Origin of the sequence: Streptomyces sp. NPDC059398 (assembly GCF_042751845.1) — a bacterium.
Classification (GTDB): domain Bacteria; phylum Actinomycetota; class Actinomycetes; order Streptomycetales; family Streptomycetaceae; genus Streptomyces.
In genome coordinates this window covers 1-57671 of record NZ_JBHYWP010000016.1, presented here as the reverse complement: position 1 = coordinate 57671, position 57671 = coordinate 1, and the positions used below count along the sequence as shown (strand labels likewise).

Annotated in this window: 46 protein-coding genes and 2 pseudogenes (1 of these 48 running past the window's edge); 23 read left to right on the top strand and 25 right to left on the bottom strand. The window is 71.5% G+C overall.

Going from position 1 to position 57671, the window contains the following annotated elements; all coding sequences use genetic code 11:
- The 5 genes in view from ACFXBC_RS08620 to ACFXBC_RS08600 are tightly spaced (at most 54 nt apart) and all read right to left on the bottom strand, a layout consistent with a single transcriptional unit that may run on beyond the window.
- A protein-coding gene (locus ACFXBC_RS08620) for a DeoR/GlpR family DNA-binding transcription regulator (RefSeq protein WP_385020287.1) crosses the window boundary here: on the bottom strand, positions 1 to 632 show its 5' portion. 142 nt of this gene lie to the left of the window's left edge; only the first 632 of its 774 coding nucleotides appear in the window; it begins with the start codon at positions 630 to 632; the stop codon falls past the left edge of the window.
- A complete protein-coding gene (locus tag ACFXBC_RS08615; RefSeq protein WP_385020284.1) occupies positions 622 to 1641 on the bottom strand; it encodes a D-2-hydroxyacid dehydrogenase in 1020 nt (339 codons plus the stop codon). Before ACFXBC_RS08615 ends, ACFXBC_RS08620 begins: the two co-directional genes overlap by 11 nt.
- Positions 1638 to 2495, bottom strand: a complete 858-nt coding sequence (locus tag ACFXBC_RS08610) for a carbohydrate ABC transporter permease (RefSeq protein ID WP_385020281.1) — start codon at positions 2493 to 2495, stop codon at positions 1638 to 1640. Before ACFXBC_RS08610 ends, ACFXBC_RS08615 begins: the two co-directional genes overlap by 4 nt.
- A gap of 54 nt (positions 2496 to 2549) precedes the next feature.
- Positions 2550 to 3503, bottom strand: a complete 954-nt coding sequence (locus tag ACFXBC_RS08605) for a carbohydrate ABC transporter permease (protein ID WP_385020277.1) — start codon at positions 3501 to 3503, stop codon at positions 2550 to 2552.
- Between the two features lie 28 nt (positions 3504 to 3531).
- Positions 3532 to 4833, bottom strand: coding sequence for an ABC transporter substrate-binding protein (locus ACFXBC_RS08600; protein ID WP_385020274.1), 1302 nt, complete (start codon positions 4831 to 4833; stop codon positions 3532 to 3534).
- Between the two features lie 282 nt (positions 4834 to 5115).
- On the opposite strand from ACFXBC_RS08600, the gene ACFXBC_RS08595 reads away from it, so the two are divergent.
- Positions 5116 to 5487 carry a hypothetical protein gene (locus ACFXBC_RS08595; RefSeq protein ID WP_385020271.1) on the top strand — a complete coding sequence of 124 codons (372 nt, stop codon included), beginning with the start codon at positions 5116 to 5118 and terminating at the stop codon, positions 5485 to 5487.
- Between the two features lie 77 nt (positions 5488 to 5564).
- On the opposite strand, the gene ACFXBC_RS08590 is transcribed toward ACFXBC_RS08595, so the two are convergent.
- Both ACFXBC_RS08590 and ACFXBC_RS08585 read right to left on the bottom strand, forming a co-directional pair.
- On the bottom strand, positions 5565 to 6323 hold the full coding sequence (locus ACFXBC_RS08590) for a DeoR/GlpR family DNA-binding transcription regulator (protein WP_385020268.1): 759 nt from the start codon (positions 6321 to 6323) through the stop codon (positions 5565 to 5567).
- A gap of 199 nt (positions 6324 to 6522) precedes the next feature.
- Positions 6523 to 7236 carry a hypothetical protein gene (locus ACFXBC_RS08585; RefSeq protein ID WP_385020265.1) on the bottom strand — a complete coding sequence of 238 codons (714 nt, stop codon included), beginning with the start codon at positions 7234 to 7236 and terminating at the stop codon, positions 6523 to 6525.
- Positions 7237 to 7460: 224 nt separating this feature from the next.
- On the opposite strand from ACFXBC_RS08585, the gene ACFXBC_RS08580 reads away from it, so the two are divergent.
- Positions 7461 to 8447, top strand: a complete 987-nt coding sequence (locus tag ACFXBC_RS08580; protein ID WP_385020262.1) for a hypothetical protein — start codon at positions 7461 to 7463, stop codon at positions 8445 to 8447.
- Positions 8448 to 8531: 84 nt separating this feature from the next.
- Positions 8532 to 9734 (top strand): saccharopine dehydrogenase family protein, encoded by a 1203-nt coding sequence (locus ACFXBC_RS08575; RefSeq protein WP_385020259.1) that lies wholly within the window; start codon positions 8532 to 8534, stop codon positions 9732 to 9734.
- A 66-nt stretch (positions 9735 to 9800) separates the two neighbouring features.
- Here the strand turns inward: ACFXBC_RS08575 and ilvD are convergent, their stop codons facing one another.
- From ilvD to ACFXBC_RS08550, 5 genes are all read right to left on the bottom strand, one after another.
- Positions 9801 to 11447 carry a dihydroxy-acid dehydratase gene (gene ilvD / locus ACFXBC_RS08570; protein ID WP_385020256.1) on the bottom strand — a complete coding sequence of 549 codons (1647 nt, stop codon included), beginning with the start codon at positions 11445 to 11447 and terminating at the stop codon, positions 9801 to 9803.
- Between the two features lie 146 nt (positions 11448 to 11593).
- Positions 11594 to 12442, bottom strand: a complete 849-nt coding sequence (locus ACFXBC_RS08565) for a fumarylacetoacetate hydrolase family protein (RefSeq protein WP_385020252.1) — start codon at positions 12440 to 12442, stop codon at positions 11594 to 11596.
- A 33-nt stretch (positions 12443 to 12475) separates the two neighbouring features.
- The gene (locus tag ACFXBC_RS08560) at positions 12476 to 13849 is read right to left on the bottom strand and encodes a hypothetical protein (RefSeq protein ID WP_385020249.1); all 1374 of its coding nucleotides are present in this window, start codon (positions 13847 to 13849) and stop codon (positions 12476 to 12478) included.
- A gap of 134 nt (positions 13850 to 13983) precedes the next feature.
- Positions 13984 to 14979, bottom strand: coding sequence for a BadF/BadG/BcrA/BcrD ATPase family protein (locus ACFXBC_RS08555; RefSeq protein ID WP_385020246.1), 996 nt, complete (start codon positions 14977 to 14979; stop codon positions 13984 to 13986).
- Positions 14980 to 15018: 39 nt separating this feature from the next.
- Positions 15019 to 16182 carry an SIS domain-containing protein gene (locus ACFXBC_RS08550; protein ID WP_385020243.1) on the bottom strand — a complete coding sequence of 388 codons (1164 nt, stop codon included), beginning with the start codon at positions 16180 to 16182 and terminating at the stop codon, positions 15019 to 15021.
- Between the two features lie 268 nt (positions 16183 to 16450).
- Here ACFXBC_RS08550 and ACFXBC_RS08545 point away from each other — a divergent pair, with 268 nt between their 5' ends.
- Both ACFXBC_RS08545 and ACFXBC_RS08540 read left to right on the top strand, forming a co-directional pair.
- A complete protein-coding gene (locus tag ACFXBC_RS08545) occupies positions 16451 to 17230 on the top strand; it encodes a GntR family transcriptional regulator (RefSeq protein WP_385020239.1) in 780 nt (259 codons plus the stop codon).
- Positions 17231 to 17347: 117 nt separating this feature from the next.
- Positions 17348 to 17914 carry a hypothetical protein gene (locus ACFXBC_RS08540; protein WP_385020236.1) on the top strand — a complete coding sequence of 189 codons (567 nt, stop codon included), beginning with the start codon at positions 17348 to 17350 and terminating at the stop codon, positions 17912 to 17914.
- Positions 17915 to 18037: 123 nt separating this feature from the next.
- On the opposite strand, the gene ACFXBC_RS08535 is transcribed toward ACFXBC_RS08540, so the two are convergent.
- Positions 18038 to 18460, bottom strand: coding sequence for a Dabb family protein (locus tag ACFXBC_RS08535; RefSeq protein WP_385020233.1), 423 nt, complete (start codon positions 18458 to 18460; stop codon positions 18038 to 18040).
- A 27-nt stretch (positions 18461 to 18487) separates the two neighbouring features.
- Positions 18488 to 19129: a TetR/AcrR family transcriptional regulator gene (locus ACFXBC_RS08530; protein WP_385020230.1), complete on the bottom strand. Its 642-nt coding sequence runs from the start codon at positions 19127 to 19129 to the stop codon at positions 18488 to 18490.
- Between the two features lie 205 nt (positions 19130 to 19334).
- Here ACFXBC_RS08530 and ACFXBC_RS08525 point away from each other — a divergent pair, with 205 nt between their 5' ends.
- On the top strand, positions 19335 to 20117 hold the full coding sequence (locus ACFXBC_RS08525; RefSeq protein WP_385020227.1) for a hypothetical protein: 783 nt from the start codon (positions 19335 to 19337) through the stop codon (positions 20115 to 20117).
- A 64-nt stretch (positions 20118 to 20181) separates the two neighbouring features.
- Here the strand turns inward: ACFXBC_RS08525 and ACFXBC_RS08520 are convergent.
- From ACFXBC_RS08520 to ACFXBC_RS08510, 3 genes and pseudogenes are all read right to left on the bottom strand, one after another.
- Positions 20182 to 20700, bottom strand: a pseudogene (locus tag ACFXBC_RS08520) (phosphotransferase); the annotation flags it as partial.
- A gap of 69 nt (positions 20701 to 20769) precedes the next feature.
- Positions 20770 to 21723, bottom strand: coding sequence for a nucleoside hydrolase (locus ACFXBC_RS08515; protein WP_385020225.1), 954 nt, complete (start codon positions 21721 to 21723; stop codon positions 20770 to 20772).
- Positions 21724 to 21834: 111 nt separating this feature from the next.
- The gene (locus ACFXBC_RS08510; protein WP_385020222.1) at positions 21835 to 23259 is read right to left on the bottom strand and encodes an MFS transporter; all 1425 of its coding nucleotides are present in this window, start codon (positions 23257 to 23259) and stop codon (positions 21835 to 21837) included.
- Positions 23260 to 23393: 134 nt separating this feature from the next.
- Between ACFXBC_RS08510 and ACFXBC_RS08505 the strand changes: the two genes are divergently transcribed.
- Positions 23394 to 24215 carry a GntR family transcriptional regulator gene (locus ACFXBC_RS08505; RefSeq protein ID WP_385020219.1) on the top strand — a complete coding sequence of 274 codons (822 nt, stop codon included), beginning with the start codon at positions 23394 to 23396 and terminating at the stop codon, positions 24213 to 24215.
- 54 nt (positions 24216 to 24269) lie between these two features.
- Here the strand turns inward: ACFXBC_RS08505 and ACFXBC_RS08500 are convergent, their stop codons facing one another.
- Complete coding sequence (locus ACFXBC_RS08500; protein ID WP_385020215.1) at positions 24270 to 26099, bottom strand: protein kinase; 1830 nt, start codon at positions 26097 to 26099, stop codon at positions 24270 to 24272.
- Between the two features lie 103 nt (positions 26100 to 26202).
- Entirely contained in the window at positions 26203 to 28335 is a 2133-nt protein-coding gene (locus ACFXBC_RS08495) for a glycoside hydrolase family 3 C-terminal domain-containing protein (protein ID WP_385020212.1), read from the bottom strand.
- 399 nt (positions 28336 to 28734) lie between these two features.
- Here ACFXBC_RS08495 and ACFXBC_RS08490 point away from each other — a divergent pair, with 399 nt between their 5' ends.
- Entirely contained in the window at positions 28735 to 29772 is a 1038-nt protein-coding gene (locus tag ACFXBC_RS08490) for a glycoside hydrolase family 16 protein (RefSeq protein ID WP_385020209.1), read from the top strand.
- A 125-nt stretch (positions 29773 to 29897) separates the two neighbouring features.
- Here the strand turns inward: ACFXBC_RS08490 and ACFXBC_RS08485 are convergent, their stop codons facing one another.
- The 4 genes from ACFXBC_RS08485 to ACFXBC_RS08470 all read right to left on the bottom strand — a co-directional run bounded on the left by ACFXBC_RS08485 (position 29898) and on the right by ACFXBC_RS08470 (position 38367).
- Complete coding sequence (locus ACFXBC_RS08485) at positions 29898 to 30233, bottom strand: chaplin (RefSeq protein ID WP_385020206.1); 336 nt, start codon at positions 30231 to 30233, stop codon at positions 29898 to 29900.
- A gap of 166 nt (positions 30234 to 30399) precedes the next feature.
- A complete protein-coding gene (locus ACFXBC_RS08480; protein ID WP_385020203.1) occupies positions 30400 to 35286 on the bottom strand; it encodes a DNA repair ATPase in 4887 nt (1628 codons plus the stop codon).
- A 234-nt stretch (positions 35287 to 35520) separates the two neighbouring features.
- On the bottom strand, positions 35521 to 37608 hold the full coding sequence (locus ACFXBC_RS08475) for a flotillin family protein (RefSeq protein WP_385020200.1): 2088 nt from the start codon (positions 37606 to 37608) through the stop codon (positions 35521 to 35523).
- A gap of 96 nt (positions 37609 to 37704) precedes the next feature.
- The gene (locus tag ACFXBC_RS08470) at positions 37705 to 38367 is read right to left on the bottom strand and encodes a hypothetical protein (protein WP_385020379.1); all 663 of its coding nucleotides are present in this window, start codon (positions 38365 to 38367) and stop codon (positions 37705 to 37707) included.
- Positions 38368 to 38770: 403 nt separating this feature from the next.
- Between ACFXBC_RS08470 and ACFXBC_RS08465 the strand changes: the two genes are divergently transcribed.
- From ACFXBC_RS08465 to ACFXBC_RS08425, 9 genes are all read left to right on the top strand, one after another.
- Entirely contained in the window at positions 38771 to 39802 is a 1032-nt protein-coding gene (locus ACFXBC_RS08465; protein WP_385020197.1) for a PucR family transcriptional regulator, read from the top strand.
- 216 nt (positions 39803 to 40018) lie between these two features.
- On the top strand, positions 40019 to 41317 hold the full coding sequence (locus ACFXBC_RS08460) for an ArsB/NhaD family transporter (RefSeq protein WP_385020194.1): 1299 nt from the start codon (positions 40019 to 40021) through the stop codon (positions 41315 to 41317).
- Positions 41318 to 41658: 341 nt separating this feature from the next.
- On the top strand, positions 41659 to 42183 hold the full coding sequence (locus tag ACFXBC_RS08455; protein WP_385020191.1) for a DUF6879 family protein: 525 nt from the start codon (positions 41659 to 41661) through the stop codon (positions 42181 to 42183).
- Positions 42184 to 42201: 18 nt separating this feature from the next.
- A complete protein-coding gene (locus tag ACFXBC_RS08450) occupies positions 42202 to 43050 on the top strand; it encodes a helix-turn-helix domain-containing protein (protein ID WP_385020188.1) in 849 nt (282 codons plus the stop codon).
- 306 nt (positions 43051 to 43356) lie between these two features.
- A complete protein-coding gene (locus tag ACFXBC_RS08445; protein WP_385020185.1) occupies positions 43357 to 43581 on the top strand; it encodes a hypothetical protein in 225 nt (74 codons plus the stop codon).
- 52 nt (positions 43582 to 43633) lie between these two features.
- Positions 43634 to 43858 (top strand): DUF397 domain-containing protein, encoded by a 225-nt coding sequence (locus ACFXBC_RS08440; RefSeq protein WP_385020183.1) that lies wholly within the window; start codon positions 43634 to 43636, stop codon positions 43856 to 43858.
- Between the two features lie 75 nt (positions 43859 to 43933).
- On the top strand, positions 43934 to 44404 hold the full coding sequence (locus ACFXBC_RS08435; protein ID WP_385020180.1) for a hypothetical protein: 471 nt from the start codon (positions 43934 to 43936) through the stop codon (positions 44402 to 44404).
- A 104-nt stretch (positions 44405 to 44508) separates the two neighbouring features.
- A complete protein-coding gene (locus ACFXBC_RS08430) occupies positions 44509 to 46296 on the top strand; it encodes a S9 family peptidase (RefSeq protein WP_385020177.1) in 1788 nt (595 codons plus the stop codon).
- Positions 46297 to 46393: 97 nt separating this feature from the next.
- Positions 46394 to 47293 carry an SURF1 family protein gene (locus ACFXBC_RS08425; RefSeq protein WP_385020174.1) on the top strand — a complete coding sequence of 300 codons (900 nt, stop codon included), beginning with the start codon at positions 46394 to 46396 and terminating at the stop codon, positions 47291 to 47293.
- A 159-nt stretch (positions 47294 to 47452) separates the two neighbouring features.
- On the opposite strand, the gene ACFXBC_RS08420 is transcribed toward ACFXBC_RS08425, so the two are convergent.
- Positions 47453 to 48487, bottom strand: a complete 1035-nt coding sequence (locus ACFXBC_RS08420) for a DUF3533 domain-containing protein (protein ID WP_385020172.1) — start codon at positions 48485 to 48487, stop codon at positions 47453 to 47455.
- Between the two features lie 149 nt (positions 48488 to 48636).
- Between ACFXBC_RS08420 and ACFXBC_RS08415 the strand changes: the two genes are divergently transcribed.
- The 5 genes and pseudogenes from ACFXBC_RS08415 (at position 48637) to ACFXBC_RS08395 (ending at position 55423) form a co-directional block, all read left to right on the top strand.
- Positions 48637 to 52119, top strand: coding sequence for a DNA polymerase III subunit alpha (locus ACFXBC_RS08415; protein WP_385020169.1), 3483 nt, complete (start codon positions 48637 to 48639; stop codon positions 52117 to 52119).
- Positions 52116 to 53075 (top strand): hypothetical protein, encoded by a 960-nt coding sequence (locus tag ACFXBC_RS08410; protein ID WP_385020166.1) that lies wholly within the window; start codon positions 52116 to 52118, stop codon positions 53073 to 53075. Before ACFXBC_RS08415 ends, ACFXBC_RS08410 begins: the two co-directional genes overlap by 4 nt.
- Positions 53076 to 53301: 226 nt before the next feature.
- Positions 53302 to 54162, top strand: coding sequence for an esterase/lipase family protein (locus ACFXBC_RS08405; RefSeq protein ID WP_385020163.1), 861 nt, complete (start codon positions 53302 to 53304; stop codon positions 54160 to 54162).
- A 214-nt stretch (positions 54163 to 54376) separates the two neighbouring features.
- Positions 54377 to 54949: pseudogene (locus tag ACFXBC_RS08400) on the top strand (class I SAM-dependent methyltransferase); the annotation flags it as partial.
- A gap of 99 nt (positions 54950 to 55048) precedes the next feature.
- Positions 55049 to 55423, top strand: coding sequence for a GntR family transcriptional regulator (locus ACFXBC_RS08395; RefSeq protein ID WP_385020160.1), 375 nt, complete (start codon positions 55049 to 55051; stop codon positions 55421 to 55423).
- 62 nt (positions 55424 to 55485) lie between these two features.
- Here ACFXBC_RS08395 and ACFXBC_RS08390 read toward each other — a convergent pair whose 3' ends face one another.
- Positions 55486 to 56580: a DUF5925 domain-containing protein gene (locus tag ACFXBC_RS08390; RefSeq protein WP_385020157.1), complete on the bottom strand. Its 1095-nt coding sequence runs from the start codon at positions 56578 to 56580 to the stop codon at positions 55486 to 55488.
- Positions 56581 to 56858: 278 nt separating this feature from the next.
- Here ACFXBC_RS08390 and ACFXBC_RS08385 point away from each other — a divergent pair, with 278 nt between their 5' ends.
- Complete coding sequence (locus tag ACFXBC_RS08385; RefSeq protein WP_385020154.1) at positions 56859 to 57668, top strand: SGNH/GDSL hydrolase family protein; 810 nt, start codon at positions 56859 to 56861, stop codon at positions 57666 to 57668.
- Positions 57669 to 57671: the final 3 nt, after the last annotated feature.

Below are 57671 nucleotides of genomic sequence, written 5' to 3'. Positions count from 1 at the left end.
GCCAGGACGACGATCCGGCGTGCGGCGGCCAGCAGAGCGCGGTCGGTCTGCGCCTCGTCCACATGGGCGCCGGTGAGCCCGGTGTCGGCGTCGAGCCCGAAGGCGCTGGTGAAGATCTGGTCGATCTGGAGTTCGCTCAGGGCCCGTTCCGTCAGATGGCCGAGCAGGGACTGCTCTCGGCGGCGCAGGACCCCGCCGAGCACGATGACGTCCACGGTGGCGGTCGCCGAGAGGGCCTGGGCGATCGGCAGGGAGTTGGTCACCACGGTGAGGCCGCGGCGGTCGCCCAGCCGGGCCGCCAGGGTCTCGGTCGTCGTCCCGCCGCTGATGAGCACAGTGCTGTGGTCGCGGATGAGCGGCAGGGCCGCCTCGGCTATCCGGCCCTTCTCCTCCAGTTGGGTGGCGGCCCGCTGCGGCTGTTCGGGTTCGGACGAGCCGTCGAGGACGGTCGCTCCGCCGTGCACCCGGCGCAGCATGCCCTGGACTTCGAGGTCGCGCAGGTCCCGCCGGACGGTGGAGGGGGAGATGCGCAGCAGATCCGACAGCTCCTGGACGTTGACCGTGCCCCGGTGCCGCAGCCGGGTCAGTACCGCGTGCTGCCGCTGGGGGGCGAGGAGGAACTCAGTAGCCATGGGCCCGGTCCACCAGGTTCAGCAGGTCCCGCCCGGCGAGGAAGCGTCCGACGTTGTCGCTGACGAGTTCCAGCGTCTGCTCCTCGTAGTCCGGGGCGAAACCGGCGACGTGCGGGGTCAGAAGCACTCCCGGTTCGTCCCACCAGTGGTGCCCGGACGGCAGCGGTTCCTCGTCGAACACGTCGAGGGCGGCGCCCGCGACGCGGCCGGAGCGCAGCCCGGTGGTCAGCGCGTCCTCGTCGACGATTCCGCCGCGTGAGACGTTCACGAGCATCGCGCCCTCCTTGAGAGCGCCGAACGCCTCGGCGTCGATCATTCCCCGGGTCTCGTCGGTGAGCGGGCAGGTGACCACGAGGTAGTCGCAGCGGGCGAGGAAGGCGTGCAGCTCCGCCGGGGTGTACAGCTCGGCGCCTGCGTCGTCCGCCGCGGTGCTGCCGAAGAACTCCCCGGCCCGCGTGCCCCGTCCGCGCTTGAGACCGAGCACGTCCATGCCGAACTGTCCGGCGAGGCGGCCGATCTCCTTGCCGATGCGCCCGTATCCCACGATGCCGACGGTGGACCCCCGCAGGCGGCGCGGCATGAGGGTGTTCCAGCGCTCTTCGAGCGAGGGCCACTCCCCCGCGCGCTGGACCCCGACGGCCCGGGGCAGGCGGTGTGCGAGGCCGAGCAGCATCATCATGACGTACTCGGCCATGGGCACCGGCGAGATACCGCCGATAGACGTCAGGGGCACCGGCAGGTCCCAGACGCTGGAGCCCTTGAGATGGTCGGCGCCCGAGGTGTCGAGCTGGATCCAGCGCAGCTGCGGGACGTCCGCCGCCGAGTGGGGGAAGACGTTGCCGGTGTGCAGGATCCCGGTGCGCCGCCACACCTCACCGGGTATCTCGTCCGGCGACGCGGCCCGCAGCTGCGTGACGACGAGCCGGGGGTGGCGCGCGCGCAGTTCGTCGAGCCACCGGTCGGGGAAGGAGAGGGTGCTGAGGTAGTGGACGGGGGCAGGAGTGGTCACTTGATTCCCGATCGTGCGAAGCCCTGGACGAAGTACTTCTGGAAGCAGAGGAAGAGGACGACCATGGGCAGGATGGAGAGCAGGGCGAGCGCCATGATGGCGCCGTAGTCCGCCGTGTACTGGCCGTTGACGAACTGCATCCCCACGGACAGCGTGTACAGCCGCTCGTCCTTGAGGACGGTGAGCGGCCAGGCGAAGTCGTTCCACTGGCTGAGGAAGGTCAGCAGCGACAGCACGGCGATGAGCGGCTTGCACAGGGGCAGTACGACAGCGAAGAAGGTCTGGAGCTGGCCCGCGCCGTCCATCCGCGCCGCCTCGATGACCTCGTCGGGGATGCCGAGCATGAACTGGCGGGCCAGGAAGACCCCGAAGGCCGTCGAGGACGCGGGGATGATGACCGCCCAGAAGCTGCCGAACAGCCCCATGGCACTGACCAGTTTGAACTGCGGCACCATCAGTACCTGCACCGGTACGGTCATGGTGCTCAGCATCAGCAGGAAGAGCGGGTTGCGGCCGCGGAAGCGCAACTTGGCGAAGGCGTATCCGGCCAGCAGGTTGCAGGAGACCGTGATGAACACGACCAGGCAGGTGATGACGGTCGAGTTCATCGTCCAGGTCCACACGGGCAGCCGGAAGACACGCCGGAAGTTGTCGAGGGTCGGGGCGCTCGGCCACCAGCGCAGGTGCGCCGAGTGGAGGTCCGCCAGCGGTGAGAAGGCCACCAGCACCATCCAGAACAGGGGAAGGGCCATGGCCAGACCGATGACGGCCGCGGCCGCCGCACGCAGGGGGCGCGTGCGGTCGCGTCCTCGTACGGGAGTGCTGCGCAGTTGCTGGGGCGGGGTGACGGACATCGGCGTCCTTCGTGGTGTGGCGACGGGGGAACGGCGCGGTACGGGACGGAGGGGTCAGCCGACCGTGTCCCTGTTGCGGCTGAAGCGCCACTGGAGAGCGGTGAAGATCATGACGATGACGTACAGCACGATGCCGATGGCCGCGGCGTACCCCTGCTGCCGGCCCTGGAACCCGTTCCGGTAGGCGTACGTGATCATCACGTCGGTGGAGTGGCCGGGGCCGCCGAGCGTCATCACATAGACGGTGTCGAACACCTGGAACGAGTAGATGACGTTCATGATCAGCAGGAAGAAGGTCGAGGGGCCGAGCAGGGGCACGGTGATGTGGCGCAGCCGCTGCCAGAAGCCCGCGCCCTCCACTTCGGCGGCCTCGTACATCTCGGGGGAGATGCCCTGGAGTCCGGCGAGGTAGATCACCATGTTGAAGCCGGCCCGCATCCACAGGGTGATCAGCACCACCGAGGCCATCGCGGCGGTTCCGCTGGTCTGCCAGGGGACGGCCGGCAGCCCCAGGGAGGCGAGCAGTTTGTCGAGCAGCCCGATGTTCTGGTCGAACATCAGGGTGCCGATGAGCGCGGTGGCCACACCGGAGATGACCATGGGCAGGTAGACGAGGGTGCGCCAGAGCGGACGGGCCGGCATCACCTTGTTGAAGAGCAGCGCGACGGCGAGCCCGATCGCCATCTCCACCGGGACGGTGGCCACACAGAAGACTCCGGTGTTGAGCACGGTCCGCCAGAAGACGGGATCGCCCGCCAGCTGACGGTAGTTGGCGAGCCCCGCCCAGGTGGGCGCGGCCAGGCCGGTGCTGTACTGGAAGCTCAGCACCAGCGCCATGACGAGGGGCACCAGCAGGAAGACCGTGACCAGGACGAGGTTCGGCCCGAGGGTGCAGTAGGCGGCGAGTGTCTCCCGGAACCGTGCAGCCCGCCTCGCACGCGAGGAAGGGGGTCCGCTCACGGGGGCCGTCGGGCGTGCGGCGCGCGGCGGCGAGGCGGTGGTGGCCATGGCGGCTCCAGAGTGCGGGACGGGGGCCTTAGACGGAGGCCAGCGCGGTACGGGTGGATGCGGCGATGTGGTGGAGCGTGACGTCGGCGGGCTGCCTGTTGACGAAGGCGGCTTCCAGTTCGTCCTGGAGCGCGGTGTTGATACGGCCGAACGTGGGCACGGCCATCTGCGCGGTCATGCCCGGCGTGAGCACCTTGGCCTGCTCGGCGTAGACCGACATCAGGTCGGGCCGTACGGCGTAGTCGAGACGGCGGTTGAGCAGCGAGCGGCGGCTGGGAAGCATGACGCCCTGTTCGCAGAAGCGCGCCATGTTCTCCTCCTCCACCAGGAACTTGAGGAATTCCGCAGCGAGTTCGGGGTTGTCGGTGTGACGTGTGGCGGCCACCGCATTGCCACCGAGGTCGGTGGCGGCCTGCCGTCCGTGCGGTTGGAAGGTGACTCCGTACAGCTCCTTCTTGAGCGCCGGGTCGATGGTCGGCAGCAGGAAGTCACCGGCGAAGCTCATCGCCACGGTGCCCGCGGTGAAGAGGGAGTCGGGGTAGGCGGCGCTCTTCACCGAGCTGTTGGGCGGGACGAAGCCCTCCCGGAAGAAGTCCTGTGTGTAGCGCAGGGCGCGCAGTCCGGCCGCGGACTCGATGGCCGGTGCCGAGAGGTCGTCGTCGAGGAGGCGGCCTCCCGCTTCCCACAGCCAGGTCAGCCAGCGGAAGGCGCCGGTCTGCTGCCAGCCGTAGACGAAGGGGTAGACCCCGTGCACCTTCTTGCGCAGTCGTGCGCATATCTCGGTGAACTCGTCCCAGGACCAGGCTTCGCCGGGCGTCGCGGGGACGGAAGTGATGCCCGCCGTACGGAACATGTCCTTGCGGTAGAGGACGGCCGTGGTGTCCGTGTGGTGCGGGACGGCGTAGGGCCTGCCGTCGTGGCACACGGCTTCCCACAGCGCGGGCAGGAACGCCTCGCGGTCCCGGGCGCCGAAGTAGGGGCTGAGATCGAGGAGTTGTCCGCTCGCGCTGTACATACCGAGGTTGGCGTAGTCGCACCGGAACAGGTCGGGGGCCCGGCCGCCGGCGAGCAGTGCGTCCATGTTCGTGTACATCTGCTCGTAGGACTCCAGGCGAATCTGCACCCGGACGCCGTGGTGGAGGCGCTCGAAGGCCCGGCCCAGCGCCCGGAAGGCCGCCGTCTCCGCATCGCTCCCCCAGAGCGAGAAGGTGAGGGTGTCGGGTCCCCCCGCCCCCGTGCTGGAGGGCGTGAAACCGGAGCGCCGGGCGAAGCCGACCGCGCCGGCTCCGGCTGCGGCGACGCCGAGCACCGCTCTTCTGGCGACAGCCATGCGCACATCCTTGGAGGGTCGGGGAGAGGCGGGGCCTCTGCGTGGAGAGCGCGGCGCGGTCGGGGAGAGCCTCGGCGACACACGGTTCCGCTGCCTGATTTTGTAGTCCGCGCAACCAAGGTCAGTCAATATCAATCAGGGTCTGATTTTTATTGCTCATTTTTCCTTGACGCTCCCAGGAGGCCCGCTTAGCCTCAACCGGACGATCGCCTCCACCTGCGACAACACGGTCACCGGGTCGGCGACCGCGCCCCCTCGTCGTCGTCCGCAGGAGGACCACCCATGCCGGTGATACAGGTGACCGCGCCCCGCGCAGCCGAACACGCGCGGGACGTCGAGCGGTTGAGGTCGCTGAGCGAGGCCGTGGCCACCGCCCTCCGCCTGCCGCCGTCGGGGGTCGTGGCGATGTTGTGCGACGCCGTGGTCACCACGACCGGGGCGGACCGGATCGCCGCGTGGCCGCTCGCGGTGCTGCACGGCTCCGACCGGGGGGAAACCCTCACACGGAGCGCGCTGGAGGCGGCCGCGGACTCACTGGCCGAGGGCTGGGCGGTCCCCCGTGACGAGGTGTGGGTCAGCTGGTCGGCCGCCGCTCCGCCGGACCGGCGGCCGCGGGACGAGGGGGCGGACCTGGTGGGCCCTTCCACGCCGTGACGGGCGGACGGCGCGGGCCTTCCACGCCGTGACGGGCGGGCCGCCGGGCTCCGGGCTCCGGGCTCCGGGCTCCGGGGTCAGGCCCGCACGACATCGACCCCGGCGGCACGCAGGTCCTGTACGTCGTTCTCCGGGGCCGACTCGTCGGTGATCACCCGGAAGAGCCGGCCGGCCGGTGCCACCCGTACCGGTCCGCTCCGGCCGAACTTCGACCCGTCCACCAGAGCCGTGATCCGCTGCACCCGGGACAGCAGCCAGCGGTCAGTCTCCGCCTCGTCGACATGAGCCCCGCTGATCCCGGTGCCGGTGATCCCGTAGGCACCGACGAACGCCTCGTCGATGTGGAGTTCCTCCAGCGCCTGCCGGGTGAGATGACCGAGCAGGGACATCTCGCGGTGGCGCAGATAACCGCCGAGCACCACCGTGCTGATCTCCTCGTGCTGGGCCAGTTCACCGGCCAGATGCAGGGAGTTGGTGACCACGGTCAGCCGTTCGACGCCCGCGAGCAGCGGGACCATCGCCGCGGTGGTGGTGCCGCCGGTGATGAGGACGGTGGAGCCGGGCAGGACGTTCCGGATGGCGGCGCTCGCCAGTTTGCGCTTCTCCCAGGGGGCGAATCCGCTGCGCTGCGGGCGGTCCGGCTCCTCGGTGGCGGTGGACTCCGCCATCGCCCCGCCGTGTGTGCGGTTCAGCAGCCCCTGGGCCTCCAGGGCGGACAGATCCCTGCGGATGGTCGACGGGCTGACCCCCAGGCGCTCGGCGAGCGTGGCCACGTGCGCGACGCCTTCCGTCCGCACTTCGTGGAGCAGCCTCTTCCTTCGCTCGGCGCCCAGCATCCCCGGCCTCTTCTCCCCTCGGTCGATGGCCCGGTGAGAGGCGTTGCCCCACCGTCCGCGACATGGCCGGCAGGCATCCTCGTCCACCGCGAACCGTCAGCTTACTTGCGGTACGTACGGCTGCCGGAAGCCGGAGTGCGGACCGGGCGACCGGAACGCCGCACTCGGCGTACGGACCGGGTGACAGCAGGCGCCGTACTCAGCCCGGACGCCCCGCCCAAGGGCGCACCCGGCCGAGTACGGCGGCCGCGGGAGCGGGAGCGTCGAGAAGCTCCAGTGCGGCGGCGGAGATCTCCTCCGGGGTGTGCCAGCGCGTACCGCCCTCTTCCGCCCGCCACCCGAGCACCAGCGGGCGTACCCACTCGGCCGGGCGGGCCTCCGGCGGCAGAAGGGCGGGCGTCCAGCTCCCCTGTCCGGCAGCGCCACCGTGGCCCCAGACGGCCGCCTCCGCGGGGTCGGCCCAACGGCTGGGCAGGAGCAGCACGCACGGCCCCCCGAGCAGCCCCCGCAGGCAGGAGGCCGCCGCCCCGGGCGGCAGCGCCGGGGAGTAGACCAGCGCCCCGGTCAGCGCCGGAAGGGCTTCGGCGTCCGGTGGTTCTCCGGAGAAGCCGGGCTGCGTGGCGTCCCGCGGTTCTCCGGGGGACGCGGGCCGCGCGGCGTCGCGCAGTCTGCCCGGGAACCCGGGCCCCGTGGCGTCCGCCGCCAATGGCGTCACGTCCCCCGGCACTTCCCCCGCGCACGCGCGGACCAGGGAATCGAGCGCTGTCGCGGAGCGCGCGACGGCCGTGACGTGCGTACCGCGCTCCGCCAGCGCCAGCACGGCCGGCCGCAGGACCCGCGTCGCTCCGACGACGAGGACGTGCCCCGAGTCCGCGGTACGCGGACCGTGTTCCGGGGATCTCCGTGGACTCATGGCCCCGCACTCCTCTCCGCCCCGGTCACCGGGGCCGCCGTTCGCACTCCACTCGCAACCCCCACCTTGCGCAAGCGAGGGCTCACGCGTCACCTCATCGTGCGTATTTGCTCATTCATGCTCATTGACGCGCGTTCCTGGAGTGCCTAGGGTTTCGCCGAGGCGCTGCCGGTTGCCGGCCCTGAAACGCGCCATCCCTTCATCGGCCGCTGCGAGGTATCCCCATGGCTGCTGTCCCGTCCCCCGCCCTGCGCACCGCGCCTCCGCCCGCGAGCCGCGGCGGTATCGCGCTGGCGCAGGGGCGTTACGGGGTACGCGGCAATCTCGAACTCCTCCTCTGCGACGAAGCCGACGGGCTCTGGGTCCTGTGGTTCAACAGCGACCCGCAGGGCACCGAGCCCGAGCCCGGTGGCCCGCCTCCCGGCGAATGGAGCGGCGCCCTGCGCTTCGGCGCCGGGCGCCGTTACGACAGCGTCGAGGTGGTGCAGAGCCGTCACGGTTCGCACCACCTGGAGGTGCTCGCCCGCTCGGGGAGTACGCCCTGCCGTCTCCGGTGGAGCCCCGAGGCGGCGTTCACGGACGAGGAGCCGCCCCCGGTCGGCCCCGCCAGGTCGGTGACGGCCGCGGAGACCCCCGACGGCACCCCGTGGACAGGGGCCGTCGGCGAGGGTGGCGGCGCCCGTCTGCTTCACGCCGACACCACCGCCTACCCGCGCCTCGCCTGGTCCGAAGCGCCGCTCACCGCCCTACAGCTCCCGGAGAGCCAGTGGTCGGCCGTGCTGCTCGTCCCACTCCCGGGCGGCGCGCGGCCCGGTGTCGCTCTGCTGGGCCCGGACGGCGGGCGCTACGCCGGGCCGGCCGGCGGGGCCCATCCCCTCCCGGCGAGCGAGGTGGGCACCGCGGTGGCGCCCGGGGGCGTCCCGCGGCTCTACCTGTGGAGGCGGGACGCAGCGGTGGTCGACGTCGTGCACCCGGGACGTCCCACGACGGACCGGCGTCTCGTACTGCCGGGAACGGGCGAGGTCACCGCCATCGCCGCCACCCCGCTCGCCCATGCCCCGGGCCGGACGGACCTCGTGGTGCGCCGGGGCGGCCGGCTCTGGCACCTGCGGGACCACGGGGAGGACGGGCCGGTCGCTGCCGCTCCCCTCGTCAGCCGGCTCACCCGCGTCACCGGCGACGGTGAGAAGCCGGTGCACCGCACCTCCTGAACTCCGCACCTCCTCAACTCCCGGCCCGCCCCCGGCAGGCCCCGACCCCCTCCCCTCCTCTTTCAGAAAGAGCCCAGGATCACCATGCGCATACTCATCGTCGGCGCCGGAGGCGTGGGCACCGCCGCCGCCCGTATCGCCGCCCGCCGTTCCTTCTTCGAGCACTGCGTGGTCGCCGACTACGTACTCGACCGCGCGGTCCGGGCGAGCGAGGCGACCGGTGACGCCCGCTTCGTCGCCGCGCGGACCGACGCGTCCGACGAGGCCGCCGTCGTCGCGCTGCTCCGCGAGCACCGCTGCGACGTGCTGCTCAACGCCACGGACCCCCGCTTCGTCATGCCGCTCTTCCGTGCGGCGCTCGCGGCCGGGGCGCACTACCTGGACATGGCGATGTCCCTGTCCCGCCCGCACCCGGAACAGCCGTACGCCCGCACCGGGGTCATGCTCGGCGACGAGCAGTTCGCCATGGCCGGGGAGTGGGAGGCGGCCGGCCGCCTCGCCCTCGTGGGGATGGGCGTCGAACCGGGTCTCTCCGACGTCTTCGCCCGGTACGCCGCCGATCACCTCTTCGACACCATCGAGGAGATCGGCGTACGGGACGGTGCCGACCTCACCGTCGACGGATACGACTTCGCACCGTCGTTCTCCATCTGGACGACCATCGAGGAGTGCCTGAATCCTCCTGTCGTCTGGGAGAAGGAACGGGGCTGGTTCACCACCGAGCCGTTCTCGGAGCCCGAGGTCTTCGACTTCCCCGAGGGCATCGGCCCGATCGAGTGCGTCAACGTGGAGCACGAGGAGGTCCTGCTGATCCCCCGCTGGGTGGACGCTCCCCGGGTCACCTTCAAGTACGGCCTCGGCCAGGAGTTCATCGACGTCCTGCGCACGCTGCACAAGCTCGGCCTGGACAGCACCGGGAAGGTACGCGTGGGAGACGTGGAGGTATCCCCCCGGGACGTCGTCGCCGCCTGCCTCCCGGACCCGGCGGAGCTCGGCGACCGGATGCGCGGCAAGACCTGCGCGGGGACCTGGGTGAAGGGTGTCCGGGACGGCGCCCCGCACGAGGTGTACCTCTACCACGTGGTCGACAACGAGTGGTCGATGCGGGAGTACGGCTCCCAGGCCGTCGTCTGGCAGACCGCGCTCAACCCCGTGGTCGCGCTGGAACTGCTGGCGGACGGGCGGTGGAAGGGAAGCGGCGTCCTCGGCCCCGAGGCCCTGCCGCCCGAACCCTTCCTGGACCTGCTGGAGGCGTACGGCGCGCCCTGGGGACTGCGCGAGCAGTAGGAACCGGACCCGGTACGACGTGAGGCCCCCGCCGACGGCGGGGGCCTCACCCATGGGTCCACGGCCTCACACGGTGACCGCGCCGTCCGACGCCGAACCGACCACCGCGACGTACTTGCTGAAGACGCCGCGCTCCACGTCGCGGTCGGGCCTGCTCCAGGCGGACCGCCGCTGGGCGAGCCGGTCGGGCGCCACATCGAGGTCGAGCGCGTTGCGTGCGGTGTCCACGGTGACGGTGTCACCGTCCTCCACGAGCGCGATGGGTCCCCCGTGCCACGCCTCCGGGGCGACGTGTCCGATCACGAGACCGTGCGACACACCGCTGAACCTCCCGTCGGTGACGAGCGTGACCGACTCACCGAGCCCCTGCCCGACCAGCGCCCCGGTGATCGAGAGCATCTCGCGCATACCGGGGCCTCCGGCCGGGCCCTCGTACCGGACGATCACCACGTCGCCCTCCGCGATCGCACCGTCCTGGATGGCCGCGAAGCATTCCTCCTCCGAGTCGAAGACGCGGGCCGGCCCCTGGCGTACGAAGTCAGGGCGGCCCCCCAGCTTGAGGACACAGCCGTCCGGCGCGAACGAACCACGCAGGATCGCCAGCGCGCCCGCGGGCTTGACCGGGTGCGCGATGTCGGTCACCACCTCCTGGCCCTCGGTGGCGGTGGCTGTGGCCGCCACGTCCGCGAGGGAACGCCCGTCCACCAGCGAGACCGTGTCGCGCAGGAGCCCCGCTTCCCGCAGCCGCGCCGCCACCAGGGACGTTCCCCCGGCCCGCCACAGATCGGCCGCGGTGTACGGGCCCGCGGGCTTCAGGGCCGTGATGATCGGCACTTCACGGCAGAGCGCCCCGATGTCGTCGATGGCCAGGTCGAGGCCGGCCTCGCGGGCGATGGCCAGCAGATGCAGTACGGCGTTGGTCGAGCCGCCCATCGCCGCGACCGAGACGATCGCGTTGTGCAGGGCGTCCGCCGTCAGGATCGCGGAGGGCCGCAGGTCGCGGGCGAGGACAGCGAGGGCGATCTCGCCCACCCGCTCGGCGGCGGGGAGCTTCTCCTCCGCCGTGGCGGGGATGTCCCCGACGCCGAAGGGGGCGAGGCCCAGGAAGTCCGCGACCGTGCCCATCGTGTTGGCCGTGTACTGGGCCGCACAGGTGCCCGCCCCGGGGCAGGCGTGCCGGGCGAGGTCGTCCACGTCCTCCTGGCTCACCGTGCCGACCGCGCGTTCTCCGAGCGCCTCCCACATGTCCTGGATCGTCACCTCGCGCCCGCGCCAGCTGCCGGGCATCATGCTGCCGCTGTAGAGGAGCACGGAGGGGATGTCGAGGCGCGCCATCGCCATCATGGCGGCCGGCACCGTCTTGTCGCAGCCGACGATGCACACCAGGGCATCGAACTGGTGGGCTCTTCCCATGAGTTCGATGGAGTCGGCGATGACCTCACGGCTCACCAGGGAGGCCCGCATGCCCGGTGTTCCCATCGTCAGGTTGTCGGAGACGGCGACGGTGTTGAACTCCATGGGCGTCCCGCCCGCGCGGCGCACCCCGGCGGCGACATGCCGTGCCAGGTCCCGGTGGGTCAGGTTGCAGGGCATCGTGCCCGTCCACGTCGAGGCGATGCCCACGGTGGGCCGCCTCATGTCCTCGTCGCTCAGCCCCATGGCGTAGAGGTGGGAGCGTGCTGGTGCGCGGTCGGGATCGTCGGCGATGTTCATGGCGGCTCCTTCAGAAGTACGGGACTCCCCCGGAGGGGGACGGGGGAGGCCGGAGAGAGGGGCGGGGCAGGCAGGAGGGGCGGGCAGGAGGGCCCAGGGAGGGGCGGGCAGGAGGCCCCGGGGAAGGGGCAGTGCGGGCGGTGTGGTCAGCCGGTGAGCCGGACCTGGTTGCGCAGGAGGCCGATACCCTCCACCTCGGTCTCCACGACGTCCCCGTCGTGCAGCCAGAGCTGCGGATCGCGGCCCATACCGACACCGTGCGGCGTCCCCGTGGCGATCACGTCGCCCGGGTACAGCGTCATGTACCGGGACAGATAGGCGAGGGTCTCGCCCACCCCGAAGATCATCTCCTTCGTCGAACTGTCCTGCACGGTCTCCCCGTTGACACGCGCGCCGATCGCCAGAGCGTGCGGGTCCGGCACCTCGTCGGCCGTGACGATCCACGGGCCGAGCGGGCAGAACCCGTCGAAGTTCTTGCCCCGGAACCACTGTCCGTCCGAGAACTGCGCGTCCCTCGCGGACACGTCGTTGGCCACCGTGTAGCCGAAGACGTGGTCGGCCGCCTCCCCGGCCGTGACGTTCCGGGCCGTACGCCCGATCACGACGGCGAGTTCGGCCTCCCAGTCCAGCTGCTCCGTCGTCCCGCGCGCCACATGGAGCGGCGCGGTGGGTCCGGTCAGGGTGTGGGCGGTCTTGACGAAGGCGAGCGGCACCTCCGGCGTCCTCAGGCCGGTCTCGCGGATGTGGTCGGCGTAGTTCAGACCGATGCAGACGATCTTCTGCGGAGCGGCGAGCGGGCTCAGCAGCTCGACCTCCGCGAGGGGTACGCCCGGCACATCGGCGCCGAGCCGCTCCCGTGCCGTGCCGTCCGCAATCAGGTCCCGTACGGCGTCGGCCATGTGCCGGGCCTCCTCCGGCACGACGGGGTACACCGTCCCGTCGTCCACACGGGCGGCCAGGACCCGTCCCTCATGGCGTACGCGGGCGATCTTCACTGTGTCTCCTAGCTGTTCGCAGGGCCGGTACGGTCAGAAGAAGCGGGGCAGGAAGCGGCTCTGCGCCTCCAGCAGCTCATGGGTGAGCGCGGCCGCCGCATCGCGGTCGGTGACGGCGCCGTCCGCGATGACCGCCTCGACCACGAGGTCCCGATCGCCCGTCATCGCGGCCTCCACCGCGAGACCGACGGGTGTCAGCCGCCGGGCGAGGATCGCCGTCAGGGGCGCGGACAGATCCGGTACCCGCACGGGACGCAGCCCCCGTGCGGTGGCCACGGCGGGGATCTCCAGCGCCGCCGCGTCCGGCAGACCCGGGACACTGCCCCGGTTGGGTACGTTCACCGAGAACATCTCGCGGCGGTCGAAGGTGATCGAGCGGATGATCGCGAGAAGCTGCTCCTGCTCACCGGTGGAGCGGTCGAACGCGGACGCGTCGAGCGGTGTGCCGCCCTCCGCCTGCGCCCGCATCGACTGGTAGCGCTCCTCGCCCCACTGAAGGATCTCCGGTACGGAGAAGGCGTCGACCCCCAGCTTCTTGCCGTAGTAGTCGCCCCCCGCCCAGCGCTCGGGGAAGAACTCCAGGACGTGCCGGTCGTTGGCCGCCGGGTAGGCCCCGTAGGTGCGGAAGATCTCCCAGGAGAAGGGGTTGTGCCACGCCTTGCCGTTCTCCCAGATCGCGCCGATGTCACCCGGCTGCGGAGGCTCCGCCAGCTCCCGCTCCATCCGGGCGCGGACCCCGGGCCAGGCGTCCCGGCCCTGGTGGCGGAAGTCGTAGATGAAGGTGAGGTGGTTGATCCCGGCGTACAGCGTCGAGGTCTCGTCGAAGGGCAGACCGGCGAAGGCGGCCAGTTCGCGCTGGACGTGGTGCATGCCGTGGCAGAGCCCGGCGACCTCGGCCCCCGCGTAGTCCGTCATGGCCTGCACATTGGCCGTCATCGGGTTGCTGTAGTTGAAGAAGTACGCCTGCGGGGCGAGGTCCACGACATCGCGCGCGATGTCGACCATCACCGGTGTGGTGCGCAGCAGCCGGGAGATCCCGCCCGGCATGACGGAGTCACCGACCGGCTGGAAGACACCGTGCCGCTGGCAGATCTCGTGGTCCGTCTGCCAGGCGGGACGGCCGCCCACACCGACACAGGTGACGACGTAGTCGGCGCCGGGGAGTTCGGCCCGCCGGTCGGTGGAGGCGCGCACGCTGATGCGCGCCTCCGCGCCACGGGCCTCCACCATCCGCTCCGCGAGACGGGTGGCCACGGACAGGGCCTCGGGATCCACGTCGACCAGCCGGATCTCCCAGCGGCCGAGGTCGTCGGCGGTGATGAGGTCGGCGAGCAGGCCGCGGGTGAAGACGGCGCTGCCCGCACCGATGAGGACGAGGGAACGCATGTCGCTGATGCGGTCGGACATGGGGGCTTCCTTTCTGGTGCGCTCCGCGGTCCATTCCGTACGGGAGCGACGGACGGAGCGCGAACCGGCGCGGTGGCACAGTGAGGCAGTGAGGCAGTGGGGCGGTGAGGCGGTGAGGCGGTCGGCGCGTGGTCTCAAGGCGAGCCGGGGCTGTCCCCGCCCGGGTCCGCCGGTGCGGGGAGCCTGTTCACGGTCTCCGCGCTCAGCGGCTCGGCCGCGAGACGGGCCGCCATCAGCGCGGCGCCGATCACCGGGGTGGTACGAGGTGGCCGCGGTGCGAACGGCTCGGGCGAGGCGTCGAGTGCGGCGGTGAACGCCTCGCGCACCTGCGGAACGGCGAGGACCCCGCCCGACCAGGAGACCGGCACCCGCTCCCCGGGATCCGCCCCGAGCGCCCCGCGCGCCGCCCTGGCGAGCGCGGCCAGCTCACCGCCCGCTTCGGCGAGCAGCGCCGTGCAGGCCGTGTCCCCCGCACCGGCCGCCTCGGTGACGCAGCGGCTCAGCGAGGCGACCGCTGTCCGGTCCCAGCCGGCCATCAGCACGGTGCCCACCAGATCCAGGTCGTCGTCGAGCGTGAGGCGCCGGCGGAGCAGCCCGTGCAGCGGGCCGGGGGGCATCCGGCCGTCGCTCATCCGCGTGAAGAGATTGAGCCCCCGTACCGCGAGCCAGTGACCCGAGCCCTCGTCCCCGAACAGCTCGCCCCAGCCGCCGGTCCGGGCCCGCCCCCCGCGCAGTTCGCCGTACGCCATGGAGCCGGTCCCGCTGATCACGTTGATGCCGTCCGCGAGCCCGAGCGATCCGGCCCAGCCGCACACCATGTCGTTTCCCACAGCGTGGCGGACGCTCCCCAGCACCTGGGCCGGGAGCGCGTCGAGGGCGGCGGTGAGCGCGGCGGACTCCCCGTGTCCGGGCAGTCCCAGGAAGGCGTACCGCAGTCGCGCGGTGTCCGTACCGGCCTGGCGGCAGACCTCGGCGACGCCCTCACGCAGCACGCGCGCGGCCGTCCGCGTCCCTCCCGGTCCGAGCGCGGGCGACAGGGGCGGGCCGCCGGCCTGCCCCCGTACGGTCCCGGCCGGATCGAGGAGGCAGAAGGCGGTCTTCGTGCCCCCTCCGTCGACTCCCAGGTACACGGGCCATCTCCCTTCCGGTGGAGCGTTCGGTGCGAGGTCCTATCGCCGGGGCAGGGGATGGATGGTGACGCCCTGCACGACCCGGTTGACCTCGCCGTCCGGGAACGGGTTGTCGGGTGTCACCCCGTGTGCCAGCGAGGCGTGCAGCGCGATCAGCTGGGCACAGACCACGGCGGGCAGCGCGAGGGCGGCGTCGGCGGCGTCCGCCGCTCCCGGCACCAGCCAGGTGCTCCCGGGCGGGAGCCCCTCGGGGCGGCCCGCGATCGCGACGGCCTGTCCTGCGGGGAGGGCCGCGCTCAGTTCCCGGAAGATGTCCAGGTCGTAGAGCCGGGTGTGGGGGTCGTTGGAGATGTAGACGACCACTCCGGTGCGCGGGGTGAGGAACGCCTTGGGGCCGTGGCGGAAGCCGAGGGACGAGTCGGCCAGTGCGCTGACCGATCCCCCGGTCAGTTCGAGGAGCTTGAGGGCGGATTCACCGGCGAGTGCCTTCAGCGGGCCGCTGCCCAGGTAGACGAAGCGCTCCAGGCCGCGCCCGGTGAGGTCGGTGACCCGGCGCTCCCACGCGTCGGACAGCACGGCTGCCGCCGCGTCCGGGGCGGTGTCGAGTCCGCGGATGTGCCGGCCCGCCAGCGCGCCCAGCACCCCCAGCAGCATGCAGGTCAGGCTGGAGGTCATCGCGAAGCCCTGGTCCTCCGCCGCCCCGGGGGTCAGGAGGACGAGGGAGCCGGGGCGGGCCCGGTGTCCGGCCGCCAGGGATCCGTCCGCGTTGCAGGTGATGACGAGGTGGGAGCACCGGTCGAGCAACTGGTCGGCCAGCTCCGTCGCCGCGGTGCTCTCGGGGCTGTTGCCGGAACGCGCGAAGGACACCAGCAGGGTGGGGCGCTCCCGCTCCTCGAAACACCCGGCGGGGTCGGCGACGATGTCGGTGGTGGCCACGGCCTCGACGGTGCGGCCGGTCGCCGCGGCCAGCGCGGAGCGGGCCACCCCTCCCGCGTAGGCGGACGTGCCGGCGCCGGTGAGGACGATGCGCAGGGCGGGTTCCGCGAGCAGGGGCGCCAGGAAGGCGTCGAGCGCCGGCCCCTGCTCATGCAGGTGGTGGAGCATCTCACGCCATACGCGCGGCTGTTGCCGGATCTCGCGGTACGTATGGGCGGCGCCCGCGGGCGCCGCGGGAAGGTCGCTGGTCTCGGGGGCGGTCGTCACGCGTACTCCTTGGAACGTGGGGGCCGGGCCGTCTCCCGGGTTCGGTGCGCGGCCGCTTCCAGCACCGGGAAACGAGCACCGGGGAACGCGCGCCGCGCACCGCGGTGATTCCGTCCGCAGCATCGGCTTTCTGGTCTCATACCAGCAGACCCAACGGTCCGGGCAGGTCCGCATTTTTCATCAACGGTCACAAGGCCATTCGCCCTGCTGCCTGAAGATTACTGGTACGGACTGGTTCGGTCAAAGGGCCATCTGGTATTATTCTGGTATGCCCAGCTACCCGGATCCCGGTCCCGTCGGCGCGCGCGGTGAGACCCTGCCCCTCTACTCCCTCGTGGCCCGGCGCCTGCGTGAGGACGCCACGGGGGGCGACATGCGCCCAGGGGACCGGCTGCCCTCGGAACGCGTCCTCGCCGAGCGCTACCAGGTCTCGCGCGTCACCCTGCGTTCCGCGCTCAACCGCCTGGCCGAAGAGGGGCTGATCGCCTCCGCGCCGGCCCGGGGCTGGTTCCTCCAGGAGGACCGATCCGCCGACCATCCCGCCCTGTCCCGCCCCAGCGCGGGCCGCACCGTACAGGGCTTCGCCGACTACGCCCTGCGGCACGGCCTCGCGGTACGCACCCGGGTGCTGGCCGCCGAGGCGCGAGCGGCCACCATCGCCGAGGCGGAGGAGCTGCGCATCGCGCCCGGCGCCCCGCTGTTCAGCATGCGCAGGCTCCGCTTCCTGGACGAGCTCGTGGTGGTCGTCGAGCACAACCGGCTGCCACTCGCGCTCTGCCCGGAACTGGCGGACACCGACTTCGGGCACGCCTCGCTCTACGCCACCCTGCGGCAGGCCGACCCGCCCCAGGTGCCCCACGTCGCCGACTACTCGGTCGAAGCCCGGCAGCCCGATGCCGAGGAGAGCGAGCTGCTCGACATCACGGACACCACTCCCGTACTCGTCGCGACCCAACTCGCCTTCAACCAGGAGGCCCGCCCGCTGGAACTCACGGTGGCCATCTACCGCGGCGACCGTTACCGCTTCCGCGCCTCGATCACCGACTGAGAGCACCACGCCGGGGGCAGCCGGATTCCGGCACGCCCGCCGTGTACGCCGCGTCCGCCCTAAGATCTCCTCCGTGGGCCGGGTCATCCGGTCAACTGCACGGACGGGGGACGAGAGTTGGGCACCGGAGAACAGCTGGTAACGATCGCCGCGGTACTGCTCGGGGCGCTGACGACCCATGTCACCACCTATGTAATGGAGCGCACGCGGACCCGCTATCAGCTGCTCACCCGGTGGGACGACCGGAAGCTCAGCGCCTACGAGGGTTACGTCGACAGCGCGCGGGCCGCCGTCTTCCTCGCCGTACAGCTCTTCGAGCACCGGTCCGGGCTGCGCCCGAGCGAGAAGCCCGTACCCGAGATGTGCGCGGAGCACGCCGAGGCCACGCGCGCACGCGGCCGGGCCTTCGAGCGGATCATGCTGCTCGGCGGCGATGACGTCGTCGAGGCGGCGCACCAGCTGAACAAGGCGGCCATCGAGATCGACTGGCAGGCCGAGGAGAAGATCACCGGAACGGTGGAGGACTGGCGGGAGCGCCACCGGGTCGCGTTCCGGCGGATCAACGAGTTCCACGAAGCCGCCCGGGTCGACCTCGGCGTCCAGGGGAGCGTGCAGGGCGACAGACATCCGGCGCGGGATCTGCTGCTGCCGTCGCCGCGGGAAGAGGGCGCGGGAGCGCCCTGAGGGGGCTGCCCCGCACGCCGACGCCCCGGCCCGCCCGGATACGGAACACCGGATACGGGATACCGGGTACGGAACACCGGCTACGGGACAGCTGGTGCGGGATACCCGGTACGAACTCCGGCGTCACGGGCCGGGCGGGGAGCCCGCCGGGGCGCTGCTGCCGCTGTAGGAGGGCAGATCGGCCACCAGTTGAGTGAGGTCCGGGTCGCCCGCGTAGCGGCGCGCGTGGAGCCCGGCGATCTTCTCGGCGATGCCGGGGTCGTCGCTGTCGGTGGTGTCGTAGGAGACGAAGCTGTCGAGCAGCGGCAGGCCGATCCGGTCGGTGCGGGCGTGCGAGGGCGCCATCAGGTACTCCCAGTACCCGTCGAGATCGTTGAGGACGAAGACGGCGCCGTACTCGAACTCGCCGCCGACGTCCCGGCCGACGACATACCGCACGACCGCGTCGATCGACTCGCCCTGGTTCCGCAGGGCGGCAAGGGCCTCCTCGCGCTGCTCGGCGCCGACGTTCTTCTTGAAGGCGAAACGGTTGTGGTGGTAGATCATTTCCCTCTCCTGCCTCTCTCCTGACGGCTACTCACCCGGCGCTCCGACGGTGTCGGGCGGGTGGCGTTCTCGTGGGGTGTGCGACGGGCCGGACCAGTAGCCGAGCAGGGCCGACACCGCCTGACCGGCCAGGTGCAGGGCACGGTCGAAGCCGACATCCTCGATCGCGCCGATACCGGCGAGACCGTGCAGTGAGCCCCAGAGCAGATCGCAGGCGTCCTCGATGGCGCCCGGCTCGGCCCCTGCGTCGGCCGCCCACACATGGATGATCTCCCGTGTGAACGCGAGCACTTCGGAAGCGGCCGCGCGGCGGGCGGAGGCGTCGACCTCCGCGCCGGCGCCACCCGACATCAGCTGGTAGAGCCCTGGTCGCGACCTGGCGAACTCCAGATAGGCGACTGCCGCCAAGTGCGGCCCCCGTGAAGCTGGTTCACTGGCGACCGCGGTCCGCATCCGCTCCAGCAGATCGGCGTTGCCCTGCTCCAACAGCTGTCGCAGTACGGCCTCTTTGCTCGGGAAGTGCTGGTAGATCACCGGCGCGCTGTAGCCGATCTCGGTGGCGATCCGCCGGATCGTCACGGCCTGCCAGCCCTCCGCCTCGGCCATCCGGCCCGCGGCCTCCAGAATCTCGGCGAACGTCCGCCTGCGTACCTCTTCCCGCTTTCCCACCCGAACCCCTAACAGCGTTAGAACTCCTAACGTTGTTAGTATTTTGCGAGTCGCCCGGAACTGTCAAGCCCGGCGCCACCACCGCAGCAGGGGCGGTGCCGCTTGTTGAATGCGGGAGCTTCACAAGAAGCGCACAACATCCTTAAGATCTCCTCTACTCCGCCCTTCAGGGGCGGCACAGCAGAACGAGAACGGGGGGGGTTGCATGTCTCTCAGGAATGCACCGGAGCAGCGTGGGTCCAACGGCGCTCAGCGCAAGGGGAAGAGCGCGAGAAGGAGACTCCGGATCGCCGGTCGGCTGATGGCCGGGGCGGTGGTCCTCTCCATGGCAGTGGCCGCCTGCTCGGGCGGCGGGCAGAACGACACGTCGGCGGCGGCCCCTTCGAGTCCGGCGAACATATCCGCCTCCCCGCACACCGCTTCCCCCACACCCCAGCCCACGACGCCCACGCCCGCCAGTCCCTCGCCCACAACGCCCCCGAAGAAGCCGGTCGTCCGGGCGGTCGTGAGCGACCACACCGACTGGAACCTCCAGAAGGCCGTGGCGGACGCCCACGGGCACCACGTCGCGTCCGTCTCGTACACGGACGCGAGCGAGTTGAGGCGCACGGTGGTGCACCCCGCCAACTGGAAGGTGTGCGCGCAGACGCCGTCGGCCGGTTCGTACAGCACCGCCACAAAGCTCACGTTCAAGGTCGTGGAGTCGGGTGAGTCATGCGCGCACCCGCCGCACGCCGCATCCGGCGGTAAGTCCAGCGGCGGCGGTTCGTCCTCATCGGGCGGTACGGGCTCCGGCTCGGGTGGGAGTACGTCGGCGGGCGGCGGCTCCACCAAGACCCAGGTGTGCAGCATCCGGTCCAACGCGGGCAACTGCTACCGCGCCGGCCAGTTCTGCCGGAACGCGGACGTGGGCGCGACGACCACGGATGCGGCAGGGCGCAAGATCACCTGTGGCTACCAGAGCTCCGCCAACCGGTGGCACTACTGAGCTGCGTCCGGCTCTCCCACCGGCAGCCGGGATGACCGGAGTGGACGGCTGCGCTCCGGCTCTGTCCGATGAGGGCCTGGGTGATCTGACGGGTGGTCCGGGCCGCGACCCGGGGGCTGACCGCGCCGAAGTGGGTGTACGCGTTCAGGCCGGTGGCCAGGGCCCAGCCCCGGCCACGGGTCCACGTGGCGTCGTCGGTGCCGAGTGCCGTACGGAAGGCGGCCCGGACGGCCGGTGACGTCAGCGTGTACGCGATGGTCAGGTCGCAGGCCGGGTCGCCGACGCCGAGGCCGCCGAAGTCCGGCGCCCCCACCGCCACCGGCACCGGAACGGCCGGCGGCAGGTGCGGAGCGAGCAGGGGCAGCCACACGGATTCCTTCCGGGCCTCTCCCACAGCCCCGGCGTGCCGGGGCAACCGGACGGAGAGTGCGTCGCCCAGGCGATGGATCACATGGTCCGAACCGGCCGGGTCGAGCAGCCGCAGCGGCGACTCCGACCACTGCGGGAACTGCGTGTCGATCGGACGCCTGACCAGCCCACGGTCGATCGTGGGCCGGACGTCGGCGGTACGTTCCGGTGTCATCGGCAGTTCCTCCGGAGCACGCGCGGCGGACTCCGGTCCCTCCGCCGGGAGTCCGGGGACTTCAGGGGCTCAGAGGGTCAGCAGCCGCTGGACGAGATGGGCGGCGGAGTCCGGGCCCGCCTCCAGTACGACGCGGCAGTGGGCACCCTCCTGCGCAGGGTAGTTGAGGAACTGACCGCGCAGGTCGCAGATGGTCTGGCCGCGCCCCGGCCCCTGGGTGGCGTCCACCACGACGTCGACCACGGGCGCGAGCGTGGGCACCACACCGCCGACCGCGATGGCCGCCGCCAGCGGGTCGTGCACCGCGCAGCAGCGGCGGCCGAACGTCTCCAGGTAGAAGCCGTAGTAGAGGTCCATCATCTCGCCGAGGGCGACGGGCAGCGGGCGGCCCGAGTCGAGGAGGGCCTGGCGGTCCGATTCCTCAAGGGTGTGGGCGAGGGTGACGTCGAGCGGGACGAGCGTGATGTCCCAGGGCGCGGCGAGGACCTCGGCGGCGGCCTCGGGGTCGTTGTGGATGTTCGCCTCGGCGACAGGCGAGACATTCCCGCTCTGGTGGGCCGCGCCGCCCATGATGGTGATGTCCTGGACCAGCGACGGGAGTTCGGGCTCACGGCGGAGCGCTTCGGCGACGTTGGTGAGCGGGCCGGTGGTGAGCAGCCGCAGGGTGCCCCGGTGGGCGCGGGCGAGCTCGATGATCATGTCGGCGGCGTCCTGGGCGACGGCCGCCTGCGCCGAGTCGGGCACCGTGATGTCACCGATGCCGTTGTGGCCGTGGATGTGCGGCACGGAGCCCGCGTACGTACCGGCCTGGGGGTCTGCCGCACCGACGGCGACCGGGATGGTGGCGCGCCCGGCGAGCTGGGTGAGCGCCAGGGTGTTGCGGGCCGCCTGGGTGGAGTCGACGTTGCCGCTGACGGTACCGATGCCGACTATCTCTATCTCGGGCGATGCCAGCAGGTAGGCGAGCGCCATCGAGTCGTCGATGCCGGTGTCGCAGTCGAAGTAGAGCGGCTGGGCTGCCATGGTGGAGGCTCCTTGGGGTCGGGGCACGTCGGTGCCCGGGAGGGGCGGGGGAAGGGGAAGGCGTTCGGCGCGGATTCGGTGCGGGCTGTACGTAGGGCGCGGTGCGGGCCGTCAGTCCGTACGGCGGGTGATGAAGAGGCTGGCCACCAGAGCCAGGACGCTGATCCCCACGGATATCCACAGGGCGGTGCTGTAGCCGGTGTGGGTGGCGCGGGCCGCGTACGGGGCGACGATGCCGATGCCGGTGCTCGCGCCGATCCCGAAGGCGGCGCTGTTGAGTCCGGGCAGCGCGGCGGGCGCCTCCTTGGGCGAGTTCAGGACGCCCAGGCCGTTCACGGTGGTCAGGACGAGACCGTTGTACGTGATGCCGAGGAAGGCGACCGCCGCGAAGACGGTCCACTTCTCCAGCGGATAGACGGCGATGACACACAGGGCCGCGATGCTCAGGACGAGCCCGGACCGGAGGGTGAGGAGCCAGCCCCGGCGGTCGGCGAGCCAGCCGGCCATCGGGGCGGCTGCCAGGCCGATCAGCGCGGCGGGCGTCAGATAGAGGAGTGACGACTCGGTGGCCGTCATACCGAAGCCGGTCTTCGGGTTCTGACTGATCACGACCACCGTGAAGTTGATGACCGCGAAGATCCCGGACAGCGAGATCACGGTCGTCGCGATGACCGGCCAGACCTGCCGGGACTTGAGGTGCTTCAGGGCGATCAGCGGGACCGCCTTGCGGCGCTCCACCATGCCGAAGGCGATGGCCGAGACAAGGGTGCCCGCGAGATAGCCGAGGGTGCTCGCGCTGTGCCAGCCGTCGGCGAAGCCGTGCGAGACGAGGTACGTGACGCAGTACAGCGCGACCGACAGGGTGGCGGCGCCCCACCAGTCCATCCGGCCCCGCTCCGGCTCCCCGTCCCCGGGCAGGACGAACGCCACACAGACCGTGGCGGCGACGCCGATCACCAGGATGACGGCGAAGATCGACCGGTAGCCGTAGGCGTCCGAGAGCCGGCCGCCCAGCAGGCCGTCCACTCCGCCGACCCCGCCGTTGATCGCGGTGATCACGCCGAGCGCGGTGGCGAAGAGCTTCTTGCTGAGGCGTTCGTTGAGGACGACGTACGAGATCTGGAAGGCGGCGCTGGAGGCGCCCTGCAGTACGCGGCCGGTGAGCAGGACCGGGAGGTTCGGGGCGGCCAGGCAGAGGACTGTGCCGACGGCGGTCACGGTCAGCACCGCGATGAGGACCCGGCGGCGCCCCCAGAAGTCGCTGACGCGGCTCAGGACGACGCCCGTGATCGCTCCGGCCAGGAAGAACAGCGAGGAGACCTGGGCTATCCCGTCCACGCTGCCATGGAGGCGGCGCGCCATTTCGGGGAGCGCGGGGGTGATCATGCTGGCGTTCAGCTGGAAGGCGATGACGCTCAGCAACAGCGTCGCCACCAGGACAGCAGCCTTCTTGCCGTGCAGAAGCGTCGTTTCGCCCTGTTCCAGCGGCTTTGGGTCTCTGATTCCTGAGCTGCTGCCCGGACTGCCTGTGTTCACAAGGAACCTCATCGTTACAGTGAGTCACACTCTTGGCTGATGTGAGATGTTATACCTCTCGGTCCGACATGCGTCTAGCCCCGATGGTCCTCTGGTTAGATGGACCGGACCACCAGTAGCGAGCGAGGTGTGCCGTGGCTGTCCCCACCGTCCCCAGCGTTGACGGGTTTCTGGCCGAACCCATGACCGTCTCCGTCGGCCAGCCGCTACGGGTGGCGGTCTACTCACGCCTCGCCCACGGCATCCGGGACCAGGTCTTCCCGCTGGGCTCCGCCCTGCCCAAGGAGGCCGACCTCGGTGCCCGGCTGGGAGTGAGCCGTACGGTGGTCCGCGAGGCGCTCATGCTCCTGGAGGAGGACGGCCTCATCCGCACCCGTCGCGGGGTCGGACGGTTCGTCAGCCAGACCCTTCCGCGCCAGGGCCTCGAACAGCTGCAGCCCTTCGAGGACACGCTGGCCACGCCCGGCCGGCCCGTGCGCGCCGAGCGTCTGGAGATGAACCTCCAGCGCACAACCGACTTCGTACTACAGGGACTTGGTCTCGAAGAGGGCAGTAACGCCTGGTTCTGCGAGACCCGGCTGTCCCGGGAGGGGGAGCAACTGGCCCTCGTCCAGGAGCACATCGCGTGCGGTTCCGAGCTGCGCGCGCTGTCCCCCGTGGTGGCCGACCGGGTGCAGGAGCTGCACGACAGTCCGCGCACCCTGCTCGGCGCCATGATCGGCATGCTCGGCCCGGTCTTCGGCCCCGGCGAGTGCACGATCACCGCCGGCGTCGCCGGAGCCACCCGCGGCAAGCTCCTCGGGCTGCGTCCCGGCGATCCGCTGCTCATCATCACGCAGACCGCGCAGCTCGGCGGCAGGCCCGCCTATCTGGCCAAGTACCTCGTCCCGCCCACCAGCGCCCCGCTCTCCATCCTCCAGCCCGCTCAGCCGGGAGCAGCGCCCGCGCGGCCCTGAGACGGGCGGACGGCGGTCCGGATGTCCGGGCTCCCGGGTGTCCGGGTGTCCGGGTCAGCAGCGCGTCGAAGGGCCGCTCTGCCGGGTGAAGTTGTCGTTGGACATCCAGCCCGATGTGTTCGTACCGGCGATCCGGACGTAGGTCCACCGGTTGCCGTACGCGTTGGTGACGTAGCAGTGGAACCAGACCTTCACACCCGACTTGGCCAGCGCCACGGCCGGGCACGACTGGTACGGCCCGGTCTCCAGGTGGTAGCTGCCCGCCATGGCGGCGTACGAGCCGGGGTTCGGGTCCTGGTGGTTCCAGCCGCCGCAGCTCTTCGACACCGAGGACGGTTTCGTGGCGGGAGGCGCCGGGGTGCCCGGCGGTGTTCCGGCGCTTCCCCCGCCGCCCGCGCCGCCGGGCTTCGCGGTGGGTCCCGCAGGGGAGCTTTCCGCGCCGCCGGCCCCCGGTGACCGGCCGGTCCGCCGTACGGGGGTCTGTGACGGCTTCCGCTTCCCGTGGGAGCGCGCGGAGGCCGAAGCGCCGGGCATCGTCGTGCCGTTGGCCATCCCGTCCGCGCTGGGCAGGCTGCCGGCCGAGCCGGGCGCCGCCGAGCCCGCCGCCCGCGTCTCCCCGCCGCTGCCGCCCTGGTGCGTCATGACGGCGTACGTGGCACCGCCTCCGGCGATCACCACGGCGGCCACCGCGGCGGCGACGGTACGGCCACGGCGCCGGGTGCGTACGGCCGCGGTGCGGTGGCCGCCGGTCCGGGACGCCTCGGCCGTACGGGGGCCCGGCTGCGGGAACGGGTGTGGGAACGGCTGGTCGGGCGGGCCGGACGCCGAGCCGGGGGCCGGACCGGACGCCGGACCGTAACTCCCGTACGGCGCTTGCGCGTTCCCGTACGGAGGCTGGTCATGTGCGTACGAGTCCTGCTGCCGGGCGTGCTGCTGCTCCTGCTGCTCGTACTGCTGCTGGTACGGCGCCGGAGTGTCACCGCCGGGCGCCGGACCGGAACCCACGGGCGGCGGGGCCGGATGTGGTTGGCCCGCCGCGACCGACTCCAGTATCCGGCGGGCCTGGTCCGCCGTGGGCCGGTCCGCCGGTTCCTTCGCCATCAGCGCCCGGAGCACCGGGGCGAGCGGCCCGGCCCGCCGCGGTTCCGGCAGCGGTTCCGTGACGATCGCGGCCAGCGTCGACCACGCCGACGTACGGCGGAACGGCGCCGCGCCCTCCACCGCCGCGTACAGCGTCATCCCCAGCGCCCAGATGTCCGACGCCGGGCCGGGGTCCATGCCCTGGGCGCGCTCCGGCGGCAGATAGTCGAGGGAGCCGACCAGTTCGCCGCTGCGCGTCAGCTTGTCCAGGGCGCCGTCGCCCGCCGTCTCCATGCTGGCGATGCCGAAGTCGGTGAGCACCACCCGGCCGCCGCGCTCCAGGAGGACATTGCCCGGCTTGACGTCCCGGTGCAGGACGCCCACCCGGTGGGCCGCGTCGAGCGCGTCCGTCAGACGGGCACCGATCTCCGCGGCCTCCCGCGGTGCGAGGGTGCCGCGCTCCGTCAGTACGTCGTCCAGCGAGGGCCCGTCGACCAGCTCCATCACGATGACCGGCAGCCCCTGCTCCTCGGTCACGTCGTGCACGGTGACCACTCCGGGGTGCCGGATGCGGGCCGCGGCCTGCGCCTCCCGGTGCATCCGGGCCCGCAGATCGGCCAGTTCGGCCCCGGACGCGTCGGTGTAGGCGCGCAGGATCTTGACCGCGACCTCCCGGCTGAGCAGCTGGTCCACCGCCCGTGCGACCACCCCCATGCCACCGCGCCCGATCGGCGCGGTGACCCGGTACCGCCCCCCGAGCACCCTGCCGACCAGCTCCCCGCCGTTCACGTCCCCCGTCGTCACCGCACGCCCCGTTCCGTCGCTCGCCGTTCTGCTGTCCGCCGGGCCCCAGCAGGGTCCGGCGGGCACCAGAGTATGGGCAAGGGCGTGCGCGCCGGAGGGGGCCTCAGCCGACCCGGACCTTCCTCTCCAGCGGCAGGTCCGCCGACGACCGGCCGACCGACACCGTGTAGGTCCCCGGCACCACCGTCCACCCGGTCCCGGCCGTCAGCCACACCGCGAACGCCTCACGGTCCAGGTCGAGATGGACCGTCCTGCGCTCGCCCGGCTCCAGGGTGACCTTCTGGAACGCCTTGAGCTGCCGGGCCGGTTCACCGGCCGCCGCGGGCGCCGTCAGATACAGCTGGACCACCTCGCTGCCGGTGCGGTGACCGGTGTTGCGGATCCGGACCGTGGCGCGGTAGCCGTCCCCGTACCGGCCGAGGCGCAGGTCCGACAGCCGGAACGTGGTGTACGAGAGGCCGTGGCCGAAGGGGAACAGCGGCTGCTCGCCGGAGCTCTGATACCAGCGGTAGCCCACCGCGAGCCCCTCGTCGTAGTAGACCTGCGTCCCGTCGCCCGGGTACTGCGCGGTCGTCTTCGCCGGGCCCTGCTGCTCGGATGCCGGGAAGGTCTCGGGCAGCCGGCCGCCCGGCTCGGCGTCGCCGAAGAGCATCGCGGCCAGGGCACTGCCCTGTTCCTGTCCGCCGTACCAGTTGGCGAGGACGGCTCCGGCGCCGTCGAGCCAGGGCATGAGGACCGCGCCCGATGTGTTCAGGACGACGACCGTACGGGGGTTGGCCGCGACGACCGCCGCGATCAGCTCGTCCTGGCCGTCCGGCAGGGCGAGCGTGGTGCGGTCCGAGCCCTCGCTGGTGTAGTCGCCCGCGACGACGACAGCCACATCCGCCGCACGCGCCGCTTCGGCCGCCCCCGCGGGGCCCTCGGTGTACGTCACCGGGATGTCCCCGGCCCGCGCCCTGATGCCGGCGAGCGGGGTGACGACAGCGCCGTTGGCGGTGACGGAACCCGAACCCCCGCCGTGCGTACGGGCCCCGGCGTCGGCCGCGGCGCCGATGACCGCGACGGACGCGGGGCGGGCGAACGGCAGCACCCGTTCGTTCTTCAGCAGCACACTGCCCTGGATGCTGATACTGCGCGCGAGCCCGAGATGCGCCTCGCTGCTGACGACCTCGGTGAGCACGGTCGCCGGGTCCGGCAGCCGGTGGTCGAAGAGCCCGGTCCGGTACATGGCGGTGAGCGCATGGACGGCCATCGTGTCCACGGTGGCGGTGCTCACCGTGCCCGCCGTGACCGCGTCCTTCAGCTTGTCGCCGAGGTAGGTGGAGCCGGGCATCTCCATGTCGGAGCCCGCGCGGGCGGTGAGCACGGTGCTGTGGGTGCCGCCCCAGTCCGACATCACCAGTCCGTCGAAGCCCCAGGAGTCGCGCAGGGTGTCCTGGACGGCGGTGCGGTTCTCGTGCGACCAGGCGCCGTTGACCTTGTTGTACGAGGTCATCACGGCTCCGGCGCCGCCGCGCTGGACGGCGGCGCGGAACCCCGGGTAGTAGATCTCGTGCAGGGCGCGCTGCGAGACCACCACGTCGATCGAGCCGCGCAGGGTCTCCTGGTTGTTGGCCGCGAAGTGCTTCACGGTGGCCATCACCGGGTGGGTCTGGATGCCCTCGACGACCCGGGCCGCCAGCTCCGCGTTGAGGTACGGGTCCTCGGTGAAGGTCTCGAACGACCGCCCCCAGTAGGGGACGCGCAGGATGTTGATACAGGGCGCCAGGGCGATGTTGTGCCCCTTGGCCGCCTGCTCGGCGGCGTAGGCGTCACCGTAGGCCCGCGCCGTCTCCGGGTCCCAGGTCGCTGCCAGGGTCTTGCAGTCGGGCCACTGGGTCACCCCTTTCGAGCCGTTGCCCACCCCGTTGGGGCCGTCGCCGAGATACAGGGCCGGGATGTCGAGGCGGGTGTTGGCGAGGACCCGGCCCGCGTACCCCACGCCCTTGGGGGACCAGCCCTGCCCGTGCAGCAGGGCGATCTTCTCGTCCAGGGTCATCTTCGCGACGAGTGCGGCGGCCCTGGCGGCGGCCGCGGCCGATCCGGGGCGCGGTCTCGGCTCCGTACGCACCGCTCCGGCGGCGACGCCGCCCCCGGTGGCCGCTGCGGCGCCGGTGGCCGATGCCACCGTGCCGGCACCGGCGGCCACCGCGCCCGCTCCGGCCAGTTTCAGTACCGATCTCCGGTTGACGTTCATGAGCCCTCCCGAGTCGCTGTCATGGATGCACGTATGCCATGGGTGAACGAGTGCACGGACGTACGGGTGCACCCGCGCACGGGTGACAGAACGAAGTGACATGTACATGGCCTCAGAGTTCGTCCGGTCCGTCAATGGTCTGTACGCGCTTCACCCGATCCGGCGCCCCGGCCGCCCACCCGGCATCGACAGCGGAACGCCGTACGGCAACTGGCCGGATATCTCACCCCGTTGGCTTCAGGGGATGAACGCGGCACGCCCCTTGACGGGTCGGCCACCGTGCCCGACAGTCGTTCGGAAGGCGGCTGAGAGCGCTCTCAGGCAGCCTCACCCGCGCGCCCCCACGCCGCTCCCCCGCAGTGCGCTCCCACCCCCACGCCCCCCACGGAAGCAGCCCAGATGAACAGGATCGCCTTCCCCGGCTCGTCCCCCGGCACCTCCCGCGGCCCCGAGCGCCACCCCGGTCGCCGCCCCGCACACCGCCCCCGGCGCCGCTTGCTGACCGTGCTCGCCGCGCTCGCCCTGCCGCTGGCCGGACTCACCGGCCTGGCGGGCCCCGCCGGGCTCACCGGTACCGCGGCGGCGAGCGAACCGGCCGCCGGGTCCCGTACGGCCGCCGCCGACTGGACCACGGTGTTCAGGGACGACTTCGACGGCGCGGCCGGAACGGGCCTCAACACGTCCGACTGGCTCTACGACAAGGGCACCGGCTACCCGGGCGGCGCCGCGAACTGGGGCACCGGCGAGATCGAGACATCGACGGACTCGACCGACAACGTCTACCAGGACGGCTCGGGCCATCTGGTGATCAAGCCGCTACGGGACGCGTCCGGGCACTGGACGTCCGGCCGGGTGGAGACCCAGCGCACCGACTTCGCCGCACCGGCCGGCGGCCAGCTCCAGCTCAGCGCCTCCCTGAAGCAGCCCGACCCGGCGAGCGGACTCGGCTACTGGCCGGCCTTCTGGGCGATGGGCGCGGACGCACGTCCTGCCGGTGCCACCAACTGGCCCGGTATCGGCGAGCTGGACATCATGGAGGACGTCAACGCGCTCAGCCAGCACTCCACGACCTTCCACTGCGGCCAGTGGGCGGGCGAGTGCCACGACCCGGACGGGATCAGCAGCGGTCTGCAGACCTGCACGGGCTGCCAGTCCGGCTACCACACGTACTCGGTGGTCGTGGACCGTACGAACGCGTCGGCCGAGCAGCTGCGCTTCTCTCTCGACGGCGTCCAGACCTTCGTGGTCAACCAGAACGAGGTGTCCGACGCGACCTGGAAGGCCGCGGTCGACCACGGCTTCTTCGCCATCTTCGACGTGGCGATCGGCGGCTCGTATCCGGACAAGGTCTGCGGCTGCACCTCCCCGGGGGCCGACATCAGCTCCGGTGCGGGGATGAGCGTGGACTGGTTCTCGGCCGAGGTGAGCACGTCATGAGCCGGTAGCCGGTAGCCGGTAGCCGGTAGCCCGCAACTGGTGGCAGACAGCACCGCCCCCCGGAGGGCCGATTCGGCGTCTTCCTCCGGGGGGCGGTGTTCACTGCCTGCCGCGAATGACCGCGGTCAGTTCCAGTCGTGGTTGCGACCGTGGTCCCAGCCGTGGTTCCAGCCACCGTGGCCGTGCTCGCGACCGTGGTCACGGCCGTGGTCGCGGCCGTGCCCGCCGTTCACGCAGGTGTTGCCGAAGGCCGGGTTGAGCAGGCCGATGACGTCGACGCTGTTGCCGCAGACGTTGAGACCGAGGTCGACCGGGACCTGGACGACGTTGCCGGAGAGCACACCGGGCGAGCCGATGGCCGCGCCCTCCGCACCGCTGTCCGCGGAGGCGACCGACGCACCCCCCAGCACGGTGGCGGCGGCGATGGCAGACAGCACGGTCATCCGCACGATTCGAGACATGATGGACACAAACCCTTCCGTAGGAGCACTCCAGGGCCGGATTGCGCGGGCCCTCTTGTGTGGTCCTTCGCAATGCCTGCCCGCTGGGATGGGTCCCGCATCGCGACTTCACCCGAAGAGACGCGGCACTGAACTGACGTACGCGGGTTGGGCTGCGAAAACTCCGCTACCGGGTGTCGGCCGCCCGGCTGATCGCCGACTCCACCGCCGCGATCCGGTCGGCCAGCAGCCCCAGCGCCGCCACCGCGCGCGGCAGCGGATCGGTTTCCGGTCCGCCGCCCAGGGTCCTGGCGCGGACATCGGCCGCCTTGATCTCCGCCCAGCGTGCCGCCTGTTCCGGCGTCAGGGTCTGGCGCAGCTCGGCCAGTTTCAGCAGGTTGGACTCGGCGCCGCTGGTCAGGGTCTGGGCCTCGCCCCGGTAGTGGTCGTCGATCACAGCGGCCAGCTCGGCGCCGTTCATCACCGGGTCGATCCGTGCCGCGATCTTGTTCATGTTGCGGTACGAGCCCTGGAGCCGGAACGGCGGCTCGGTGCGGGCCGCGTCCGACTGGGCGGCCGACGCGATATAGGCGGCGTTGACCGCGAGCACCGTGGCGCGGGCCGTCAGCAGATGGCGCAGGACCGCCACGACACGGTCCAGTTCCCCCGCCGGGCACGGGTGCTGGAGCCGGTCGCGGCGTGCGGTCGGATCGTCGGACGCCAGCCGTACGAGCAGGCCCAGGTCGTCGCGGTGCCAGGCCGCGAGCGGGGCCAGCACCGGGTTCGCGGTGAGCGCGTTCTCCACGAAGCTCAGCGCGAAGACGTCCTCCTTGCCGGTGAGCACATCGCCGAGGTTCCAGACGTCGGCCCGGTTGGCCAGCATGTCGGGGATCCGGAAGCGCTGCCCCGACTCGGTGTACGGGTTGCCCGCCATACAGACCGCGAAGCGTTTGCCCCGCAGGTCGTAGCTGCGTGCGGCGCCGTCCCTGACGCCGTCGATCCTGCGCTGGGCGTCGCAGAGCGGGATGAACCTCTGGAGCAGTTCGGGTGAGGTGTGCTGGATGTCGTCCAGGTACAGCAGGGTGTTGTTGCCCGCGGCCAGCGCGAAGTTGATCTTCTCGACCTCCTGGCGCGCGGTGGCGTCCGGCGCCTGCGCCGGGTCCAGGGAGGTGACCCGGTGGCCGAGCGCCGGGCCGTCGATCCTGACCAGGGCCAGCCCGAGCCGGTCGGCCACGTACTCCACGAGCGTGGTCTTGCCGTAGCCGGGCGGCGACACCAGCAGCAGCAGACCGTTGCTGTCGGTGCGTTTCGTGTCGCCCGCGGTGCCGATCTGTCTGGCCAGGTTGTCGCCGATCAGCGGGAGGTAGACCTCGTCGATGAGCCGGTTGCGTACGAACGACGGCATGACGCGGGGGCGGTGGTCGTCCAGCCTCAGCCGTGCGCGCTCGGCCGCGACCAGGGCGGTGCGCTGCCGCTGGTAGGCGCGGAATCCGGGGACCTCGGTGCGGTGGAACTCGGCTGCCGCCGGAATGAGTTCGTCGATACGGACGGTCAGTCCGCGGCCCTCGATGCGCGGATGGGTGCCGAGCAGCCCCTCCACCCTCGCGGCCAGCGGCGCGGCCGACTCGTAGCGCGGCAGCTCCGGGCAGAGCTCGACGGCGACCGCCTCGGCCAGGGCCCCCGTCGGCACCGGGCCTCCGGGGCGGGTGCCTTGGCCGCCGGAGTTCGCGTACGCGCCGAGCCAGTTCTCCACGAGCTGGCGGCGGGCCGTCAGGTCGTCGTCGCCGATCCCTTTGAGGTCGTCGTCGTAGGCGGAAGTCCCCACGGCCCGGCGGAAATCGTCGAGCAGGGTGCGGGTCGCCGTGTGGGTGACGAAGCCCTCGGGGCCGCCGGTCAGCTCCTCGAAGAGGTACTCGGCGGCCTGCGGCGCCTCCGGTCCTCCGATCACGCCAGCCAGTTCGGCCTGCCACTCCGTGATGGCCGGGGCGAGTCCGAAGGTCTCGCGGGCGCGAGCCATCGACACGGCCCTGCGGGTCCAGGCCAGCCGTGCCGGTTCCGTCGTGGAGTGCGCCCAGAACAGCTGGGCCGCGGCGCGGGCCCGCGGCGGGAAGCGGAGCAGTCCGGCCCCGGTGTGCAGCCGCAGCAGCGCGCCGAGTATCAGTGCGGCGTCGTGGTCGTGGACTCCGCGTTCGTACCCCTCGTCGTACGCGGCCTCGGCCGACTGCCGTACCAGTGAGGGGAGTTCGGCGGCGGCGAGTGCGTCGGGCCCCTGCTCGGCGAGCAGCCGGGCGGCCAGATACTCGGCCCGGTAGAGCGCGGGTGACTCGGACGGCAGGGTGCGGCCCCAGTACGGGCGGCAGGCGGCGAACGCCGGATCGGTGACCGGGGAGCGGTAGTCGGTACCGGTGAGGGCGAAGGCAAGACCGGCGCCGCCGCTGTCACTGTCACCGCCGCTGCCGGGGCCGCCGTACGGCACCAGGGTCAGGTCCAGGGGCTGCGCGTTGACGGCGAAGCGGTGCCGGCCGAGCCGGATGGTGCCGCCGCCGTCCGCGTACAGATCGGTGCGGTCGCGCAGCGCTCGGGCCGCCTCCTGGCGGGCCGCCTTGAGCCGGCCCGCCAGTTCGTCGGCCCCGACCCGGTCGCCGAGTCCGCGCAGTTCGTCGGCGGTGCGGCCGACCTTGGCGACCAGCGGGTCGGAGGCGAAGAACGTACTGATCGCGTCCGCGGAGCCGAGCGAGGCCGCCCGGCGGGCGAGGGTCTCCAGGACCCGGGAGGCCGAGGCGCCGAGCCGCTCGGCGCGGCGGGCGCGCTCGTCCTGGAGGGTCTGCCTGCGCGCCGAGAACGCCTCGTACACCTCGGTCCGCCGGGCACCCAGCTCGGCCAGGAACTCGTCCGAACCGTCGAACCTGGACTCCAGGTCCTCCACCCGGAGCAGCAGCCCGGCGAGCTGGTCGTCGCAGCTCTCCGGGGTGCCGGCCGCGGCCAGCGCCGCGGTGACCCACATGGCGATCACGGCCAGCCCGGCGGCGAATTCGGCGCGCCCCTCGTGGCCGAGCAGTTCCCGGCGGCGCGCTTCGAGCGTGGCGCGGGCGCGGTTGACCCCGCCGACGACCTCGGCGATCCGTTCCAGGACCGAGGTACGGACCGTGGCGTCGCCGATGTCGAGCCCGGTGACGACCTCGGTGACGGTACGCAGCCCATCGGCCAGTTCGTCGAGGCGTTCGGTGACCGGTGCGGCTCCGGCCACGGTGGCGATCGCCTCCGCTTCGGCGGTGAGCCGTCCGGTCTCTTCGTGGTACCCGGCGAAGGCGTCGTCGCCCCGCAGCTGTCCGACGGCGCGCTGGGCGAACGAGGCGATGTCCGCCGCCACTTCGTCCGCGAGTGCGTCGATGCGGTCGGTGTCGGCGTACCGCTGCTCTTTGAGCGTGAGCACCTGCCCATGGGCGCCGCGCAGTTCGGTCAGCCGGGTGACCCACTCGGCGGCCGCACCGGGCGCCTCACCGCGGGCCCTGCGCACCAGTGCGGCGACCCGCGCCGCGGCCGCGTCCAGCGCGTCGGCGGCCTCCCGGGTCAGCGTCCGGACGGTCTCGAACTCGGCGAGCACCTGCCCGGCCGTGGTGCGCAGCCCGTCCAGCGGTTCCAGCAGGTCGCCGGTGGACTCGTCGCCCAGCCAGTGGTGGGTGTCGGCGGCCCGTACGCAGGAGGCGAGCAGCGTCTCGTACACACCCGTGGTCGGCTCGGTGTTCTCGGTGACGGTACGGGCCAGCGACAGGCAGTCGGATATCCCGCGCACCAGGTCGGCGTTGCCGATCCGGGTGAGGGGCCCTTCGCCCGCCGGGACCGCGTCGGCGCAGGTGTCCGAGACGTACGGGGAGCGCCAGCGCTGGAGCGGGTGGACGCGGGCGGGCTCGTCGGAGTCGCCGCGCAGGACGATGAGGGTGCCGTCGTCGAAGAGCGCGTACCCCCGGCAGCCGAGCGGGGTCCCGGTCTCCTTGCGGATCAGGTTGTACGGCAGGAGCAGGGTGCGGCCGGCCGCGGGGGCGTGGAAGACGTACAGCACGTCCTCACCGTTCGGGGAGCGGATCAGCCGCTCGAACGCCAGACCCGCCGTGTCCAGGGCGAAGGTCTTGTACGCGCCGGTGGCCAGGCAGTATCCGCCGGGGAAGATGATCCCCTGGTCCTCGGGGAGGCTGCGGCAGCCCTGCCCGATGCCGTCGAGGCGTACCACGGTGCGGGTGACGGTGTTGAAGACCAGATGGCGCGGGTGCTCCTCCTTGTACGGGCGTACGCGCAGCAGGAGCAGGGCTCCGGCGCGGGCGTACTCCACCTCGGCGTCGGCGAGCGACTGGAGCGGTTCGTCGACCGGCTCGGACCAGATCCCCTCGGCCGCCTCGGTGTTGTCCTCGTCCTTGACGGTGAGCGAACCGCCGGCCGTCGTCACATACACGCCGCCCGGCAGGGCGATGTGCGGGTGGCGGCCCGGCACATGGTCCTGGCGGGTGGTGGGGGTCCATTCGAGGTCGTCCGGCGGCGGGGGTACGTGGTCGCGGTCGCCGCGTGCGTCGAGGTACCCGACGCTGCCGTCGGCGGCGAGCGCCCAGCGCAGCACGCGGATGTCGTCGGCGGTCTCACCGGTACGGAAGACGGCGAGCAGTCTGCCGTCGATGTGGCGGAGCTGGAGCAGCCGGGCGTCGCGGTAGTAGCGGTGGAGCTCCGTGAACTCCCTGATGAAGGCGGGGTCGTCGAGCAGGCCGGGCACATCGGTGTCGGGAAGCCTGTTCAGGGCGGTGTCGTGCAGCGCGAAGACGTCCGCGGGCTCGGACGTCTGCTTCCGGCCGGGCGGGATGTCGCAGCCGATGAGCAGACGGCCGCGGACGGCGACCGTGTCGCGGGGGACGCGGTCGCTGTCGGTACGGAGCTGTTCCGTACCGGTGAGGGCCAGCTCCGTGGAGCCGAAGGTCTCGGTGCGGCGGGCGTTGAGGGCGGTGGCCCTGCGGGCCAGTTCGGCGGCCTGCCCGGCCAGCCGGTCCCTGAGCACCTCGTAGGTGCCGGCGTCTACGGAGGTCTGGGTCATCGGCGGCTTTCTGGGTAATGGGTGCGAGGTTGGGAGGGGGCTGGTTGGGAGGGGCTGGTTAGGGGGTGCCGTCACAACCCAGCACGTCCGGCGATTGAGGACATCTTTTCAACCCCGGCCTTGAGAGTCCCCCGGACGGAGTCCGGGGGAGTTTGAGGCCACCCCTCAAGCCCGTTCTGGGGGGGGGCGAGGGCCAAGAGCCCGGGGGCAGGCGCCCCCGCACCCGCCCCGCGCTCAGACCCGCACCGCCCCGTCCACCGCCCCGACCGCCCCGACCGCCACCTCGGAAAGCCCCAGCCGCTCGGCCTGGTCCAGAAGCTGCCGGACCAGTCCGGCCTCCGCACCCCCCGAGTTCATCAGCTTCATCAGCACCGCCGACACCGTCAGATTCTGTACGTCACCGCTCGACACCGACCCGAGGATCTTCGTCAGGTCCTCCGGAAAGCTGGCCGAGCCGTCCAGCCACGGCTTGGCGAGGGCCTGGGCAGTCTTCGAGTTCTCGACGAAGCCGTCCACACCCTTGCCGAGCGAGATCGACGACACCAGACGGTCGAAGAAGACCGACTCACCGCCGACGATGCTGATGTCGGCGTTCTCCAGACCGGTCGCGAGGACCGTGGCCTGCGCCTCGGCGACCTGGCGCTGGACGTCGATCCCGGCCAGCCTGATCTCCTTCTCGGCCGCGACGCGCAGCCGGTACTCCTCGTGTCCGCGCGACGCGTCGTCCAGCGCGGCCATCGCCGCCGCCTTCTCGGTGAGCCCCTCGGCCTCCGCCTTCAGCTTCTCGCCGATCATCGCGGCCTCCGCCGTGGCCTGGGCGCTGGTGCCCTCCGCCGCGGCCAGCGCCTTCAGCCGGGCGCCCGACGCCTCGGCCCTGAGCCGGGCCTCGGTGGCCTCCGCCTCGGCGCGGCCCGCCTTCTCGATGACGTCGGCCTCCTTGTCACGTACCTGGACGTCGGCGAGTCCCGGCGCCGCGGCCTCCGCCTGGACCGCCTCCGCGAGCCGGAGCTTGGCGCGGGCGTCGAGGTCGGCGGACTTCAACCGGGCTTCTGCCAGGGTCAGTTGCTCGGCCGCGTGGTGAGTGGCGGCCGTCTCGGCGGCCTCGGCCGCCTTGATGTCCTTGACCAGCTTCTCCTGCGCCTCCGCCTCGGCAGCGATGATCACGGCCTGCCTGGTGCGCTCGGCCTCCTCGACCATCCGCAGCTTCTTGATCGACTCCTCCTGCTCGGCGACCGTACGGTCCACCGCGATCCGCTCCCGGATCACATCGGCCACCTCGCGGCGCTCGGCCTCGACCTCCTTGTCACGGGAGATCATCGACAGCTGCGTCTCACGCTCGCGGCCGATGACTTCGAGCAGCCGGTCCTTCTCGATCCGCTCGTTCTCGACGGCGATGACCCGCTCGCGGTTCTTCTGCGCCACCGCGATCTCGCGCGCCTGGTTCTCGCGCTGCACCCCGAGCTGCTCCTCGGTGCGCAGGAACGCGGTCTGGGCGCCCAGGCGTTCCTCCTCCTGGACCTTGGCCGTCACCGCCTCCTCGCGGGCCCGCAGCGTGTCGACCTCGCGCTGCTGCTTGATCTCGGCCTCGGCCTGCCGGCGCTCCAGCTCCAGGATGGTCTCCCGGGCGTCGACGTTCTGCCGGGTGATCTCCTTCTGCTCGGTGCGCTGGTACTCGTTGGTGCGGACATGCTCGACCGCCGTCAGCTCGGTGATCTTGCGGATGCCCTGGGCGTCCAGGATGTTGGCCCCGTCGAGCTGCGCCATCGGCGTCTGCTCCAGGAAGTCGATGGCCGCGTCGTCCAGGTGGTAGCCGTTGAGGTCGGTGCCGATGACCCGGATGATCCGGTCCCGGAACTCCTCACGCTTCGTGTAGAGGTCCACGAAGTCCAGCTGCTTGCCCACGGTCTTCAGCGCCTCGGAGAACTTGGCGGCGAAGAACTCCTGGATGGCCGCCTTGTCGCTGGCCCGCTGGGTGCCGATCGCCTGGGCGACCTTGGCGACGTCCTCGACGGTCTTGTTGACCCGTACGAAGAACGAGATGTGGATGTCGGCCCGGATGTTGTCCTGGCAGATCAGGCCCTCGCGCCCGGTCCGCCTGATCTCGATGATCTTCACCGAGATGTCCATGTACTCGGCCCTGTGCAGCACAGGCAGCACCACGGCACCGGTGAAGGTGACGTCGACCTTCTTCGTCTTGGAGATGATCAGCGCCCGGCCCTGCTCCACCTTGCGGAACAGCCTGCTGAGCACCAGGACGAGTGCGACGGCTATGAGCAGGACAACGGCGACGAGCACGCCGATGCCCAGGGAGATGGCATCCATGAACATTCCTCGAAGGGTGTCGTGAACGGTGGCTTGTGGTGCGGCCCGCCGCGGTGCGGTGCGCGACTGAGGGGAGGAGGGGCCGCGAACGCGGACTCAGCCGGTGGCGCGGGGATCGAGCGCCGCGTCGAACGGCGCGATCCAGAAGAACTCACCCGGTTCGTCATAGGCGTAGAGGAGCGCGGTGTCACCGGATCGGAGCCCGAGCAGGCTGTCGTCGCCCTGGGCCCTGACCTGCACGACCGCGGTCGATCCGTCGTCGGCCGCGACCTCGGCCTGCCCGAAGTCGGCGGTCACCGAACCGGTCCGTACGGTGCAGACCAGCCCGACGAAGTCCAGCCGCGACGGCGGCGGTACGGCCGGGAGCAGGGCGCGCATCCGGCGGACGGCGAAACGTGTCACGATCCACGCGGCCAGCAGCGCGGCGGCGAGCACAGCGGCGTCGAGCACGGTCCGGAAGCCGCCCGGCGGCTCTCCCCCAGCTTTCGGCAGGTGGGACCCCCACCTGCGCACCAGCACCGAGCCCGCGAGACTCGCGAACCAGGCGACGAGGGTGAAGAGCGACACCGGCACGGTGACGGGCACGCCGCTGCCCCCCGCAGCGGCCGTGCCCGTGTCCCCCGTGTCCAGGTGCAGATGGAAGGCGTCGTGCTCGGCCGCCCCCACCAGTACGAGCAGCCAGAAGGCGATGACCACCAACAGCGCCGCACCGAAGAGAACCGCCGGAAAACCCAGCGCGGCGCCCATGAACTCATCCATCGCGCACCCCTCCCCCTCCGTGTCCCCCATGAGGAAAAGCCCTCATACGGAACATCCCCCGTGCAGAACAGCCCCGGCGCCGGACGCACGTTTCCGTACTCCGGCACCGGGCCGCTCTCCCCCGTTTCCGCAATGCCCATTCTGACGGGACTCCGCCCGCCCCCGCATTGCCGTAATCCGGCAAAGTTCCCTGCTGCCGGATGCCGGGGCAGCACCCCTGGTCCCGGCACCCGTCGCGGTCTGTCACTCTGGCCGCTGCGCGGCGGGCGGACCCCGCCGGACCGGCCGCCCCCCGACAGCCGGCCGCACCGCCGGCGGGACGACAGCAGAAGCAGGAGAACGAGTGACAGGGCCCGACATATCCGATACGCACCCCGGGAAATACCTTGAGGGGTACGCCCGCATGCTGACCGAAGTCCTGGCGACCGGCCGCCGCCCGACCCGGCCCGAGCTCGACGCGCGCCGCGCCTTCGGTGAACAGGCGGCGGAGGACGGCCACTCGCTGCGCTCCCTGGTCGCCGCGCATCTGGCGGCCGCCCGTACGGTCTGGCCCACCGGGTCCGCGGCGGTGAGCGGCAGCACGGCGGGCGGTGTGCTCGCCGCCGTCGAGCTGGCCGTCGACGCGTTCGCCGAGGGGTACGAGCGGGCCCAGCGCATGGCCGTACGCCAGGAGGAGGCCGTACGCCGGGAGTTCATCGACGATCTGCTGTACGGCGGGAGCGATCTGGGGCGGCTGGCCGAGCGCGCCGAACGGTTCGGACTGCGGCTCTCCCGTACCCACGCGGTCGCGGTCGCCCAGAGCGCCGGCGCGTACGACGAGGGCGCCGCCGCCACCCGCACCGTGGAGCTGGCCCTCTTCAGCCGCTTCGGCAACCGCAGCATCCTGCTGACCACCAAGGACGGCCGCCTGGTCTGCATCGCCCCCGGCGACCAGGACGACATCCTGACGTACTTCGCCCGCCAGGCGTACGCGGCCGACGCCGACGACGGCGTGAAGGTCGCGGTCGGCCGCCCGCATCAGGGCTCCGGCGGGATCGTGCACAGCTACGAGGAGGCGCTCAACGCCCTGGAACTCGCGGCCCGGATGGATCTGGAGGGCCCGCTGCTGCGCGCCGCCGATCTGCTGGTCTACCCGGTGCTCACCCGGGACCGGGAGGCCCTGGTCGATCTGGTCCGCAGCGCGCTGGGGCCGCTCCAGCGGGCCCGGGGCGGCGCACAGCCGCTGGTCTCGACGCTCAGCCACTACTTCGACGCGGGGTGCGTGGCGGCCGAGGCGGCGCGCCGGATGTCGCTGAGCGTGCGGGCGCTCACCTACCGGCTGGAGCGGATCCACCAGCTGACCGGCGCCGATCCGGCCGACCCGGCGCACCGCTACACCCTGCAGACCGCGGTCATCGGCGCCCGGCTGCTCAACTGGCCCGACCAGGAGATCTGACCGCGCAGCGCGGGCGTTCCATGCCGGATCCCGGCAGGGTCCGGGCGGTCTGTTCTGCGGGACGCCGTCCTGCCGCCGGGGCTCCGCTCCCCCGTACCTTTCACCGGGCCCGCGCCGCATCACGGGCCCGCCGACCGAACGACCCCGCACATCCGGTGGGAGACCCCGTCACGTGAACACCGCGCCCGTTCCGCCCGCCCCACCGCGGGGCCCCCGGTGAGTGACTGGCACAGCTGGGCGGCCGTCGCCGTCTTCACCGCCACCTACGCCCTGATCATCAGCGAGAAGATCCACCGGGTAGCCGCCGCCCTCGGCGGCGCCGGCCTCATGCTGGCGCTCGGCGCGACCGATGACAGGGCGGCCTTCTTCTCGCAGAACACCGGCATCGACTGGAACGTCATCTTCCTGCTGCTCGGCATGATGGTGATCGTCGGAGTGCTGAAGCGGACCGGCGTCTTCGAGTATCTGGCGATCTGGTCCGTGAAGCGCGCCAGGGGCAGACCGTTCCGGGTGCTGGCCATGCTGGTGGTGATGACCGCGCTGGCCTCCGCGCTCCTCGACAACGTGACCACCGTCCTGCTGATCGCCCCCGTCACCCTGCTGGTCTGCGAACGGCTGGGGCTGGCGGTCGCGCCGTTCCTGATCACCGAGGTCTTCGCGTCCAACATCGGCGGTATCGCCACCCTCGTCGGCGACCCGCCCAACATCATCGTGGCCGGCCGGGCCGGGCTGACCTTCAACGACTTCCTGGTCCATCTGGGGCCGCTGGCCGTGCTGTTGACGGCCGTACTGATCGCGCTCTGCCGCTTCCTGTTCCGCGGGGCGTTCCCGTACGACGCGGAGCGCGCGGCCCGGGTGATGGAACTGGACGAGCGGGACACACTCCGCGACCGGCGGCTGCTCGCCCAGGGACTCGCCGTACTGGCCCTGGTCATCGCGGGGTTCGTACTGCACCCGGTGCTGCATTACGCGCCGAGCGTCGTCGCGCTGCTCGGCGCCGGGGTGCTCGTCGCCGTCTCCTCGGTCCGTACCACCGAGGTGCTCACCGAGGTCGAGTGGCCCACGCTGGCCTTCTTCGCCGGTCTCTTCGTGATGATCGGCGCACTGATCGGCACGGGTGTCGTGGGCGAGGTCTCCACCGCGCTCTCGCACGCGGTGGGCGGCCGGGAACTGAGCGGCTCGATGCTGCTGCTCGGGGCGTCCGGAGCGCTGTCCGGGGTGGTCGACAACATCCCGTACGTCGCGACAATGGCCCCGGTCACGGCCGGGCTCGTCCACAGCCTGGGCGGCGCAGGCGACCACGTGATGTGGTGGGCGCTGACACTCGGCGCGGACCTCGGCGGCAACGCCACGGCGATCGGCGCCAGCGCCAACGTCGTCGCCCTCGGCATCGCGGAACGCAACGGGACCCCCATCTCCTTCTGGCAGTTCACCCGGTACGGGCTGGTGGTCACCGCGGCGACGCTGGCGCTGTCGGCGGGGTACATCTGGCTGCGGTACTTCGCGCTGGGGTGAGGGGCGCGGCTCACCCGGTCGACAGGCCCCTCTTCGATCTGTCCGGTTCCGGTCCCCTTGACCGGTGCTGTCCGGCAGAGTGAAGGTCGTGCGACCAAGCGCGACGCGCTCGACAGGGAGAGACCCCATGGCCTTACGGTTCGTCGGTAAAGATCCCGAGTCCGGAGATCACGGATCACCCGCTGTGTGGGTGGACATGGAGACGAAAGATCTTCTCATTCAGGGATGGACAGCAGACGCGCAGACCACGAGCACAAGCTCGAAGGATGTTCCGCTCCCGGACCACGAGACAGTGATCAGGGTTCCGGAGCGGATGATCCCGCTTCTCAGGGAGGCGCTTGGTGTCGCAGAATCTGTCTGACTTCGCCGACCTCATCAGGTCGGTCAAGGAGTCGGCCGTCCATCTGGAGATGCGCGACGGGTACGGCGTCGACAACGAGATCGAAGGCTTCGCCGCATGGAAGCGGGGCCATCGGCTCGACCCCGGTGACCGCTCCTCGTGGTGGCGTCCGTGGCTCGACCTCGTCCAGGAGGTCACGGCAAAGGGCGTCGTCATCCGGCGCGCCCGGGTGATTTCGGAGCCCGTCAGTGAGTACATCGCATTCGAGCACTCCGGCACCTTCACGAATCTGGAAGCAGGAGAACAGATCCGGTGGCTTCCCCGACGCAGCGCCTCAGACCTTGCCCTCCCGGGCAATGACTGCTGGATCTTCGACGGCCGCCTGGTCCAGTTCAACATTTTCGACGGAGACGGCCGGTGGGTGCACACCGACCAGACCGAAGACCCTGCCGTAGCCGGGCTGTGTGCCTCAGCGTTCGAAGCCGTGTGGGAACGCGGTATCCCGCACGACAAGTACACCGTTTGATCCCTGGCCTGTCAGCTCATGCCCACGTCTCCGCTCTCCAGCGCCCAAGCAGCACGGGCCGCCGTAGCGTCTCGCCTGCAAGGGCTCATGAAGGACGCCGGGCTCTCGGGGCATGAGCTGGCCGCCAGGTGCGGCTGGCACAAATCGAAGTCGTCCCGCATCGCCCGGGGCAAGACCCCGCCGTCGGATGCCGACATCCGCGCGTGGTGTGCGGCCTGCGGCTCCGAGGAACAGGCAGCCGACATCATCGCCGCATCACGAAACGCAGAGTCGATGTACGTCGAGTGGAAGCAGATCCACCGCGACGGTATGCGCCACGTCCATGAGAAGACAGTCCCGCTCTATCAACGGACCCGGTCATTCCGTGTCTACGCATCGAACCTCGTGCCGGGGATGCTCCAGACCGCTGGTTACACCACAGGACTGTTGAGGGCCATCACGGCTTTTCAGGGAACCCCCGACGATGTGGCTGACGCCGTACGGGCAAGGCAGGCTCGTTCCCGGGTCGTCAGGGAAGGTGACCACCGCTTCGCACTGCTCCTTGAAGAGACAGTTCTCTACTACCGGGTCACCGACGATGCTGCCATGGCCGAGCAGTTGGAGTACCTGCTCACCATCATGGGGCAGCCGAATGTGTCGCTCGGCGTCATCCCCGCCAGGACCCGCCGGACCGTGTGGCCCCTGGAAGCGTTCTACGCCTTCGACGATCAACAGGTAGCGGTCGAGACCTTGACCGCAGAGATCAACCTGACCACGCCCGGAGAGATCCGCACTTACCTCCGCGCGTTCTCCGACCTGTCGCAGGTGGCTGCACGTGGAACTCAGGCACGCGCACTCATAACGAAGGCCCTGGCCACACTCGGGTGAATCCGTGCAACCGCATGCAACAACATGGAAGCCGGTACGCGGCACTCCGTAACGTCATCACCACACCGAGCGACAGCGAAGGGGTGCGCGATGGCGACCGGAACAGAACCCGCACGGTGGCAAGAAGCACCGTTGTCACTGCCGCTGTGTGAACCCGAACCGGCGCCCCAGCCTGTACGCGGTTGCCCGGAGTGCCTGCGACTGGACACGCTGCGGGACACCGCGACCGAGGGCGAGTTCGTGGATCACTCCCTGATTTCTGACTGCAACGTCCTGCTCCGCATGCACAGGACTGGGCACTGACGAATGGACATGCAGACCTGGCGGTACGGACGCGCCCTGGCCAGAGATGCCGCTGAAGCCGTCCGCGCAGCCCTGGCCACCCTCGGCATTCCGGAGGCCGGGGGGAGTGAGATACGGCCTGCCCTCGTCTACCACGGCCAGGTGTTCGCACACGTGGGGATGGTTCCGGCTGATGTGGTGGGGCCGATGGATGAGGCCATGAAGGTCACTGAGACTTCCGCCTATTGAGGGGCGGGAGGCGGCCCTTCCGGCCGCCAAGCAGACCAGGAAAGGCATAACGATGACCGACCTGTACGGCCTCCCCATCGAAGGAGCCGAGTTCTCGAAGGCCTGTGGTGGCAACACGCATCCGGACGGCGAGGCATGCGTGACCCTCGCGAAGATCGGGCCGGGTGCGTGGGCCATGCGTGACAGCAAGCGCCCGGACGCCGAGCCGCTGCGCTTCACGACGGCGGAGCTGAACGCGGCGGGCATCGATCCCGCCCGCTTCGACCTCTCCGCCTGAGCCGCAGCGCCACCTGAACCTACGGCCCCGCCGCGCGTCGGCGGGGCCGTCGCCACCTCTCGGATAGGAGCAGCAGTGCACCACCACGGGTACTCCTGGGTCGGGGAGAAGAGGGCGTTCGACAAGGAGAGCACCCGTCGCCCTCCTGGCGAGCCTCCGACTGCGGGCAGCCCTCAGGAGGTCATCGAGCGGTATCGAGAGGCAGTAGCAGAGTTTCCTGTCATCGGTCTGCCTCCTATCCAAACGGCGCATTGGCTGATGAAGCCTGCCTCCCTGGTGCGGGGAACCTGGAGGGAACCCAAGGAAGCAGGCGAATGGCTCGAACTCCAACTCTCCGAATTCGCTGCCCGGTTCGCCTCTCCGCAAGACCGAGAAGGTACCCGACTGATTCTCCTGGTGAGAGCCGCAGTCGCGCGGATGGCGTGGGGCGGGGACGTGTCCCTCGGCCATTATCTGAAGGGCACCGTCTTCCACTCGGTCGCGCTGGTGACGTGCTCCCCCAATCGTGCCGCTCCTGAACTGCCCTGCCCCACGCGGCAGGCCTGACTTTTCACCGGACCACATCGGGACCCTGATCGGCCGTGCTGTAGCAGGTTGATACGGATCCGGCCGGAGGACCCGTGGCGTATCCGCTCTGCTGAAATAGGGGCATGACGACTGACGCAACAGCCATGCCCGACTGGGAGAAGCGGTTCCGCGCACCTCGCGTCTCGCTGCCCGACTGGGCGGAGGACGCCCCCGACCGCAGCCTGTTCGTGTCGAACGCGACCGGTACGTACGAGCTGTACACCTGGGACCGGAAGACCGGCGAGCAGCGGCAGGTCACCGACCGGCCGAACGGTACGACCGACGGGGCTCTGTCGCCCGGCGGTGACTGGATCTGGTGGTTCGACGACACCGACGGGGACGAGTTCGGTGTCTGGATGCGCCAGCCCTTCCACGGCGGGCCCGATGAACCCGCCGCCCCCGGCCTCGAACCCTCCTACCCGGGCGGTCTGGGGATCGGCCGGGACGGTACGGCGGTGGTCGGCAGGTCTACCGACGAGGACGGCTCGACGGTCCATGTCGTACGGCCGGGCGCCGCGCCGGTCGAGATCTACCGGCACCGGGAGTCGGCCGGGGTCGGCGACCTCTCGTACGACGGGACGCTGATCGCGCTGGAGCACACCGAGCACGGCGACGCGATGCACTCGGCGCTGCGGGTGGTCCGGCCCGACGGGTCCACGGTCGCCGAGCTGGACGACACCAGGGGCGGCACCGAGGAGCTGGGGCTCCAGGTGCTCGGCTTCGCGCCGGTCGCCGGGGACACCCGGCTGCTCGTCGGCCACCAGCGGCGGGGCCGCTGGGAGCCGATGGTGTGGGACGTGGCGGCCGGCACCGAGAGCAGCCCGGCGGTCGAGCTGCCCGGCGATGTCAGCGCCGAGTGGTATCCGGACGGCTCCGCGCTGCTGATCGTGCACAGCTTCGAGGCACGCAGCGAGATGTGGCGGTACGAACTGGCCACCGGGGAGCTGGTCCGCGTAGAGACCCCGGCGGGTTCGGTGTCCGGGGCTACCGCAAGGCCCGACGGCACGGTCGAGTACCTGTGGTCGTCGGCCGCGCTCCCCCCGGTCGTACGTTCCACGTCGGGCGCGGTCGTGCTCGACCCGCCGGGGATGAAGGCGCCGGATTCCGTGCCGGTGCGGGACGTCTGGGTGGAGGGTCCCGGCGGCCGGGTCCACGCGCTGGTGCAGCAGCCGGCGGGGGACGGCCCGTTCCCCACCGTCTTCGAGATCCACGGCGGCCCGACCTGGCACGACAGCGACGCGTTCGCCTCGGGCCCGGCGGCCTGGGTCGACCACGGCTACGCGGTGGTCCGGGTCAACTACCGCGGCTCGACGGGCTACGGGCGGGCCTGGACCGACGCGCTCAAGCACCGGGTCGGGCTGATCGAGCTGGAGGACATCGCGGCGGTCCGGGAGTGGGCGGTCTCGTCGGGGATCGCGGACCCGGCGCGGCTGGTGCTCGCGGGCGGCTCCTGGGGCGGCTATCTGACGCTGCTCGGGCTCGGCACCCAGCCGGACGCGTGGGCGGCCGGGCTGGCGGCGGTGCCGGTCGCGGACTACGTCACGGCCTACCACGACGAGATGGAGGGGCTGAAGGCGATGGACCGGACGCTGCTCGGGGGCACCCCGGAGACGGTGCCCGAGCGGTTCGCCGCCTCGTCGCCGCTGAGCTATGTGGACGCGGTGCGGGCACCGGTCTACATCTCGGCGGGTGTGAACGACCCGCGCTGCCCGATCCGGCAGGTCGAGAACTACGTCGACCGGCTCGCCGGGCGCGGCGCGGTCCACGAGGTGTACCGGTACGACGCGGGCCACGGCTCGCTGGTGGTGGAGGAGCGGATCAAGCAGATCAGGCTTGAGCTCGACTTCGCCCGGCGGCATGTGAAGAAGTAGAAGAAGCAGCAGGCCGTACGGGGCGGGGCCCGGGGCGGGACATACGGGGCGGGGTCCGGGGCACGAGGCCCGGAGCCCGCCCCGTACCGTAAGAGATGTGTACCGGTTCCTGCTGACACCCCGCTGGCTGGGGATCACCGTCTTCGCCCTGCTCGCCATCCCGTTCTGCGTCTTCATGGGTTCCTGGCAGCTGAGCAGGTTCGAGGACCGGGTGGCCACCCACCGGACAGACGAGCACCGGCCCGACCCGACCCGCCAGGCGTCGGCGCCGCTCTCCTCCCTGCTGCCCGTGAACCTCGACACGTCCGGGCGGCAGGCCACCGCGACCGGGAAGTACGGCGAGCAGTTCCTGGTGCCCGACCGGGTCGTGGACGGCAGGGAGGGGTCGTACGTCCTGACCCTGCTCCGCACCGACGGCGGCAAGGCCCTCCCGGTGGTGCGCGGCTGGCTGCCGCACGGAGCGAAGCCGCCCGCTCCCCCGAAGGGCGCCGTCAAGGTCACCGGATCGCTCCAGGCGTCCGAGAACAGCGGGACCGACGGGGCGTACACCGGGGGCGGGCTGCCGGCCGGCCAGATCGGGATCATCAGCGCGGCATCGCTGGTGAACGTCGTGCCGTACCCCGTGTACGACGCGTGGATCACGCTGCCGCACGCCTCGGCGGGCCTCAAGGCCGTCCCGGCGGCGGCGCCGCCGAACAGCGGGCTCGACCTGAAGTCCTTCCAGAACCTCGGCTATACCGGCGAGTGGTTCGTCTTCGCGGGCTTCGTGGTCTTCATGTGGTTCCGGCTGGCGCGGCGTGAGGCCGAGGCGCTCAGGGATCTGAGGCTGGGGATCGTGCCCGACACGGAACCGGTCACGGTGGTGGACGACGCGGTGATGGACGGCGCGGTGATGGACGGCGCGGTGATGGACGGCGCCAAGGCGGACGCGCACGCAGGTGTGGGTCCGAGAGCGGACGACGGTTCGGGCGTCCGACCAGGCGGTACGGGCGTCTGACAGGGCCGTTCGGGCGTCCGACCAGGCGGTTCGGGCAGCTGCCCGAGCGGTACGGTCGGCTGACCGCGCCCGGGCCGCTCCGGGGGCGCGGGGGGCCGCGGGGGGCCCCCGCCCCCCCCGGGTCGGGGCCGGCGCCTCTGCCGTACCCGGATGCGGTTCTCAGGTCCTGGGCGTCGTCTCCCGCACCGCCGGGGCGGCCGCCGGTCTGCCGCGGAAGACGGACATACCGATCGTGATGATCGTGCCCACCACCGCCCAGCCGGAGAGCACCAGCAGCGGGCCGGTGACGGCGTTGCCCCTGAAGTACGCGATCGAGCGCGCCGTCCAGGTCCCCGCGCCCGGGGGCAGCCAGGGGCCGATCGCATGCCAGAACGGCGGCAGCATCGGCAGCGGGAAGGCGCCGCCCGCGCTCGGGTTGCCCGCGATCACGACCAGCAGGACGGCCAGGCCGATGCCGACGATGCCGGTGAGCGCCTGGAGGGCGAGCGTGATCGCGCCGACCCCGAAGACGACCAGCGCGCCGAGACCCCAGAGCCCCGCGACGCTGCCGGGCAGCGCGCCGAGCACCGGCCCGACGATGACCGCGCCCCCGAGGCCGCCCAGGACCGAGTAGAGCGCCATGGTGGCGAGCCTGAGCACGGCGCGCTGTCCGTTGGCGGCCCGGGAACCCGCGCTGATCGCCAGGATCGACGCGCAGAGGTAGCCGCCGACGCACCAGCCGACGACGAGGTAGAACGCGGAGAGCCCGTCGAAGTCCTGGGCCGAAGCGGGGGCCAGATCGACGGTCCGTACGCTCCGCCGCTGGGTCTTCTCCACCCCGGTGATGATCCGGTCGAGCGAGGAGGAGAGCACGGTCCCGCCGCCGGACGCGACCAGGAGTGTGTCCTTCGGGCCGCCGGAGCCGACGATCAGGGCCCCGTCGAGATCACGGTTGAGGATCTTCTTCCGGGCGTCGGCGGCGCTGGAGACCGTACGCGGGTCCAGCGGGCCGCCGGGCAGCCCCTTGAGTTCGCGGACCAGCTTCGGGGCCGCCTGCGCGGGTGCGACGACCCCGAAGGGCACGTCCTTCGGCCGGGGACTGTGCAGAGCCCCCACATAGGACGCGATGAACAGCAGCTGCAGCACCAGCGTGCCGATGACGAGCAGCGCCGCGCGCGGGGTGACAGCGGTCTTCATCTCGTCCAGGAAAGTCATGGCCCCACGGTCCGGTAGCGCGGGCGTTTGCGCAGGTGGGAAGGGCCGAATGGCTGACGCTCCGTTAATCGTACAGGTATTCGAAAGTGGTCTATGGTGGGGAGAAGAATCAGGAACGGACTGGATCATCGGAGCAGGAGGTGCGGCGGATGCCCGGTTTCACGCATCTCCACACCGTCTCGGGGTTCTCCCTGCGGTACGGGGCCTCCCACCCGGAACGGCTCGCCGAGCGGGCCGCCGAGCGGGGCATGGACGCCATCGCGCTGACCGACCGGGACACCCTCGCGGGCACCGTCCGCTTCGCCAAGGCGTGTGCGGCGGCCGGGGTGCGGCCGCTGTTCGGGGCCCGGCTCGCCATCGGCGGCCGGGCGCGCGCCGAAGGGCCCACGCACCGGACGCGCACCCCCGTGCGCGGCGGGGCGTTCATCGACGAGTCCGTACCCCGCGCGACCTTCCTCGCCCGGGACGGCGCCGTGGGCTGGGCGGCCCTGTGCCGGCTGGTCACCGTGGCCCACGCGGACGGCGGGCGGCCCGTGCTGCCCTGGGACGAGAACCACGGGGACGGCCTCGCCGTCCTGCTCGGCCCCGACTCCGACGTCGGCCGGGCGCTCGCGGCGGGCCGCCCGGACCGGGCCGCCGCCCTGCTCGGGCCGTGGCGCGAGATCCACGGCGACGCGCTGCGCCTCGAAGCGGTCCATCACGGGCTGAGCGGCACCGGACCCGGCTCGCTCAGGCTCGCCGCCCGTACGCTCGGCTTCGCCGCCGAGCAGGGCGTACGCCCCGTACTGACCAATGCCGTCCGCTACGCCGACCCGGGGCAGGGCCCGGTCGCCGACGTCCTCGACGCCGCCCGCAGGCTGGTGCCCGTCGATCCGCGCAAGGGCCTCGACAGCGGTGAGCGCTGGCTCAAGGACGCCGGTGAGATGTTCCGTACCGCCGAGCGGATCGCCGAGGCGGCGGGCTTCCGCCGGGACACCGCGCACCGGCTGATCGAGGAGACCCAGGCCCTGGCCGCCTCGTGCAGCGTCGACGCCGAGGACGACCTCGGCATGGGCACCGTCCACTTCCCCGAACCGCGCCTCGTCGGCGCCGGACACCGCACCGCCCAGCGCGTACTCGCCTCCCGGGCCGCCGCCGGCATGGTGCTGCGCGGCTACGACCGCAGACGCGAGTACTGGGAGCGGATGCACCACGAACTGGACATCATCGCCTTCCACGGCCACGCCTCGTACTTCCTGACCGTCGCCCGGGTCGTGGACGATGTGAAGGAGATGGGCATCCGGGTCGCGGCCCGCGGCTCCGGCGCGGGCTCCCTCGTCAACCATCTGCTGGGCATCGCCAACGCCGACCCCGTCGAGCACGGGCTGCTGATGGAGCGCTTCCTCTCCCGCCGCAGGCTCGCGCTGCCCGACATCGACATCGACGTCGAGTCGGCCCGCAGGCTCGACGTCTACCGCGCGATCATCGGCCGCTTCGGCGCCGAGCGGGTCGCCACCGTGGCCATGCCGGAGACCTACCGGGTGCGCCACGCGATACGGGACGTGGGCGCCGCCCTGTCCATGGACCCGGCGGAGACCGACCGGCTGGCCAAGGCCTTCCCGCACATCCGCGCCCGCGACGCCCGTGCGGCGATGGCGGAGCTGCCCGAACTACGCGCCGTGGCCGAGGAGTCGGAGCGGGATGCCGGGAAGTACGGGCGGCTGTGGGAACTGGTCGAAGGGCTCGACGCCCTGCCGCGCGGAGTCGCCATGCACCCGTGCGGGGTGCTGCTCTCGGACGCCTCCCTGCTGCGCCGGACGCCCGTGATGCCGACCAGCGGCGAGGGTTTCCCCATGTCCCAGTTCGACAAGGAGGACGTGGAGGACCTGGGGCTGCTCAAGCTCGATGTGCTGGGGGTGCGGATGCAGTCCGCGATGGCCCACGCCGTCGCCGAGATCGGCCGGGCCACGGGGGATCGGCTCGATCTGGACGACCCCGCACAGGTGCCGGAGGGTGACCCCGGAACGTACGCGCTCATCCGCTCCACCGAGACCCTGGGCTGCTTCCAGATCGAATCGCCGGGCCAGCGCGACCTGGTGGGACGGCTGCAGCCCGCCACCTTCGACGATCTGGTGGTCGACATCTCGCTGTTCCGGCCGGGTCCGGTCGCCGCCGACATGGTGCGCCCCTTCATCGAGGCCCGGCACGGCCGGGCGCCGGTCCGCTTCCCGCACCCCGACCTCGCCGAGGCGCTGAGCGGTACGTACGGGGTCGTCGTCTTCCACGAGCAGATCATCGAGATCCTGCGGATCATGACGGGCTGCGGCCGGGACGAGGCGGACCAGGCGCGGCGCAGGCTCTCCGACCCCGAGTGGCAGGGCCGGATCCGCGCCTGGTTCGCCGCGGCTACGGCGGAGCGGGGCTACGCGCCCGATGTCACCGCGCGCACCTGGGAGATCGTCGAGGCGTTCGGCGCGTACGGATTCTGCAAGGCGCACGCGGTGGCCTTCGCCGTGCCGACCTACCAGTCCGCCTGGCTCAAGGCACACCACCCCGCGGCTTTCTACGCGGGGCTGCTCACCCATGACCCCGGGATGTACCCGAAGCGGCTGCTGCTGGCGGACGCGCGGCGGCGCGGGGTCCCGGTGCTCCCGCTGGACGTCAACCGGTCGGCGGTCGCTCACCGTATCGAACTGGTGTCCGGTAATTTCGGGGTCCGCCTCGCGCTCTCCGACGTCCACGGCATCAGTGAGGCCGAGGCCGGCCGGATCGAGGCGGAGCAGCCCTACTCCTCGCTGCTGGACTTCTGGCAGCGTGCCCGGCCGGGAAAGCCGGTCGCCCAGCGCCTCGCCCAGGTCGGCGCGCTGGACGCGTTCGGCGCCAACCGGCGGGACCTGCTGCTGCACATATCCGAACTGCACGCGGGAGCGCACCCCGGCCGCGGCGGATCCGCGCACAGTGGCCAACTCGCCCTGGGCGAAGGGCGGAACACGGCACCGGCCGGACTGCCCGACCTCAGCGACGCCGAGCGGCTCAGCGCCGAACTCGGTGTTCTCGGCATGGACTCCTCGCGCCATCTGATGGAGGACCACTACGCCTTCCTGAAGGAGCTGGGCGCGCTCTCCGCCCAGCGGCTGCGCTCCGCCGAACACGGGCAGAGCGTCCTGGTCGCGGGCGCCAAGGCCGCCACCCAGACCCCGCCGGTACGCTCCGGGCGCCGGGTCGTCTTCACCACCCTGGACGACGGCACGGGCCTGGTCGACCTCGCCTTCTTCGACGACAGCCATGCCGCGTGCGCGTACACCGTCTTCCACTCCTGGCTGCTGCTGGTGCGCGGAGTGGTGCAGCGGCGCGGGCCGCGCAGCCTCAGCGTGGTCGGCTCGGCGGCCTGGAACCTGGCCGACCTGGTGGAGCTGCGGCGGACCGGCGGCCTCGACGCCGTCGCCGCCGCCCTGGCCGCGCCCGCGCCGGGCGGCGGGGACGGCGCGGACGGCGGGGGCGGAGGCGGTACGGAGGCAACGGACGGCACCGGCCGCCGTATCCGCCACTCCACCGGCTACGAGATGAACCCCTGGGCCGACCTCAGGCCCGCCGGGGACCCCAACGCCACCGGGCGCAAGCTCTGGCACTCCAGCCAGGGGAGCGCGGGATGATCCTCTCCGTACGGTTCACTCCCGAGGCCCTGCCGCTCGGCCTGATCGAGGACCTCACCCCGGTGGTCCAGGCCTTCCCGCCCGATGCCGCGCTCATCGATGTGGGCGGCGCACAGCGGTACTTCGGGCGCGGCGCCACCGAACTCGCGGCGCTGCTGCGGGTGCGGGCGCTCGCCCACCACGGTCTCGACTGCGCGATCGGCGTGGGCGCCAATCCGCTGCTGGCCCGGATGGCCGCGCGGGAGGCCCGGCCGGGGACGACCCTGGTGGCCGGTGACGCCCGTACGTTCCTCGCGGACAAGCCCGCCGCCGCGCTCCAGGGGGTCGGGCCGAAGCTGGCCCGCACCCTCTGCTCGTACGGGCTCGACTCCATCGGCAGGATCGCCACCGCCCCCCTCGCCACCCTCCAGCGGATCGCCGGAGCGCGCGCCGGGCGTGAACTCCAGGAGCGGGCGCGCGGCATCGACCGTACGCGGGTCGTACCGAACGCGGCGGCCCGCTCGGTCTCGTCCGAACGGTCCTTCCCCCGCGACGAACTGGACCGTGACCGGCAGCGGGTGGCCCTGCTCTCGCTCACCGAGGAGCTGGGGGCCCGGATGCGCCGTGAGGGGCAGGTGTGCGGCGCGCTGGCGCTCACCGTGCGGTACGCCGACCGGTCCACCACCACCCGCGGACGCACCCTGCGCGAGCGGACCGCGCACTCGGCCGCGCTCACCTCCGCGGCGTACGCGGTCCATGACTCGCTCGGGCTGCAGCGCGCCAGGGTGCGTGCGATCGCGCTGCGTGCGGAGGGGCTGTCACCGGCCGAGCACGCCGCCCATCAGCTGATGTTCGACCCCGCCGACGACAGGGCACGCCGGATCGAGGCGGTCGCCGACCGGGCGCGGGCACGCTTCGGACCCGGCGCGATCATGCCGGGGGCGCTCGGGACCGCCCGGCGGGCCGCGGTCTCGTGAGGCGCGGTGCCATGAGGTGCGGTGCCATGAGCTGTACGGTCGTGGACCGCGGAGATCATTCTGATTCTCCCTGACCCTCCCTGGTCCTCCATCAGTTCTTTACTGACGCGTAACTTCCCCCGCTACCCTACTCGCGCGTAATTTGGCGTGTACAGAACACTCTTGTGGTCCGGGCCGCAGGGCGAACATCCGTCGTCACTCCCTTGAGTCGCAAGGAGATCACCCGATGATGCCCTGGAAGCGTGCGCTCGGAGCCCTCCCCGCGCTGGCGCTGGCGGTCACCGCCGCCGCGGTCCCCGCCGCCACGACGGCGCAGGCCGCCGCCCCCAGCAGCGGATGGAACAACTACTCCTGCAAACCGTCCGCGGCCCACCCCAGGCCGGTCGTCCTCGTCCCCGGCACCTTCGGGAACGCGGCCGACAACTGGCTGGTGCTCGCCCCGTACCTGGTCGACCGCGGATACTGCGTCTTCTCCCTCGACTACGGACAGCTCCCCGGCGAGACCCTCTTCGACGGGCTCGCCCCGGTCGACCAGTCGGCCGCCCAGCTCTCCACCTTCGTCGACAAGGTGCTCGCGGCGACCGGCACCCCGAAGGCGGACATCGTCGGCCACTCGCAGGGCGGCATGATGCCGAACTACTACATCAAGTTCCTCGGCGGGGCGGCCAAGGTGAACTCGATGACCGGCATCGCCCCCGACAATCACGGCACCACGCTGTCCGGGCTCACCAAGCTGCTGCCGTACTTCCCCGGCGCCGCCGACATTCTCAAGAAGGGCGCACCGGGCCTCACCGACCAGGTCGCGGGCTCGCCCTTCGTCAACAAGCTCAACTCGGTGCCCGACACGGTGCCCGGGGTGCATTACACCGTCATCGCCACCAAGTACGACGAGGTGGTCACCCCCTACAAGACCCAGTTCCTCAGCGGCCCGGACGTCAACAACGTACTGCTCCAGGACAAGTGCGCCGCCGACATCTCCGAGCACGTCACCATCGGCCTGACGGACCGGATCGCGTACCACGAGGTCGCCAACGCCCTCGACCCCGCGCACGCCACCCCCACCACCTGCGCCTCCGCCGTCGGTTAGGGCGGGGCCGCCGGATGCGGTGTCCCCTCCCTCGGGTTCCCGGGCGGGGGCGGGGGCACCGCACCGGTTGTATACGGACGCGCCGAGGCACCGGAACCGCGCACCGCGTGCACGGTGTGAGCGTGAACTGCCCGATTGACGCCGGGAGATACACATATGTTTCGCCGGGCATGTGATCAGCCGGATTGTCGGTGGGAGCTGAGAGCATCGGACCATGACGATCAACTGGGATGCCGCGGCCGACACTTTCGACGAGGAGGCCGACCACGGCCTGCGCGACGCCGGGGTGCGTGACGCATGGGCGGCGCGGCTGAAGAGATGGCTGCCGGGCGAGCCGGCCGGGATCCTCGATGTCGGCTGCGGGACGGGCAGCCTCGCCCGGCTCGCGGTCGACCAGGGGCACCGGGTGACCGCGGTCGACCTCTCGCCCCGGATGGCCGAGCTGGCACGGACCAAACTGGCCGGCACGGACGCCGAGGTGCTGGTGGGCGACGCGGCACAGCCGCCTGTCGGCGAGCGGACCTTCGACGTGGTGCTGGCCCGTCATGTGGTGTGGCTGCTGCCCGACTTCGAGGCGGCGCTCAAGCACTGGTGCTCACTGCTCAACCCGGGCGGCAGGCTGGTCCTTGTGGAGGGCGTCTGGGCCGGAGTGGGACTCTCCGCGGGCCAGCTGATGGCGGCGCTCGACCCGCTCACCGCATCCGTGCACCACGAACTGCTCTCGGCCGACCCGGCCCTCTGGGGCAAGGAGGTCGACGACGAGCGGTACGTACTGGTGGCGCTGGCCTGAACCGGGAAGCGGCGGCGGGGGCCCGGCGGACCACCTCCCCTTTCCCTTGAGGGCTGCCGCCGGGGTGGCGGGCCCCCGGTAAGGGAGAATCGCGGGGTGACTCTGAAGATCAACATTGATGCGGACGCCGCCACTGCACCGTACGAGCAGGTGCGGGCCCAGATCGCCGGACAGGCCCGCTCGGGGAAGCTTCCCGCGGGATACCGGCTGCCGACGGTGCGGGGCCTGGCGGACGAGCTGGGGCTCGCCGCGAACACCGTCGCCAAGTCGTACCGGGCGCTGGAGGCCGACGGCGTGATCGAGACCCGCGGCCGCAACGGCACCTTCGTGGCGGCCGCCGGTGACGCGGCGGAACGGGAGGCGGCGGAGGCGGCACGGGCCTTCGCCGAGCGGGTCCTGCGGCTGGGCCTCGCTCCCGAAGCGGCCCGCACCGCGGTCGACGACGCGCTGCGGGCGGCGTACGGGAAGTAGCCCGGCCGGAGTGTTTTCGGCGTTCAGCACGTACGCACGGCAGCGGCTACCGGTGCCGTCGCCTACAGGTACAGCCCCGCGTCCGCGCCCCGTTCCTGTGCGGGGACGGACGCGGGCCCCGCGCCGCGCCGGAGCGCGTACAGCTCCGCGAGCGTCGCGCCGTCCCGGCCGACGCCCTCGTCGGTCCCCAGCCACGCCGTCGATTCCGCACGGGTCAGCGGACCGACCTCGATCCGGGCCAGGCAGCGGCCCGGCCGCACCACGGCGGGGTGCAGTCGTTCCAGGTCCTCATTGGTGGTGACGCCCACCAGGACATTGCGGCCCTGGCCCAACAGGCCGTCCGTGAGGTTCAGCAGCCGTGACAGCGCCTGCCCCGCCGTGTGCTTGGCCTCACCGCGGATCAGCTCGTCGCAGTCCTCAAGGAGCAGCAGCCGCCAGCGCCCCTTCGCCGAACCGTCGTCCTCACCGATGGCGATGTCCATCAGATAGCCGACGTCGCTGAAGAGCCGCTCCGGGTCGAGCACGCAGTCCACCTGGCACCAGTCGCGCCAGGAGCGGGCCAGGGTGCGCAGCGCCGACGTCTTCCCGGTGCCCGGCGGACCGTGCAGCAGGAGCAGCCGTCCCGAGATGTCGTCGGGGGTGACCTTCATCAGGCCGCCCAGCGCGTCGGCCACCGGCGCCGTGTAGTTGGCCCGCACCTCCTCCCAGGTACCGGCCGCGATCTGCCGGGTGGTGCGGTGCGGGCCCCGGCGCGGGGAGACGTACCAGAACCCCATGGCGACGTTCTCGGGCTGCGGTTCGGGTTCGTCCTGCGCGTCGTCCGTCGACTGCTTCAGTACCCTCGCCGCCAGCTCCTCGCTGACCGCGGTGACCGTGACATCGGCTCCGCGGTTCCAGCGCGAGACGAGCAGCGTCCACCCCTCACCCTCGGCGAGCGTCGCGCTGCGGTCGTCGTCCCGGGCCGCTCGCAGCACGGTCGCGCCGGGCGGCAGCAGGGTGAGCCCCTTCTTGACGCGGTCGATCGACGAACTGTGCGAGTACGGCTGCTCGCCGGTGGCGAAGCGGCCGAGGAACAGCGCGTCCACGACATCGGACGGCGAATCGCTGTCGTCGACATTGAGCCGGATCGGCAGGGATGCCTCAGGGTTTGCGGACATGCGCCCATGATCCGGCACCGGGGCGGCCCGTGCACGCGCTTTGTGCCGCGCGTTCTCTCCCGGCGAGAGCGCCGTACGCCCGTCCGGCCCACTGACGCCTTGTCACCGAAGGGGTGAATCACAGTCGTTCGTGCCCCGGGCGGCCGGGAGCCGGGCTTCACTGACAACCAGGCGACCGCAGGCTGTCGCAGCATCGAATACTTGGCATGGACACTTCCAGAAGGTGGCCGTGGGCTGGTACGACAGACGTGGCGGAAATCCTGCCTCAGGGAGGTTCCATGAAATTGTCCAGATTTGTGACTTTCTCATCCTCTGTTCTCCTCGCCGTCGGACTCGCCCTCACCGGGGTGGGCACGGCGCAGGCTGCCCAACCGGCCGCATCCACCGGCTATGTGGCGCTCGGTGACTCGTACTCGGCGGGAGTCGGATCCGGCAGCTATGACAGCGCCAGCGGGGACTGCAAGCGCAGCAGCCTCGCGTACCCGAAGCTGTGGGCCGCCGCCCATTCGCCCTCGTCGTTCGCCTTCGTCGCCTGCTCGGGCGCTCGTACGGGTGACGTTCTCTCCAGCCAGCTCTCGGCGCTGAACTCCTCGACCGGTCTGGTCTCCCTCACCATCGGCGGCAACGACGCGGGCTTCGCCGACACCATGACCACCTGTGTGCTGAAGTCCGAGGCGACCTGTCTCGCGGCGCTCGCGACCGCCAACACCTACATCGACTCGACGCTGCCCGGCCTGCTGGACAAGGTCTATTCGGCGATCTCCGCCAAGTCGCCGTCGGCGCATGTGGTCGTGCTCGGCTATCCGCGCTTCTACCAGCTGAACGGCACCTGCATCGCCGGGCTGAGCGAGAAGGAGCGCGGCGCGATCAACTCGGCCTCCGATCACCTCAACGCGGTGACGGCCAAGCGCGCCGCCGACCACGGTTTCGCCTTCGGTGATGTCACCTCCGCCTTCTCCGGACACGAGATCTGCTCGTCCGACAGCTGGCTGCACAGCGTGAACATCCTCAATCTGACCGAGTCCTACCACCCGACGGCGGCCGGCCAGTCCGGCGGCTATCTGCCTGTGCTCAACGCGCAGGACTGACCC

Excerpts from the sequence above, each read along its gene's own strand:
- ACFXBC_RS08605 (WP_385020277.1), bottom strand. The coding sequence starts at position 3,503 with ATGGCCACCACCGCCTCGCCGCCGCGCGCCGCACGCCCGACGGCCCCC.
- ACFXBC_RS08410 (WP_385020166.1), top strand. The coding sequence starts at position 52,116 with ATGATCCTCTCCGTACGGTTCACTCCCGAGGCCCTGCCGCTCGGCCTG.
- ACFXBC_RS08450 (WP_385020188.1), top strand. The coding sequence starts at position 42,202 with ATGCCCACGTCTCCGCTCTCCAGCGCCCAAGCAGCACGGGCCGCCGTA.
- ACFXBC_RS08420 (WP_385020172.1), bottom strand. The coding sequence starts at position 48,487 with ATGACTTTCCTGGACGAGATGAAGACCGCTGTCACCCCGCGCGCGGCG.
- ACFXBC_RS08465 (WP_385020197.1), top strand. The coding sequence starts at position 38,771 with ATGCTGACCGAAGTCCTGGCGACCGGCCGCCGCCCGACCCGGCCCGAG.
- ilvD (WP_385020256.1), bottom strand. The coding sequence starts at position 11,447 with ATGAACATCGCCGACGATCCCGACCGCGCACCAGCACGCTCCCACCTC.
- ACFXBC_RS08580 (WP_385020262.1), top strand. The coding sequence starts at position 7,461 with ATGGCTGCTGTCCCGTCCCCCGCCCTGCGCACCGCGCCTCCGCCCGCG.
- ACFXBC_RS08490 (WP_385020209.1), top strand. The coding sequence starts at position 28,735 with ATGAACAGGATCGCCTTCCCCGGCTCGTCCCCCGGCACCTCCCGCGGC.
- ACFXBC_RS08475 (WP_385020200.1), bottom strand. The coding sequence starts at position 37,608 with ATGGATGCCATCTCCCTGGGCATCGGCGTGCTCGTCGCCGTTGTCCTG.
- ACFXBC_RS08560 (WP_385020249.1), bottom strand. The coding sequence starts at position 13,849 with ATGTCCGACCGCATCAGCGACATGCGTTCCCTCGTCCTCATCGGTGCG.
- ACFXBC_RS08585 (WP_385020265.1), bottom strand. The coding sequence starts at position 7,236 with ATGAGTCCACGGAGATCCCCGGAACACGGTCCGCGTACCGCGGACTCG.
- ACFXBC_RS08480 (WP_385020203.1), bottom strand. The coding sequence starts at position 35,286 with ATGACCCAGACCTCCGTAGACGCCGGCACCTACGAGGTGCTCAGGGAC.
- ACFXBC_RS08595 (WP_385020271.1), top strand. The coding sequence starts at position 5,116 with ATGCCGGTGATACAGGTGACCGCGCCCCGCGCAGCCGAACACGCGCGG.
- ACFXBC_RS08545 (WP_385020239.1), top strand. The coding sequence starts at position 16,451 with ATGCCCAGCTACCCGGATCCCGGTCCCGTCGGCGCGCGCGGTGAGACC.
- ACFXBC_RS08445 (WP_385020185.1), top strand. The coding sequence starts at position 43,357 with ATGGACATGCAGACCTGGCGGTACGGACGCGCCCTGGCCAGAGATGCC.
- ACFXBC_RS08440 (WP_385020183.1), top strand. The coding sequence starts at position 43,634 with ATGACCGACCTGTACGGCCTCCCCATCGAAGGAGCCGAGTTCTCGAAG.
- ACFXBC_RS08535 (WP_385020233.1), bottom strand. The coding sequence starts at position 18,460 with ATGATCTACCACCACAACCGTTTCGCCTTCAAGAAGAACGTCGGCGCC.
- ACFXBC_RS08485 (WP_385020206.1), bottom strand. The coding sequence starts at position 30,233 with ATGTCTCGAATCGTGCGGATGACCGTGCTGTCTGCCATCGCCGCCGCC.
- ACFXBC_RS08610 (WP_385020281.1), bottom strand. The coding sequence starts at position 2,495 with ATGTCCGTCACCCCGCCCCAGCAACTGCGCAGCACTCCCGTACGAGGA.
- ACFXBC_RS08385 (WP_385020154.1), top strand. The coding sequence starts at position 56,859 with ATGAAATTGTCCAGATTTGTGACTTTCTCATCCTCTGTTCTCCTCGCC.
- ACFXBC_RS08430 (WP_385020177.1), top strand. The coding sequence starts at position 44,509 with ATGACGACTGACGCAACAGCCATGCCCGACTGGGAGAAGCGGTTCCGC.
- ACFXBC_RS08470 (WP_385020379.1), bottom strand. The coding sequence starts at position 38,367 with ATGGATGAGTTCATGGGCGCCGCGCTGGGTTTTCCGGCGGTTCTCTTC.
- ACFXBC_RS08415 (WP_385020169.1), top strand. The coding sequence starts at position 48,637 with ATGCCCGGTTTCACGCATCTCCACACCGTCTCGGGGTTCTCCCTGCGG.
- ACFXBC_RS08390 (WP_385020157.1), bottom strand. The coding sequence starts at position 56,580 with ATGTCCGCAAACCCTGAGGCATCCCTGCCGATCCGGCTCAATGTCGAC.
- ACFXBC_RS08575 (WP_385020259.1), top strand. The coding sequence starts at position 8,532 with ATGCGCATACTCATCGTCGGCGCCGGAGGCGTGGGCACCGCCGCCGCC.
- ACFXBC_RS08515 (WP_385020225.1), bottom strand. The coding sequence starts at position 21,723 with ATGGCAGCCCAGCCGCTCTACTTCGACTGCGACACCGGCATCGACGAC.
- ACFXBC_RS08525 (WP_385020227.1), top strand. The coding sequence starts at position 19,335 with ATGTCTCTCAGGAATGCACCGGAGCAGCGTGGGTCCAACGGCGCTCAG.
- ACFXBC_RS08405 (WP_385020163.1), top strand. The coding sequence starts at position 53,302 with ATGATGCCCTGGAAGCGTGCGCTCGGAGCCCTCCCCGCGCTGGCGCTG.
- ACFXBC_RS08600 (WP_385020274.1), bottom strand. The coding sequence starts at position 4,833 with ATGGCTGTCGCCAGAAGAGCGGTGCTCGGCGTCGCCGCAGCCGGAGCC.
- ACFXBC_RS08590 (WP_385020268.1), bottom strand. The coding sequence starts at position 6,323 with ATGCTGGGCGCCGAGCGAAGGAAGAGGCTGCTCCACGAAGTGCGGACG.
- ACFXBC_RS08495 (WP_385020212.1), bottom strand. The coding sequence starts at position 28,335 with ATGAACGTCAACCGGAGATCGGTACTGAAACTGGCCGGAGCGGGCGCG.